Annotated in this window: 53 protein-coding genes, 1 tRNA gene and 2 pseudogenes (1 of these 56 running past the window's edge); 26 read left to right on the top strand and 30 right to left on the bottom strand. The window is 72.3% G+C overall.

Translation table 11 applies throughout. From position 1 onward, the window contains the following. Position 1, top strand: partial view of an ABC transporter permease gene (locus ACIBN2_RS45885; RefSeq protein ID WP_399143750.1) — a 1-nt sliver only. The gene continues 854 nt to the left of window position 1, outside the view; a 1-nt sliver of its 855-nt coding sequence is all that appears in the window; the start codon falls outside the window, past its left edge; its stop codon straddles the left edge of the window (only 1 of its three bases is visible, at position 1). A 192-nt stretch (positions 2-193) separates the two neighbouring features. Next, entirely contained in the window at positions 194-715 is a 522-nt protein-coding gene (locus ACIBN2_RS45880) for a hypothetical protein (protein WP_399143749.1), read from the top strand. A 70-nt stretch (positions 716-785) separates the two neighbouring features. Here ACIBN2_RS45880 and hemC read toward each other — a convergent pair whose 3' ends face one another. From hemC to ACIBN2_RS45865, 3 genes are all read right to left on the bottom strand, one after another. Then, entirely contained in the window at positions 786-1,721 is a 936-nt protein-coding gene (gene hemC / locus ACIBN2_RS45875; protein WP_399143748.1) for a hydroxymethylbilane synthase, read from the bottom strand. A gap of 61 nt (positions 1,722-1,782) precedes the next feature. Continuing rightward, on the bottom strand, positions 1,783-2,652 hold the full coding sequence (locus ACIBN2_RS45870) for a hypothetical protein (protein WP_399143747.1): 870 nt from the start codon (positions 2,650-2,652) through the stop codon (positions 1,783-1,785). A gap of 41 nt (positions 2,653-2,693) precedes the next feature. Beyond that, on the bottom strand, positions 2,694-3,878 hold the full coding sequence (locus ACIBN2_RS45865; protein ID WP_399143746.1) for an MFS transporter: 1,185 nt from the start codon (positions 3,876-3,878) through the stop codon (positions 2,694-2,696). 186 nt (positions 3,879-4,064) lie between these two features. Between ACIBN2_RS45865 and ACIBN2_RS45860 the strand changes: the two genes are divergently transcribed. The 6 genes from ACIBN2_RS45860 (at position 4,065) to fdh (ending at position 11,600) form a co-directional block, all read left to right on the top strand. Next, the gene (locus tag ACIBN2_RS45860; RefSeq protein WP_399143760.1) at positions 4,065-5,081 is read left to right on the top strand and encodes a DUF5937 family protein; all 1,017 of its coding nucleotides are present in this window, start codon (positions 4,065-4,067) and stop codon (positions 5,079-5,081) included. Positions 5,082-5,183: 102 nt separating this feature from the next. Then, positions 5,184-5,327: a hypothetical protein gene (locus ACIBN2_RS45855; protein WP_399143745.1), complete on the top strand. Its 144-nt coding sequence runs from the start codon at positions 5,184-5,186 to the stop codon at positions 5,325-5,327. Positions 5,328-5,446: 119 nt separating this feature from the next. After that, positions 5,447-5,845: an SseB family protein gene (locus ACIBN2_RS45850; protein WP_399143744.1), complete on the top strand. Its 399-nt coding sequence runs from the start codon at positions 5,447-5,449 to the stop codon at positions 5,843-5,845. 98 nt (positions 5,846-5,943) lie between these two features. Beyond that, the gene (locus tag ACIBN2_RS45845) at positions 5,944-7,017 is read left to right on the top strand and encodes a 4Fe-4S dicluster domain-containing protein (protein ID WP_399143743.1); all 1,074 of its coding nucleotides are present in this window, start codon (positions 5,944-5,946) and stop codon (positions 7,015-7,017) included. After that, positions 7,014-8,075, top strand: a complete 1,062-nt coding sequence (nrfD, locus tag ACIBN2_RS45840) for an NrfD/PsrC family molybdoenzyme membrane anchor subunit (RefSeq protein ID WP_399143742.1) — start codon at positions 7,014-7,016, stop codon at positions 8,073-8,075. The genes ACIBN2_RS45845 and nrfD overlap by 4 nt, the downstream gene beginning before the upstream one ends. Positions 8,076-8,339: 264 nt before the next feature. Further along, the gene (fdh, locus tag ACIBN2_RS45835) at positions 8,340-11,600 is read left to right on the top strand and encodes a formate dehydrogenase (RefSeq protein WP_399143741.1); all 3,261 of its coding nucleotides are present in this window, start codon (positions 8,340-8,342) and stop codon (positions 11,598-11,600) included. Here the strand turns inward: fdh and selD are convergent, their stop codons facing one another. Continuing rightward, on the bottom strand, positions 11,601-12,620 hold the full coding sequence (gene selD / locus ACIBN2_RS45830) for a selenide, water dikinase SelD (protein ID WP_399143740.1): 1,020 nt from the start codon (positions 12,618-12,620) through the stop codon (positions 11,601-11,603). A gap of 34 nt (positions 12,621-12,654) precedes the next feature. On the opposite strand from selD, the gene ACIBN2_RS45825 reads away from it, so the two are divergent. Further along, a tRNA-Sec gene (locus tag ACIBN2_RS45825) sits at positions 12,655-12,747 on the top strand. A 35-nt stretch (positions 12,748-12,782) separates the two neighbouring features. Here the strand turns inward: ACIBN2_RS45825 and ACIBN2_RS45820 are convergent. Then, positions 12,783-12,944, bottom strand: a pseudogene (locus ACIBN2_RS45820) (SelB C-terminal domain-containing protein); the annotation flags it as partial. Positions 12,945-13,091: 147 nt separating this feature from the next. On the opposite strand from ACIBN2_RS45820, the gene ACIBN2_RS45815 reads away from it, so the two are divergent. Then, positions 13,092-13,856: a hypothetical protein gene (locus ACIBN2_RS45815; protein ID WP_399143739.1), complete on the top strand. Its 765-nt coding sequence runs from the start codon at positions 13,092-13,094 to the stop codon at positions 13,854-13,856. A gap of 243 nt (positions 13,857-14,099) precedes the next feature. Here ACIBN2_RS45815 and ACIBN2_RS45810 read toward each other — a convergent pair. Beyond that, a pseudogene (locus ACIBN2_RS45810) lies at positions 14,100-14,525 on the bottom strand (GTP-binding protein); the annotation flags it as partial. Positions 14,526-14,537: 12 nt separating this feature from the next. Then, positions 14,538-15,857: an L-seryl-tRNA(Sec) selenium transferase gene (selA, locus tag ACIBN2_RS45805; RefSeq protein WP_399143738.1), complete on the bottom strand. Its 1,320-nt coding sequence runs from the start codon at positions 15,855-15,857 to the stop codon at positions 14,538-14,540. A gap of 260 nt (positions 15,858-16,117) precedes the next feature. On the opposite strand from selA, the gene ACIBN2_RS45800 reads away from it, so the two are divergent. Beyond that, positions 16,118-16,483: a hypothetical protein gene (locus ACIBN2_RS45800; protein ID WP_399143737.1), complete on the top strand. Its 366-nt coding sequence runs from the start codon at positions 16,118-16,120 to the stop codon at positions 16,481-16,483. Positions 16,484-16,558: 75 nt separating this feature from the next. Here ACIBN2_RS45800 and ACIBN2_RS45795 read toward each other — a convergent pair whose 3' ends face one another. The 6 genes from ACIBN2_RS45795 to ACIBN2_RS45770 all read right to left on the bottom strand — a co-directional run bounded on the left by ACIBN2_RS45795 (position 16,559) and on the right by ACIBN2_RS45770 (position 22,323). Next, positions 16,559-16,948, bottom strand: coding sequence for a hypothetical protein (locus ACIBN2_RS45795; protein ID WP_399143736.1), 390 nt, complete (start codon positions 16,946-16,948; stop codon positions 16,559-16,561). 104 nt (positions 16,949-17,052) lie between these two features. Continuing rightward, positions 17,053-18,834 (bottom strand): glycoside hydrolase family 15 protein, encoded by a 1,782-nt coding sequence (locus tag ACIBN2_RS45790; protein ID WP_399143735.1) that lies wholly within the window; start codon positions 18,832-18,834, stop codon positions 17,053-17,055. A gap of 164 nt (positions 18,835-18,998) precedes the next feature. Further along, positions 18,999-19,859: a GAF and ANTAR domain-containing protein gene (locus tag ACIBN2_RS45785; RefSeq protein WP_399143734.1), complete on the bottom strand. Its 861-nt coding sequence runs from the start codon at positions 19,857-19,859 to the stop codon at positions 18,999-19,001. A gap of 236 nt (positions 19,860-20,095) precedes the next feature. Then, the gene (locus ACIBN2_RS45780) at positions 20,096-20,293 is read right to left on the bottom strand and encodes a hypothetical protein (protein WP_399143733.1); all 198 of its coding nucleotides are present in this window, start codon (positions 20,291-20,293) and stop codon (positions 20,096-20,098) included. A gap of 229 nt (positions 20,294-20,522) precedes the next feature. Next, complete coding sequence (locus tag ACIBN2_RS45775; RefSeq protein ID WP_399143732.1) at positions 20,523-21,692, bottom strand: aromatic acid exporter family protein; 1,170 nt, start codon at positions 21,690-21,692, stop codon at positions 20,523-20,525. A gap of 97 nt (positions 21,693-21,789) precedes the next feature. Next, positions 21,790-22,323 (bottom strand): cysteine hydrolase family protein, encoded by a 534-nt coding sequence (locus ACIBN2_RS45770; RefSeq protein WP_399143731.1) that lies wholly within the window; start codon positions 22,321-22,323, stop codon positions 21,790-21,792. A 185-nt stretch (positions 22,324-22,508) separates the two neighbouring features. On the opposite strand from ACIBN2_RS45770, the gene ACIBN2_RS45765 reads away from it, so the two are divergent. After that, complete coding sequence (locus ACIBN2_RS45765) at positions 22,509-24,674, top strand: SpoIIE family protein phosphatase (protein WP_399143730.1); 2,166 nt, start codon at positions 22,509-22,511, stop codon at positions 24,672-24,674. Positions 24,675-24,700: 26 nt separating this feature from the next. On the opposite strand, the gene ACIBN2_RS45760 is transcribed toward ACIBN2_RS45765, so the two are convergent. Both ACIBN2_RS45760 and ACIBN2_RS45755 read right to left on the bottom strand, forming a co-directional pair. Next, positions 24,701-26,230, bottom strand: coding sequence for an FAD-dependent oxidoreductase (locus ACIBN2_RS45760; RefSeq protein ID WP_399143729.1), 1,530 nt, complete (start codon positions 26,228-26,230; stop codon positions 24,701-24,703). A 78-nt stretch (positions 26,231-26,308) separates the two neighbouring features. Next, positions 26,309-26,635 (bottom strand): DUF3040 domain-containing protein, encoded by a 327-nt coding sequence (locus ACIBN2_RS45755; RefSeq protein ID WP_399143728.1) that lies wholly within the window; start codon positions 26,633-26,635, stop codon positions 26,309-26,311. Between the two features lie 175 nt (positions 26,636-26,810). Between ACIBN2_RS45755 and ACIBN2_RS45750 the strand changes: the two genes are divergently transcribed. Continuing rightward, on the top strand, positions 26,811-27,287 hold the full coding sequence (locus tag ACIBN2_RS45750) for an SRPBCC family protein (protein ID WP_399143727.1): 477 nt from the start codon (positions 26,811-26,813) through the stop codon (positions 27,285-27,287). A gap of 28 nt (positions 27,288-27,315) precedes the next feature. Here ACIBN2_RS45750 and ACIBN2_RS45745 read toward each other — a convergent pair whose 3' ends face one another. Continuing rightward, the gene (locus ACIBN2_RS45745; protein WP_399143726.1) at positions 27,316-27,933 is read right to left on the bottom strand and encodes a TOPRIM nucleotidyl transferase/hydrolase domain-containing protein; all 618 of its coding nucleotides are present in this window, start codon (positions 27,931-27,933) and stop codon (positions 27,316-27,318) included. 171 nt (positions 27,934-28,104) lie between these two features. Between ACIBN2_RS45745 and ACIBN2_RS45740 the strand changes: the two genes are divergently transcribed. Continuing rightward, a complete protein-coding gene (locus ACIBN2_RS45740) occupies positions 28,105-28,248 on the top strand; it encodes a hypothetical protein (protein WP_393871312.1) in 144 nt (47 codons plus the stop codon). 102 nt (positions 28,249-28,350) lie between these two features. Here ACIBN2_RS45740 and ACIBN2_RS45735 read toward each other — a convergent pair whose 3' ends face one another. The 5 genes from ACIBN2_RS45735 to fae all read right to left on the bottom strand — a co-directional run bounded on the left by ACIBN2_RS45735 (position 28,351) and on the right by fae (position 33,736). Beyond that, positions 28,351-29,505, bottom strand: coding sequence for an iron-containing alcohol dehydrogenase family protein (locus ACIBN2_RS45735; RefSeq protein WP_399143725.1), 1,155 nt, complete (start codon positions 29,503-29,505; stop codon positions 28,351-28,353). A 26-nt stretch (positions 29,506-29,531) separates the two neighbouring features. Next, on the bottom strand, positions 29,532-30,467 hold the full coding sequence (locus tag ACIBN2_RS45730; RefSeq protein ID WP_399143724.1) for an NAD(P)-dependent oxidoreductase: 936 nt from the start codon (positions 30,465-30,467) through the stop codon (positions 29,532-29,534). Positions 30,468-30,573: 106 nt separating this feature from the next. Beyond that, a complete protein-coding gene (locus tag ACIBN2_RS45725; RefSeq protein WP_399143723.1) occupies positions 30,574-32,094 on the bottom strand; it encodes an aldehyde dehydrogenase in 1,521 nt (506 codons plus the stop codon). Further along, entirely contained in the window at positions 32,091-33,203 is a 1,113-nt protein-coding gene (locus tag ACIBN2_RS45720) for a mandelate racemase/muconate lactonizing enzyme family protein (protein ID WP_399143722.1), read from the bottom strand. The genes ACIBN2_RS45725 and ACIBN2_RS45720 overlap by 4 nt, the downstream gene beginning before the upstream one ends. Then, entirely contained in the window at positions 33,200-33,736 is a 537-nt protein-coding gene (gene fae / locus ACIBN2_RS45715) for a formaldehyde-activating enzyme (RefSeq protein WP_399143721.1), read from the bottom strand. The genes ACIBN2_RS45720 and fae overlap by 4 nt, the downstream gene beginning before the upstream one ends. A gap of 205 nt (positions 33,737-33,941) precedes the next feature. On the opposite strand from fae, the gene ACIBN2_RS45710 reads away from it, so the two are divergent. From ACIBN2_RS45710 to ACIBN2_RS45700, 3 genes are all read left to right on the top strand, one after another. Further along, complete coding sequence (locus ACIBN2_RS45710; RefSeq protein WP_399143720.1) at positions 33,942-34,739, top strand: IclR family transcriptional regulator; 798 nt, start codon at positions 33,942-33,944, stop codon at positions 34,737-34,739. 334 nt (positions 34,740-35,073) lie between these two features. After that, complete coding sequence (locus tag ACIBN2_RS45705; protein WP_399143719.1) at positions 35,074-36,549, top strand: NAD-dependent succinate-semialdehyde dehydrogenase; 1,476 nt, start codon at positions 35,074-35,076, stop codon at positions 36,547-36,549. Positions 36,550-36,651: 102 nt separating this feature from the next. Beyond that, positions 36,652-38,010, top strand: coding sequence for an MFS transporter (locus ACIBN2_RS45700; protein ID WP_399143718.1), 1,359 nt, complete (start codon positions 36,652-36,654; stop codon positions 38,008-38,010). 110 nt (positions 38,011-38,120) lie between these two features. On the opposite strand, the gene ACIBN2_RS45695 is transcribed toward ACIBN2_RS45700, so the two are convergent. After that, positions 38,121-38,969 carry a helix-turn-helix domain-containing protein gene (locus tag ACIBN2_RS45695; RefSeq protein ID WP_399143717.1) on the bottom strand — a complete coding sequence of 283 codons (849 nt, stop codon included), beginning with the start codon at positions 38,967-38,969 and terminating at the stop codon, positions 38,121-38,123. Between the two features lie 136 nt (positions 38,970-39,105). On the opposite strand from ACIBN2_RS45695, the gene ACIBN2_RS45690 reads away from it, so the two are divergent. The 3 genes from ACIBN2_RS45690 (at position 39,106) to ACIBN2_RS45680 (ending at position 43,015) form a co-directional block, all read left to right on the top strand. Beyond that, a complete protein-coding gene (locus ACIBN2_RS45690; RefSeq protein ID WP_399143716.1) occupies positions 39,106-39,975 on the top strand; it encodes an oxidoreductase in 870 nt (289 codons plus the stop codon). A gap of 148 nt (positions 39,976-40,123) precedes the next feature. Beyond that, positions 40,124-40,606 carry a flavin reductase family protein gene (locus tag ACIBN2_RS45685; RefSeq protein ID WP_399143715.1) on the top strand — a complete coding sequence of 161 codons (483 nt, stop codon included), beginning with the start codon at positions 40,124-40,126 and terminating at the stop codon, positions 40,604-40,606. Positions 40,607-40,822: 216 nt separating this feature from the next. After that, positions 40,823-43,015, top strand: a complete 2,193-nt coding sequence (locus ACIBN2_RS45680; RefSeq protein WP_399143714.1) for an MMPL family transporter — start codon at positions 40,823-40,825, stop codon at positions 43,013-43,015. A gap of 64 nt (positions 43,016-43,079) precedes the next feature. Here ACIBN2_RS45680 and ACIBN2_RS45675 read toward each other — a convergent pair whose 3' ends face one another. The 6 genes from ACIBN2_RS45675 to ACIBN2_RS45650 all read right to left on the bottom strand — a co-directional run bounded on the left by ACIBN2_RS45675 (position 43,080) and on the right by ACIBN2_RS45650 (position 49,458). Continuing rightward, positions 43,080-44,096, bottom strand: a complete 1,017-nt coding sequence (locus ACIBN2_RS45675; protein ID WP_399143713.1) for a questin oxidase family protein — start codon at positions 44,094-44,096, stop codon at positions 43,080-43,082. A gap of 71 nt (positions 44,097-44,167) precedes the next feature. Further along, complete coding sequence (locus tag ACIBN2_RS45670; protein ID WP_399143712.1) at positions 44,168-45,607, bottom strand: MGH1-like glycoside hydrolase domain-containing protein; 1,440 nt, start codon at positions 45,605-45,607, stop codon at positions 44,168-44,170. A 196-nt stretch (positions 45,608-45,803) separates the two neighbouring features. Next, the gene (locus tag ACIBN2_RS45665) at positions 45,804-46,580 is read right to left on the bottom strand and encodes an NPP1 family protein (protein ID WP_399143711.1); all 777 of its coding nucleotides are present in this window, start codon (positions 46,578-46,580) and stop codon (positions 45,804-45,806) included. A gap of 143 nt (positions 46,581-46,723) precedes the next feature. Beyond that, positions 46,724-47,704, bottom strand: coding sequence for a non-homologous end-joining DNA ligase (gene ligD / locus ACIBN2_RS45660; RefSeq protein ID WP_399143710.1), 981 nt, complete (start codon positions 47,702-47,704; stop codon positions 46,724-46,726). 70 nt (positions 47,705-47,774) lie between these two features. After that, on the bottom strand, positions 47,775-48,677 hold the full coding sequence (locus ACIBN2_RS45655) for an SDR family oxidoreductase (RefSeq protein ID WP_399143709.1): 903 nt from the start codon (positions 48,675-48,677) through the stop codon (positions 47,775-47,777). Positions 48,678-48,708: 31 nt separating this feature from the next. Continuing rightward, complete coding sequence (locus ACIBN2_RS45650; RefSeq protein ID WP_399143708.1) at positions 48,709-49,458, bottom strand: SDR family oxidoreductase; 750 nt, start codon at positions 49,456-49,458, stop codon at positions 48,709-48,711. A 125-nt stretch (positions 49,459-49,583) separates the two neighbouring features. Between ACIBN2_RS45650 and ACIBN2_RS45645 the strand changes: the two genes are divergently transcribed. Continuing rightward, the gene (locus tag ACIBN2_RS45645) at positions 49,584-50,276 is read left to right on the top strand and encodes a TetR/AcrR family transcriptional regulator (RefSeq protein WP_399143707.1); all 693 of its coding nucleotides are present in this window, start codon (positions 49,584-49,586) and stop codon (positions 50,274-50,276) included. Positions 50,277-50,280: 4 nt separating this feature from the next. On the opposite strand, the gene ACIBN2_RS45640 is transcribed toward ACIBN2_RS45645, so the two are convergent. Next, positions 50,281-50,964: a response regulator gene (locus tag ACIBN2_RS45640; RefSeq protein ID WP_399143706.1), complete on the bottom strand. Its 684-nt coding sequence runs from the start codon at positions 50,962-50,964 to the stop codon at positions 50,281-50,283. Between the two features lie 419 nt (positions 50,965-51,383). On the opposite strand from ACIBN2_RS45640, the gene ACIBN2_RS45635 reads away from it, so the two are divergent. Then, positions 51,384-52,040 (top strand): TetR/AcrR family transcriptional regulator, encoded by a 657-nt coding sequence (locus ACIBN2_RS45635; protein ID WP_399143705.1) that lies wholly within the window; start codon positions 51,384-51,386, stop codon positions 52,038-52,040. A gap of 78 nt (positions 52,041-52,118) precedes the next feature. Beyond that, on the top strand, positions 52,119-52,655 hold the full coding sequence (locus ACIBN2_RS45630; RefSeq protein WP_399143704.1) for a MarR family winged helix-turn-helix transcriptional regulator: 537 nt from the start codon (positions 52,119-52,121) through the stop codon (positions 52,653-52,655). Positions 52,656-52,703: 48 nt separating this feature from the next. Here the strand turns inward: ACIBN2_RS45630 and ACIBN2_RS45625 are convergent, their stop codons facing one another. Continuing rightward, positions 52,704-53,906 (bottom strand): MFS transporter, encoded by a 1,203-nt coding sequence (locus ACIBN2_RS45625; RefSeq protein WP_399143703.1) that lies wholly within the window; start codon positions 53,904-53,906, stop codon positions 52,704-52,706. A gap of 54 nt (positions 53,907-53,960) precedes the next feature. Here ACIBN2_RS45625 and ACIBN2_RS45620 point away from each other — a divergent pair, with 54 nt between their 5' ends. From ACIBN2_RS45620 to ACIBN2_RS45610, 3 genes are all read left to right on the top strand, one after another. Continuing rightward, positions 53,961-54,707, top strand: coding sequence for an AraC family transcriptional regulator (locus tag ACIBN2_RS45620; RefSeq protein WP_399143702.1), 747 nt, complete (start codon positions 53,961-53,963; stop codon positions 54,705-54,707). A gap of 87 nt (positions 54,708-54,794) precedes the next feature. Next, on the top strand, positions 54,795-55,175 hold the full coding sequence (locus ACIBN2_RS45615) for a DoxX family protein (RefSeq protein WP_399143701.1): 381 nt from the start codon (positions 54,795-54,797) through the stop codon (positions 55,173-55,175). Further along, positions 55,172-55,639, top strand: coding sequence for a peroxiredoxin (locus tag ACIBN2_RS45610; RefSeq protein WP_399143700.1), 468 nt, complete (start codon positions 55,172-55,174; stop codon positions 55,637-55,639). Before ACIBN2_RS45615 ends, ACIBN2_RS45610 begins: the two co-directional genes overlap by 4 nt. The last annotated feature ends 139 nt before the right edge of the window (positions 55,640-55,778 follow it).

The raw sequence follows: 55,778 nt of genomic DNA, 5'->3' as shown, positions 1-55,778 counted from the left end.
ATCTTGCCCCCGGAACGTGATGTGCCACACGCGGCGGTACACCCTCGTGTGGCTTGTTCCGACCGTTGTTCCTGGGCACGGCTTGATCAGTGATCAAAGCGCGCGAATGCGCTGGCCACAGCGCATTCTGCTCATTTGACAGTGCGCTCGGCGCCCAGATAGGCAGGACCCTCTGAGTTCGAAGAGGTGGACTGTGTACGAGCCGAACGTGGTCGGGGACTGGCAGGAATACGACGAGCATGCCGGTCTGCGTGTCCGCGTCCACCGACTGGAGGCCGCCGAGCCGCCGCGCGGACGGGACGACGCCGCCGAGGGGCTCACCTATTTCAGCGTCCGCGTGACGGTCGAGAACCGCGGAAGCCGGCATTCCACCATCCACCTGGAGGACGGTCAGCTCGACGTGCGGATCGGCCCCGACGGCGAGGCCGCGTTCATCGACTGGCGCAACTCGCAGTTCATCGAGGGCTTCGACGTCTACCCGCTGCGCCGTGCCACCGCCGTGCTCTACGCGGCCGGCCCGGAAGCCTCGATGGGTCAGATCGACGTCCAGGTCCAGCTGCGCGTCGACGACGAGTGGGCCGACCGCCGGCTGTGGGCGGGCGGCATCGGACTGCACGAGGAGGCCGTCGGCGCCCACCCCTGCGGCGTGAGCGACCGGCTGGCCCACCAGGTGAGCAAATTCCTGCGCGACCAGGCGGAGGAAGGCACCGCCTGATCCGCGTCCGCCTCGGTGCGGGCTGCCGCCTCGGCGCGGAGACGGCGTCCTCACCAAGGAGACGGCGTCCTCAGTGCGGGATGCCGTCGATGATCTCCCGGGCGCCCTGACGCAGCAGCGCCACGGCGACCGACGTGCCCAGTGTGGCCGGGTCGAGCCGGCCGGCCCACTCATGGGCGTTCAGGCGCGTCTTGCCGTCCGGGGTGAACACACAGGCGCGCAGCGACAGTTCGCCGCCGTGGTCCACGCGGGCGTACCCGGCGATCGGGCTGTTGCAGTGCCCCTGCAGGACGTGCAGGAACATGCGCTCGGCGGTGGCCTCCCGGTGCGTGTCCGGGTCGCCGAGACCGCTGACCGCCTCGATGAGTTCGGTGTCGCCCTCCCGGCACTGCAGGGCGAGGATGCCCGCGCCGATGGGCGGCATCATCGCCTCGGGGGAGAGGATCTCGGTGATCACGTCCTCGCGCCCGATGCGCTCGAGACCGGAGACCGCGAGCAGCAGCGCGTCCGCCTCGCCCGCCGCCAGCTTGGCCAGCCGCCGGTTGGCGTTGCCGCGGAACGGCACGCACTCCAGATGCGGATGGGTGGCGGCGAGCTGGGCGACGCGGCGCACCGAGGAGGTGCCGAGCCGGGTGCCGTCCGGGAGTTCGTCCAGGGTGAGGCCGCCCGGGTGGATCAGGGCGTCACGGATGTCGTCCCGCTTCAGGAACGCGGCGAACGTCGTGCCCGCGGGGAGCGGACGGTCGGCGGGCACGTCCTTCACGCAGTGCACCGCGAGGTCGGCCTCGCCCGCCAGCAGCGCGGCGTCGACCTCCTTGGTGAACGCCCCCTTGCCCTCGACCTTGGACAGCGCGCCCATCCACTTGTCGCCGGTCGTCTTCACCGGCACCACCTCGGTGCGCACACCGGGATGCAGGGCCGCCAACTCGCCACGGACACGCTCCACTTGGGCGAGCGCCATGGGCGAGTCGCGGGAGACGATACGGATCAGTTCTGGGACGGACATGCGGACACGATAGACCTCCGGGACGGGGTGTTTGTGCCGTACCGCTCCTTCGGGGCCTGAATCACGCTTGGTTGAGACTCAGGCGTGCGGGGTAGGGGTAGAGGTCGTTCCGCCAGCCGGGTGCCGTGTCGTCGAGTTCGGCGGCATGGGCCGGTGTGCGCAGCAGGCAGCGGTGACGCAGCAGTTCACGCTGCTCCTCGGGTGTGAGCCTGGTGTAGGTGAGCCCGTCCAGATCGTCGCCGTAGCCGTGTGCGCATGCGTTGAGCTCGTAACCGGTCTCGGTGCGCAGGTCGACCCGGAAGTCCGTGCGCCACTGCGAGTTGTGACCCCAGCCCTTGGACTGGTCGTCCGTGGGACGGTGCCGGCGCCGGTACGTCCAGTACAGCGGGGACCGGTCGGCCACGCCCCGCTCGGCGTGCCGGACTCCCGCACGCACCCGCACCCCGGCCCGGCTGAACAGCAGGTTCCCCATCGCCAGACCGGGCCAGACGAGGCCGGTGATGCGGATCGGCTCGTCCGGGTCCGGCGCCTGCTCGACCTCCACGATCTCGTGCCAGAACGGATCGAAGGCGGCCGTCCTCTCGAACGGCGTCATGCCCAGGCGACCGAACAGCTCCAGGTACTGAGCCGGCGTCAGCGCCGCCGGCCAGGGCTCGTCCGGGTCGCCGGGCGGCTGGAGGGCGAGCAGGAGCACATCACTGACGCGGCTCAGCGCGTACAGCTCCCAGAGCAGTTCCTGGCATCGTCCGTCCGGTCCTTCGACGGCCCATCGGGCCAGTTGACCCACGCCTTCGGCGAGTTCCGCGCGGTAGTCGCCCACCGCCCGGCCGAGCCACGGCTGCACCACCGCGCCGTGTGCGTCCGCACCGGTGTGGTCCCGCAGCCGCTCGAACAACTGCCGCGCATCGACCCGGTCCTCGTCCGACTCCATGCGTGGACAGTAGAGGGGGACGGGCCTGCGGCTCCACGTGATTACCGCGGTTCCGCGACCGCCCGGGACATGTGGGCGTTGGGCAAGGTCAGTACCGCGAGCGCACCGAGGGTGAGCAGGCCGCCGACGAGGAACGTGCCGCGCACGCCGACGAGCGGCAGCAGGCTTCCACCGAGGAGGGCGCCGGCGGCCACGCCCACGTTGAAGGCCGCCCCGTTGGCGGCGAGGGCCGACTCCGTACGGCCTGGCGCGACCCGCAGCACCTGGCTCTGCGTCGCCATGAACACCGGCGCGACGGAGGCGCCGAGCAGCATGAGCAGCGCCACGGTGGCCACTTGACTGCTCGCGCCCGCGGACAGGCCCAGCAGGGCGGTGGCCTGCGTGACCACGGGGACCGTGAGCGTGGCGCGCGGGAAGCGGTCGAGGAGCGGGCCGGCGAGCGCGATGCCGGCCAGCGCGGCCACGCCGAACGCGAACAGCACGCCACTCACCGCGTCCTCGCCGAACCCGCCGACATCCTTCAGCAGGACGGCGACGTAGGTGTATCCCGCGAACACCCCGGTCACCGACAGGGCGGTGGTCGCGACGACGACCTGGAACCGGCGGCGGTCCGGCTCGGCGCCGTACGCCGCGTGGCTCTCCTGGGGACGGGAGGTCGGCAGCACTGCGGCGATGACGACGAGGGAGACGAGTGCGAGTGCGCCGAGCACCGCGAAGGGCGCCTGCCAGCCGCCGCGGCCGCCCAGCCAGGTTCCGGCCGGGACGCCCAGCACCGTGGCCAGCGAACCGCCGAGGGACAGCAACCCCATGACGCGGCCGCGCCGTTCGGGCGGGAACAACCCGACCGCGACCGGCCCCATCAGCACCCAGAACGACGCCTGCGCCAGCGCGGTGGCCAGCCGCGCCGCCAGCAGCATCCCGTACGAGACGCTGTGCAGCGCCGACACCCAACTGGCCACGGCCAGCAGCCCCAGGAGCAGGGCGAGCAGATACCGGCGCGGCACCGAGCGGGTGAGGCGGGCGGCCGGCAGCGACACCACTGCCACCGTGAGGCCGTACCCGGTGACCAGCGCGCCCACGGCGCCGAGCGGCACCCGCAGGTCGGCCGCCATGAGCGACAGCAGGCCGAGCGGGAGGTTCTCCGCGGTGTTGAACGTGAACGCCGCCAGCATCAGCGCCGCGACGACGGCGCCCCTGCGCCAGGCGGCCGGACGTACGCTGCCCATCCAGAGGTCCTCCGGGGTGTCGAGGTCGGGGTCGGTGACGGTGACGGGAATGGCCGGGCAGGCCGGGGCCAGCGTGCCGGGACCGGGGTGGGCCTTCTACTGTTTCGGTCCACGCCGAATCGGATCCGCCTCGCCTCGGGCCGTACCGGACATGCCGGATGTGTTGTGAGCGCTCAGGAGGCCGCCTTGCCGCTGACCCTGCACCTCGGCGCCGACGACCTGACGCGATGCCGGTTCGCGATCTCGCCGCTGTGCCAGACCCACGAGGCGCTGCGCATGCTGCGCCGCCCCGCCCGGCACGGCTACCACCGCGCCTGGCTGCACCGTGTCCGCCGTACGCTCGCCGGGCTCGACCTTTCGCCCCTGTGGCTGTTCGTGCCGCGCGTCGGCGGCTACACCCCGGACTTCCTCGGCCCGCCGCCCGGGGAGCCGTACCCCACCATCGACGACGAACTGGCCCGGATGCGTGCCACCGACCCGGCCCTGGCCCGCGTCGAGATGGCCCGCTCGCTCGCGTGCACGCCCGGCCTGACCGAGTCACCGCGGGGCCGCGCCGCACTCGACGATCCCGCCGGGACGGTCCGCCGCCTGGCCGACCTCACCGAACTGGCCTGGCACGCCCTGCTGGCACCGGACTGGCCCCGCCACCGTTCCGTCCTGGCGGCGGACATCGCGCATCGTTCACGTCTGGCGGCCGACGGCGGACTGCAAGCACTGCTCACCGGCCTGCACCCCGGCGTCGACTGGGCCGGCCACCGGCTCACCCTGCGCGGGTACGGCGACCACGCGGAGGCGCAACGCCCGGACGGGCGCGGCATCTTGCTCATGCCCAGCGTGTTCGTGTGGCCGGATGTGGTCAGCGGCTTCGCCTGCCCCTGGCAGCCGACGGTCATCTACCCCGCCCGCGGCATGGGCCGTCTCCACACCGCGCCCGCACCGCGCCCGCCGGAGGCCCTCGCCCGCCTGCTCGGACATCAGCGGGCGGGCCTGCTGGCCGGTCTGACCGTCCCCGCCTCCACGACGGAACTCGCCGACCGGCACGGCCTGGCCCCGTCCACCGTGTCGTCCCATCTCACCGCCTTGCGCGCGGCGGGGCTGCTCGATGCGCGGCGCCAGGGTTACTACGTGCTGTACGAGCGGACGGCGCTGGGGGACGGACTGCTGGCAGGGGGACAGGGCGGTCCTGCCGAGCGCTCGTCGTAGGAGGCCAGGACCAGGAAGTGCCCGGGCTGAACGAGCAGGCATGGGAGGCACCGACGTGGGAACCCACCCGGGCGTTGACGGAAACAGGGTGGGGAGTGGCACATGCATGAGGAAGAAGGCGGACACGGCGCGTCTGTGGTGTGGCGGTACGTGACGCCGAGGCCGCCGGTGATGCGTTCCGTGATGCTGGCGGCAGCCGTCGTGGTCGTGGTGGCCGCGCTGTGGGCGACGGCCGTGGGCCGCTGACCGGCGCGCGGCTCCCGGGCGGCACATGACGGGTGCGACTTGGGGGTACTCGGGGCCGGATCCCGCCCGGGGACGGCTCGATGTCTTCGGGGCCGTCCGACCAACGGAATGGACCGACCGTGACTGAATACTTCCCCAACGGTTCCGCCTCCGCCGTTCAGCTCGCCCTGCGGGCCGTGGTCGCGGGCGATGCGGACCAGGCGGAACTCGACACCCTCGCCGACAGCGAGGTGCTGATCCCCACCGGCGGCCCCGTGGGAGACCAGCCTCCCGGGACGGTGACGCTGCCCGTCTACGAGCAGCAGGACGGCACCGAACTGGTGCCGGTGTTCACTTCCGAGGCCCGGATGCAGCAGGCGTTCCCGCGGATCACGGAACACCGCCAGATCCAGCTCGGCGCGCTCGCCCACCGCTGGCCGTCCGAGGAACTGGCCCTCGTCATCGACGCCGGGACCCCGGAGGAGCTGGCACTGACCGCACAGGGGGTCAGAGACCTGCTGGACCGCGAGGACGACTGACGACGACCCCGGCCGCGAGCACACGGGACCGCGCCCTCAGCCGGTGGCACTTCGCCGAGCGCGTCGCACTTTGACGTGTGGAACAAGGAGGTCGAGCCATGACCGACAGCGGCTCCGGCGAAGCGCTCCGGGCGCGGTCGCCGCAAGCGGAGCACGAAAACCTGCTGTACGGGCCGCAGCCCGAGGTGGCGCGCGCGTCCGGCTATCCGGACAGCCCGCCCCGCGTGGGCTTCTTCACCGACACGTCCGTGTGCATCGGCTGCAAGGCGTGCGAGGTGGCCTGCAAGGAGTGGAACGCGGTTCCCGAGGACGGCCTGGAACTGACCGGCATGTCCTACGACAACACGCAGGGACTCGGCGCGGACACCTGGCGCCATGTGGCCTTCATCGAGCAGCGCAAGCCGCTGGGCGGTCAGGAACCGGGTGTCTCCCACGAGGGCGTGGACGTGTTCGACGCGGCCCGGCAGCTGGGCGCCGACGCCGCCTCGCCCGGCCCCGGCGCCACGGCACCGGCACCGGACGCGGCGTCGGCGGGCGCGCCGGCGGGCGCACCGGCCGGGGAGATCTCCCCCATCGCCCCCGACGGACGCACCGAACTGCGCTGGCTGATGGCCTCCGACGTGTGCAAGCACTGCACGCACGCGGCCTGTCTCGACGTGTGCCCCACCGGCGCGCTGTTCCGCACCGAGTTCGGCACGGTCGTCGTCCAGGAGGACATCTGCAACGGCTGCGGCTACTGCGTGCCCGCCTGCCCGTACGGCGTCATCGACCAGCGCAAGGACGACGGCCGCGTCTGGAAGTGCACCCTCTGCTACGACCGCCTCGGCGTCGGCATGGAACCCGCCTGCGCGAAGGCGTGTCCCACCGACTCCATCCAGTTCGGCCCCCTGGACGAGCTGCGGACACGGGCGTCGGCGCGCGTGGCCCAGCTGCAGGCGACCGGCGTCACCGACGCGCGCCTGTACGGCGAGGACCCAGGCGACGGGGTCGGCGGCGACGGCGCGTTCTTCCTGCTGCTGGACGAGCCGGAGGTCTACGGACTGCCGCCGGACCCGGTCGTCACCACACGGGACCTGCCGGACATGTGGCGGCACGCGGCGCTGGCCGCCGCCTCGCTCGCCGCGCTGGCCGTCACCAGCTTCGTCAAGGGCGCCGTCAGGAGGCCGCGATGACCGGATCCGACGTGACACGCGAAGACGTCGAGGGCGCGCGGCCCGGACGGAACGCGCTCACCGGGGCCGCGACCGGGCGCCGCCGGCGGCGCCGTGGCCGCGGCGAGCGGTCCATGGTGCCGGACGCGGAGTTCTCCTCGTACTACGGCAAACCGGTTCTGAACAAGCCGACGTGGAAGGCCCTCGACATCGCGGGCTACCTCTATCTCGGCGGACTCGCGGGCAGCTCCTCGCTGCTGGCCGCCGGCGCGCACCTCACCGGCCGCCCGGCGATGGCCAGGGTGGCGAAGCTGGGGGCGACGGGCGCCATCTCGCTGTCACTGGCCGCGCTCGTGCACGACCTCGGCCGGCCGAGCCGCTTCATGAACATGCTGCGCGTGTTCAAGCCGACCTCGCCGATGAGCGTGGGCTCGTGGCTGCTGTCGGCCTACGCCCCGGCGACCATGGCCGCCGTGGCGAGCGACCTGGCGGGCCGCTACCGGCTCGTCGGCTCGGCCGCGACCGCGGCGGCCGCCGCTCTCGGTCCCTCGGTCGTGACGTACACCGCCGTCCTGATCTCGGACACGGCGGTGCCCTCCTGGCACGAGGGCTACCGTGAGCTGCCGTTCGTCTTCGCCGGCTCAGGTGCCACAGCGGCGGCGGGACTGGCGCTCGCGGCGGCACCGGTCGAGGAGACGGGTCCCGCCCGCCGGATGGCCGCGCTGGGAGCGGTCCTCGAACTGGGCGCCTTCCAGGCGATGAAGCGGCGGATGGGCCTGTCGGCCGAGCCGCTCGAGCAAGGCACGCCGCACCTGCTGCTGCGCACCGCGGAAGTCCTCACGGCCGGTGGCGCCACACTCGCCGCCCTCGCGGGCCGCCGGCACGACCGCGCCCTCGCGGCGGTGGCCGGAGCGGCCCTGCTGACCGGCTCGGCGGCCCTGCGCTTCGGCGTGTTCCACGCCGGGGTCGCCTCCGCCGAGGACCCGAAGTACACGGTCGTACCGCAGCGGGAGCGGCTGGCGAAATCCCGGGGCGAGCAGCAGGTCGACGAGCAAGATCAGCCACACCGGCCGCGGTGACGTCCGGCGGGCGCACATGCCCGGGCAGTCCGACGTCGCCAGACGGCCGGCGAGCGGCGACATGTCGGTCAGGGTCTCGTTGACGTCGAAGACCAGCACGCCCGGAACACGGCCACGGGTCAAGGGGATCACCGTCCTCGGCAATGGACGCGACACGTTCGGCCGTTTCGGTTCATGTGGCGCGGGTACTCCGCGGGCCGAAACGTATGCGCAGCAGCGGCGGGAACAGCCGCCGCCGGCGGAACCGGACGGGAGGACTGAACCATGGGAGTCCGCACCTGGATCGACTCCTGGCCGGTCTACCGCCAGCTGAAGGGCACGGACCCGCTCGGCCGCGGCGCCGCCGCCAAGAGCGGGCGCAGCGAGCGGCTGACGCCCCGTGTCGCACGCGCGGACCGCGTGGTGAAGTCCGTCTGCCCGTACTGCGCGGTGGGCTGCGGCCAGAACGTCTACGTCGAGAACGGCAAGGTCACGCAGATCGAGGGCGACCCCGACTCCCCGATCTCCCGCGGCCGCCTGTGCCCCAAGGGCTCGGCCAGTCTCCAGCTGACCACGGGCGACGCCCGCGAGCACCAGGTCCTCTACCGGCGCCCGCACGGCACCGAATGGGAGCGCCTCGATCTCGACACCGCGATGGACATGATCGCCGACCGGGTCGTCGAGTCCCGGCGGGCCGGCTGGCAGTGGGAGGTCGACGGCACCCGCACCCGGCGCACCCTCGGCTTCGCGAGCCTGGGCGGCGCCACGCTCGACAACGAAGAGAACTACCTGATCAAGAAGTTGTTCACCGCGCTCGGAGCGATCCAGATCGAGAACCAGGCGCGTGTTTGACACTCGTCCACCGTTCCCAGTCTGGGAACCTCGTTCGGACGCGGCGGCGCGACCACCTTCCAGCAGGACCTGCAGAACTCCGACTGCATCGTCATCCAGGGCTCGAACATGGCCGAGTGCCATCCGGTCGGGTTCCAGTGGGTGATGGAGGCCAAGGCCCGCGGCGCGAAGGTGATTCACATCGATCCGCGCTTCACCCGCACCAGCGCCCTGGCCGATGTGCACGTACCGCTGCGCGCGGGCTCGGACATCGCCTTCCTCGGCGGGATCATCAACCACGTCCTGGAGAACGACAAGTACTTCCGTGACTACGTGGTGGCGTACACGAACGCACCCGTGATCCTGCGCGAGGACTTCCGTGACACCGAGGACCTGGAGGGCCTCTTCTCCGGCTTCGATCCCGACAACCGCAGCTACGACAACAGCAGTTGGCAGTACGAGGGCATGGAGATGCAGGCCGCCTCCGGCGAGCGCGACCAGGAGTACGAGGAGCGCACCGGCGACGGCAGCTCGGTGACCGAGGCCGCGCGCGGCGAGGCCCACGGCTCCGGTGGCGCGGACATCGGCGAGGGCGAGCCGGAACGGGACGAGACGCTCAGCCATCCGCGGTGCGTCTTCCAGGTCCTCAAGCGGCACTACGCCCGCTACACCCCGGAGATGGTCGAGGAGATCTGCGGTGTGCCGCGGGACCTGTTCCGCCAGGTCTGCGAGCTGGTGTCGGACAACTCCGGGCGGGACCGCACGACCGCCTTCGCCTACGCGGTCGGCTGGACCCAGCACACGGTCGGCGTGCAGTACATCCGCGGGGCCGCCGTGCTGCAGACCCTGCTCGGCAACATCGGCCGGCCGGGCGGCGGCATCCTCGCGCTGCGCGGCCACGCCTCCATCCAGGGCTCGACGGACATCCCCACCCTGTTCAACCTGCTGCCCGGCTACATCCCCATGCCGCACGCCCACAAGAACGAGGACCTGGACGCGTTCGTCCAGGGGGAGGCGGCACGCAAGGGCTACTGGGGCAACATGCGCTCCTACCTGGTCAGCCTGCTCAAGGCGTACTGGGGCGAGGCCGCCAGGGCCGACAACGACTTCTGCTTCGACTACCTGCCGCGGCTGACCGGCTCCCACTCCGCCTACGAGACGGCCATGGCCCAGATCGACGGCGTCTGCAAGGGCTACTTCCTGTACGGCGAGAACCCGGCGGTCGGCAATGCCAACGCCAAGGTGATGCGCCTGGGCATGGCCAACCTGGACTGGCTGGTCGTTCGGGACTTCTCCCTGATCGAGTCGGCCACCTGGTGGAAGGACGGCCCGGAGATCGAGACCGGCGAGATGCGCACCGAGGACATCGGGACCGAGGTGTTCTTCCTGCCGGCCGCGGCACACACCGAGAAGGACGGCAGCTTCACCAACACCCAGCGGCTGCTCCAGTGGCACCACCAGGCCGTGGAACCGCCGGGGGAGGCCCGCAGCGACCTGTGGTTCACCTACCACCTAGGGCGGATCATCCGCGAGAAGCTGGCCGCCTCCACCGACGCCATGGACAAGCCGCTGCTCGACCTGACCTGGGACTACCCGGTCAAGGGCGGGCTGGCCGAGCCGGACGCCGAGGCCGTCCTCGCCGAGATCAACGGCCATGACGCCGAGGGGAATCCGCTGTCCTCCTACGAGCAGCTGGAGGCCGACGGCTCCACCGCCTGCGGTTGCTGGATCTACTGCGGGGTCTACGCCGACGGCGTCAACCAGGCGGCCCGCCGCATGCCCGGCAAGGAGCAGAACTGGGTGGCGAAGGACTGGGCCTGGGCCTGGCCGGCCAACCGGCGCATCCTCTACAACCGGGCCTCCGCCGATCCCGACGGCAAACCCTGGAGCGAGCGCAAGGCCCTGGTGTGGTGGGACGAGGACGAGGAGAAGTGGGTCGGCCACGACGTCCCCGACTTCAAGGCCACCAGGTCCCCCGACTACGAGCCGCCGCCGGACGCGACGGCCGCGGAGGCCCTGTCCGGCAAGGACCCGTTCATCATGCAGGCCGACGGCAAGGCATGGCTGTACGTGCCCTCCGGGATCACCGACGGCCCGCTGCCGGCGCACTACGAGCCGCAGGACTCGCCGTTCCCGAACCTGCTCTACCGTCAGCAGCGCAATCCGGTACGGCAGTTGCTGCCGCCGCACCCCGACAACCGCTACCAGCCCAGCGGCACCGAGCCGGGCTCGCAGGTGTTCCCGTACGTGGCCACCACCTACCGGCTCACCGAGCACCACACGGCGGGCGGCATGTCCCGCTGGCTGCCGTATCTCGCGGAACTGCAACCGGAGTTCTTCTGCGAGGTCTCGCCCGAACTCGCCGCGGAGCGCGGTCTGGAGCACATCGGCTGGGCGACGATCGTCAGCGCGCGGGGCGTCGTGGAGGCGCGGGTCCTGGTCACCGACCGGATGGCCCCGCTGACCGTGCAGGGACGCCGGCTGCACCAGGTCGGGCTGCCCTACCACTGGGGTCCGAACGGCTACAGCACGGGTGACGCGGCCAACGAACTGCTGCACCTCTCCCTCGACCCCAACACGCACATCCAGGAGAGCAAGGCGTTCGCCGTGGACATCCGGCCCGGCCGGCGCCCGCGTGGCGAGGCGTCGCTCCAACTGGTGCGCGACTACCGGGCGCGGGCGGGCATCGACGAACACACGGGCACGGAACCCTGATCACCTGAGGACGATCGAGTGGGAGCCGAGGGGCGCCAGTTCGCCGATGACGGGAGCACCCGGCACCTCCCCGGCGACCAGCAGTCCGCCGGAGGTCTGTGCGTCGGCCAGCAGCAGCCGCGTATCGGCGTGCGTGTCCCCGAAGTCGGTGTACGGCGCCACCCATTCCAGGTTGCGCCGGGTGCCGCCGCTGACATAGCCGTCGCGGACCGCCTCCCGGGCGCCCTCCAGGTAGGGCACGGCCGCCGTGTCGATCACCGCCGTCACACCGGAGGCGCGGGCCAGCTTGTGCAGATGGCCGAGGAGCCCGAAGCCGGTGACGTCGGTGGCGCAGGTCGCCCCGGCGGCCAGGGCCGCGGCGGAGGCCTCGCGGTTCAGGGCCGTCATCGTGGCGATCGCCTGCTCGAACCGCTCACCGGTGGCCTTGTGCCGGTTGTTGAGCATTCCCAGGCCCAGCGGTTTGGTCAGGGACAGCGGCAGACCGGCGCGTCCGGTGTCGTTGCGCAGCAGCCGCGCCGGGTCGGCGACGCCGGTCACGGCCATGCCGTACTTGGGCTCGGGGTCGTCGACACTGTGGCCGCCGCCGACATGGCAGCCCGCCTCCCTGGCCACGTCGAGGCCGCCGCGCAGCACCTCGCGGGCCAGGGCGAACGGCAGCCGGTCGCGGGGCCAGGCGAGGAGGTTGACGGCGACGATCGGCCGTCCGCCCATCGCGTACACGTCGGACAGCGCGTTGGCGGCGGCGATGCGCCCCCAGTCGTAGGGGTCGTCGACGACGGGGGTGAAGAAGTCGGCGGTGGACACCACGGCCATGCCCTCCTGCCCGGGCAGCGTGACGACGGCCGCGTCGTCGCCCGTGGCGAGACCGACCAGCAGCGAACTGTCCGCCCCGGTGAGCGAGGGAGCCGTCAGACCGGCGACGACCTCCTCCAGTTCTCCCGGCGGGATCTTGCACGCGCACCCGCCGCCGTGGGCGAACTGGGTCAGTCGTACGGCCTCTTGGCGGGTCGTCTGTGTCACATCGGTCTCCTGGGGAACTAGCCTTGCGGTCGGTGGAGGCGTGTGGGTGCCTGGTGGCCCTCCCGGTCTTCAAAACCGAGGTGCCCGAGGATCTCGGGCAGGCGGGTTCGATTCCCGTCCGCCTCCGCTCCCCGGCCCCTCCCTGCAACGCCGCCTCTGGTCGTCCACGCGCTCCGTGTACCCCTGCGCGTCCAACTGCTCCAGCAGCGGTACGGCGACCCGGCGGGTGGTGTCCAGGGCCTTGCGGGCCTCGCTCAGCGTGAACGGCTGCGGCAGCCGGGCCAGGATCGCGGCGGCCCGCGCATCGGCGCCCGGCAGCAGCACGATCCCGTCTGCGACGCGCAGCAGCGCACCGGCGGCCTCCGCGGCGGCCACCGCCTTGCGGTTGAGGCCCAGCCCGGTGAGCCGGTCGGCGTCAGGAGCACGGAAGGGGTTCCTCGCCAGATCCCCGCGCACGGCTTCCACGGCCGCGTGGACGGCGGGAGGGAGGGGCGGGCGCAGGCTTTCGACTCCGTACAACCGGCCCTGCCGGAGGTGGAGTTCGGGGGCGTCCGCGGCGAGCGCGTCGACCAGGGACCGGTCGGGCAGGTCCAGGAGGCGGCGGGCGGCCTCCATCGGCAGGCCGGGGTCCAGGGCGTGCTCCTTGGCGTGCCGCTCCACCTCGTCGACCAGGCGCTCGCCCAGCCGCGCCCAGTGGGCGGGGTCGGCCAGCCAGTCCCCGGCGACGGGCGCGGCCGGTGCGGGAACGCCCATCGCGAGCAGCTCCGAGCGCCGGATCAGCCCGCGCCGCCGGAGCTCCGCCGCCCCGTCCGGGGTGCCGGTCATGGCGGTGAGCTCCGCGGCCCGGGCGCGCCCCGCGCCGCGCCGGGCGAGCCGGGGCGGCCGGACGTCGAGCACGGTCGCGGCGCAGGGCACCCGTCCGCCTCCCGGCTCGCGCAGCACGGCGCGGTCGCCGACCCGCAACGGCAGTTCCCGGCTCAGGGTCAGCCGGGCCGTGTCCTCGCCCAGTGGACGGACGGTCACCGGGACGGCGGCGGTACCGCAGTGCAGAGTGACGGTCCGGGGCAGGTCGGCGGCGGGTTCCCCGGCGATCCGGACGTCGACGAGCCCGGTGCGCAGCCAGCGCTCCGGCGTCAGCAGGACGGTTCCCCGCCGGAGGGTGCCGGCGCCGGTCCCGTGCACGTTGACGGCCACGCGCGCCACACCGCTGACGGAGTCCCGGTCCTCGTGCAGTGACTGCAGGCCGCGCACCCGCAGGGCGTTCGCCCCGTCCCCGGTGACCAGCCGGTCCCCGACGCGCAGGGTGCCGGACCCGAGGGTGCCGGTGACCACGGTGCCGTGCCCGCGCACCGTGAAGGCCCGGTCCAGCCACAGCCGTACGTCGGCGTCGGCGGGCGGGACCGGCAGGGAGACCGCCAACTTCCGCAGCTCGGACCGTAGTTCGTCGAGACCGGCACCGGTCACCGAACTGACCGCCACGGCGGGCACGGCGCCGAGCGAGGTGGCGGCCAGCCGCTCGGCCGCGTCCGCCAGGACGGGACCCGGGTCCGCCAGATCGCTGCGGGTCACCACGAGGACGGCGTGCCGCACACCGAGCGCGTCGAGGATCGCCAGATGCTCCTCGGACTGGGGCTGCCAGCCTTGGTCGGCGGCGACGGCGAAGAGCACCGCGGGCACGGCCCCCACCCCGGCGAGCATGGTCGCCACGAACTTCTCGTGGCCGGGCACGTCGACGAAGGCGAGATCCTCGCCGTCCGCGCCGAGCCGGGTCCACACGAAGCCCAGGTCGAGGGTGAGGCCCCTGCGCCGCTCCTCCTCCAGGCGGTCCGGTTCCATGCCCGTCAGCGCCCGGACCAGGGCCGACTTGCCGTGGTCGACGTGCCCGGCGGTGGCCAGCACCCGCATGACGTCCGCCTCCTAGCTCTTCGCGGCGGCGCGCACCGCGCCGCCCAGCCGTTCGTCGTCCTCCGGCGGCACGGCCCGTAGATCGAGCAGGCAGCGGCCCCCCTCCAGCCGCCCGACGACCGGGACCCGTCCGGTGCGCAGGGCGACCGCGAACCGCTCCGGCAGGGACAGCGCGACGCTCGGCAGTGTGACGCCGGGCGCACCGCCACCGCCGACGGTCGCGGCGCTGTCGACGACTCGTACGTCGACGCCGTCCGCACTCAGCGAGGCGACGAGCCGGTCGGCCCGGGCGCGCAGGGCGGCGGGGTCGACGGTCAGTGCCGTGGCGGTGGGGGTGGGCGGACCGGTGAGGGTGGCCTCCAGGGCGGCCAGGGTCAGCTTGTCCACGCGCAGGGCGCGGGCGAGAGGGTGCCGGGCCAGGGCGCGTACGAGTTCCTCGTCGCCCAGCAGGAGCCCGCACTGCGGTCCTCCCAGCAGCTTGTCGCCGCTCGCCGTGACGAGGGAGGCACCGGCGCGCAGTTGGGTCTCGGCGTCCGGCTCGTCCGGGACCACGGGATGGGGGGCCGGGAGCCCGGAGCCGATGTCGACGACGACCGGGACGTCCAGCCCGGCCAGTTCGGCGATGTCCGCGGCGCGGGTGAAGCCGGTGATGAGGAAGTTGGACGGGTGCACCTTCAGCACGAAGCCCGTGTGCGGCCCGATGGCGGCCGCGTAGTCGTCGACGGTCGTGCGGTTGGTGGTGCCCACCTCGCGCAGCCGCGCGCCCGTGGAGACCAGCAGATCCGGCAGCCGGAAGCCGTCCCCGATCTCCACCATCTCCCCGCGGCTGACGACGATCTCCTTGCCGGCCGCGAGCGCCGTCGCCGCCAGGACCAGCGCGGCGGCGCCGTTGTTGACGACGTGCACCGCCCCCGCGGCCGGCACCCGGTCGTGCAGGGCCCGCAGCGCCGTACGCCCCCGACGGGCCCGTACACCGGTGTCCAGGTCGAGCTCCACGTCGGTCGGGCCCGCGGCGTCGGCCACCGCCCGGCGGGCCGCGTCCGACAGCGGTGCCCGGCCGAGATTGGTGTGCAGCAGCACTCCGGTGGCGTTGATCACCGCGCGCAGTCCGCACGCGGAGTCCGGCAGCAGCGCGACGGCCTCGTCGGCCACGTCCTGCGGCGCGAGCCGTCCGGCACGCGCGTGCCGCTGCGCCGTTTGCACCGCCGCCTTGACGACGGGCGCTCCGAGCCGGCGCGCGGCCTCGGCCAGCCGGGGGTCGCGGAGCAGGACGTCGGTGCGGGGAATCAGCCGTCGGACGTCGCCCGTGGTCGACCTGGTCACTGGCTCCATCGCGTCGGCTCCATCACGTTCCCGCCTCTTCCGCCGGCCTGCGGGCGGCCGAGGACGTTCATCGTCTCCCAGTGCCCCGAACCGATCGACCGACACGCTCGAGCGGGCGGGTGCCCTCGCGACGCGCCTGTCTTTGCGCTGTGCAAAGAAGGTTGGCCCTCGGCCGGGCGGGTACCCCCGAGGCCTGTATTCGGCCACGGCCCGAGGAGCCGGCCGCTCTCCGGCGCCGGCGCGGGGTACACACGCGGAAGGCACGGCCCATGGGCACAGACATGATGCTCTCGCACACGTTCGAGCACGGAGTGCTCATCATCGACGTGCACCGCGATCCGGGTGCGGCACGGCACATGACGCTCGCGACGGAGATCAGAGATCTGGTCCGCGCGCACAGTCCGGTGCCCGCCGTCATCGTGCTCGACGAGGGGGCGACCAGCCGCGCGTCGGTCTGCGCGGTGCTGAGCGCCCACCGCATGTGCAACCGCCTCGGCGTTCTGATGTCCGTGGCCACCCACAGTGCCCCCGCGCGGCGGCTGTTGGAGGCGGGTGCCGACACCGGCGGCACCCGCCTCGTCGTCCACGCGCGCACCGACGTCGCCGTCGCGGTGGCGTTCACCGCGGCCGCGTGAGTCGGCCGGCGCCGACCGAGGAGAAGACAAGCGGCGCGCGTAGGTCGCGACGGCTTCTGTGACTACCAGCGACTACTACGACGGCTGCGGGGGCCTGTGGTCGTTGTGCCAGGCGACCGCGCGCCGGATCTCCGGTGCGTGCAGTCCGGTCCGGCAGGCGAGCTGCTCCAGGGGGAGGGCGGAGGGGCCGTGGGTCAGCACACGGTCTATCTTCGCGGCCCAGAGCTCTTCCTCGACGTAGGGGCGCTTCAGGTAGCGCTCCCGGAGCGTCTCGAGATGGGCCTCACTGCAGGCGGTGAGGCGGCGCAGCCCGTCGGACCGGTCGTGGCCGGGGCCGGCGGCGGAGGAGTCGGCGACGTGGCAGAGTACCGCCTCCTGCTCCGGGAAGACCTGGCCGCAGAGGTCGCAGAGCTCCAGGGGGAGGGCGGGCCTGGGCTTCGCGGTCTTCTTCTTGCGCTTCCACATACCGACTCCATGTCGATGATGGCAGGAATGCGGAGGCGGCGCCGTACGGACCGCGGGGGCGGTCCAGGTCGACCCCTTACGCCGGGCCGACTCGGGGGACGCGCTCAGTACGGCAGCGCCGAGCCTCCGTCGAGGCGGATCGCGCACTCCAGCAGCAGGGCGTGGACGAAGGCCTGGGGCGTGTTGCCGCGCAGCTGGCGCTGACGCACGTCGTACTCCTCCGCGAGCAGCCCGGGTGGCCCGCACGCCGTCCGGGACCGTTCGAACCAGCGGAAGGCGCCGACGCGGTCACCGAGCCGATGCGTGGCCAGAGCCATGGCGAACCCGCACAGCAGGAAGGCGCCCTCGGCCTCGCCGAGCGGCCGGTCAGGGTGGCCGAAGCGGTAGAGATAGCCGTCCTGGGCCAGCTTCTCCTCGATGAAGACACGGGTGACCGGACTGCTCGGATCGTCGGCCGCGGGGCAGCCGCGGGCGATGGTGACGAGCAGTGCGGCCTCGGGGCCGTCGTCGTCGGCGGCCCGGCGCCAGTGCCCTGCGGGATGCAGGCAGCGCCGGCGCGTCTCCGCGAGGATCGTCTCGGCGAGGTCGGCGCAGCGACGGCCGTCGGGACCGGGGAACACCGCGCCGATCCGTCGCAGTCCGCCCACCACGCACAGCCGCGAATGTGTCCACCACCGGTTCTCCAGCTCCCACAGCCCCGCGTCGTCGCGGTGCCAGTTGCGTTCCACCGCGTCCACGGCGGCCATGGCCGCGCGGGCCGCGTCCTTGGTGAGGCAGTCGTGGTGGGCCGCGGCGGTGAAGAGCTGGAGCGCCTCGCCGAAGGTGTCGAGCTGGAACTGGCGCCCCGCGTGGTTTCCGACCCGGTCGCTGCCGCCGGGGTAGCCGGGCAGGTCCAGGGCGCGCTCGTCGGGTACGGGGTCCCCGGTGACGGTGTAGGCGGGCCGGGTCCCGTCGCCGTCGGCGAGGATCCGCTCGGCGGTGAACCGCACGGCGCTGTCGAGGAGTTGGTGCGGCCCGTGCGCCGCGACCGCCAGCCCGGCGTAGCACTGGTCGCGCAACCAGGCGAAACGGTAGTCGTAGTTGCGCCCGGCGTTCGCCCGCTCCGGCAGCGAGGTCGTGGCGGCGGCGACCATGCCGCCCGCGGAACTGGTCAGCCCCCGCAGCACGGCGTACGCGTGGCGGGCGTCGCGGGGCGCGACCAGGCCGGAGCAGTCCGGCACGGCGTCGTCCCACGCCTGCTCGGTCGCCCGCCACAACTCCTCCGCGTCGATCCTGGAGTTGCCCCGCGCGGTCCCCACCTCCAGCACGAGATCGTGCTGCTCGCCCTCGCACAGCCGGAACTCGCCGCGCAGCCCTTCTTCCGGGTCCCACGACGACGCCGGCGCGCCCACGAGCCGCAGGTGCAGCCCCTCGGCCTCCGCGGTCCACACCCCGTCCTCCAGGCGGGGCCTGCGCACACGGTGCGCGCCGAAGCCGGGGCGAGGGTCCAGACGCATGCGCAGCCGCGCCTCGCCCTTGCGTACGCGCATCCGGCGGAGCAGCACCAGACGATCCGGCGAGGCGGGCATGGCGAGCGCGTCGCGGCACTCGATCACGCAGTCCGCGGTCACCCACCGGTCGACCCAGATGAGGGTGCCCTCCTCGTAGGCGCCGCCCCACACGTGCCAGCGGTCGGTGGGCTCCACGGAGAAGTACCCGGTGCCGCCGATCAGAGAGGAGAACAGCGCGTCGCTGTGCCATCGCGGCGCGCACAGCCACACGATCCTGCCCTTGGGGTCCACCAGGGCGCCCCGCTCGCCGTCGGCCAGGACGGCGTAGTCGCGCAGTGCCCAGGGCGGGCAGGCCCCGTTCGATTCCTCCAGCGTCGTCTCGGTTCCGTTCTCCATGTGCCTCGGACTTCCCACGATCAACCGGTGGAAACAGGGTGGAGCGCGCGGGAACGGTGCGTTGCTGACGACGCTGGGGCGCCCGCGTCACTGCCCGTCGCGTCACCTCGGCATCAGCGCGTGTCGGCCGTTCCGGGTCGACCGGGTGCGCAGGGCGAGACGGGTCACCGGTTGTCCTCCCGTCCGCCGCCGCCGGCGTCCCGCCGGCGTGTGTCCTCACTGCCGGCGTCCCGTTCGGCCGCGAACCGAAGCCTGCGTGCGAGGACGTCCCGAGCCACCTCGGTGACCGTCCGGCCCTGGGTGAAAGCTCGTGCTCGCATGCGGTCCAGGGCCTGTTCGGGGTCAAGGTCCAACTGCACCATCACCATGCCGACCGCCTGGTAGACCTCGCCGTGGCCGGCTTCAGAGGCCTCCAGCCACGACGCCACGCCTTCCTCCCCGGCCCGTTCGGCCGCACGGGACCCGGCGTGCAGTTCCATGAGGGCGAAGGTGACGGCGTCCCGTGTCCACAGTGCGATCCGCAGATCTCGCGCCGACAGCCCGCCGGGCGTGCGGCGGTACAGGTCGAGGGTGCCGACCGCCGCGGCGCCCACTCCGAGCGGCAGCGAGAACACCGCCCGCACCCCGAGCGTGATGGCCTCGTGGGCGAAGACGGGCCAGCGGCCGGAGTCGGGCGCCGTGGTGAGGTCGGCGGCCAGCACGGCCGTGGCCTGCCGGACCGCGGACCGGCACGGGCCGTCCCCCAGCGTGTACTGCGCTTCCGCCAGTCGTGCCGCTGTCGGATCGCTGGCACACAAGGTGGCCTGTACGGTCGCGCCGCCGGAGATCGACACGGAGGCGCCGCTGACGGGCAGCAGCGCCATGCAGGCGCGGCACAGTGCCTCTGGTACGCCCCCGGGATCGAGGCCCTTGGCCGCGGCCGCCAGGGCCTTGGAGACGCGCAGCCGCTCCTCCGGCTCGGACGGTTCGCCGCCGCCCGACCGTTCGTCAGGGACATCAGGCCGCACCGTGAGGTCCCCCGTCACTGCCCGCAGGGTCGGTACGGTCGGCGGGCAAGATCCACCCGTGTCCCCGAGCGGTCGCCCGGGAGGTCCCAACGGTGATCGGGTGCCGCGTCGTCGGCCGTCCCGACGGTGCCCCGCGATCTGCGATTGTTCCGGGCGCCTGACACGAGATGCTCCTCACGTGCGCCGATGACCGAATACCTGTCGTGGGCATGTGATCCGGCCGTGGCTCGACGCCCTGTCCCGGCTGGGACATGTCATCGCGTGGCACGGTCGGGCCAGTCCTCGCCCCTGACGATGTTCCACTCGGCGCCGGTGTGTGCCGCGGGCGCGGCGCTGTGGCCCTCGGCGAGGGCGGCACACGTGCGGATGCCCTTCTCGTGGAGACGGCGGGACTTCGCCCGGCCGGCCTCGGAGACGCGCAGCGCGTGCTTCTTCGTGGTGCGCGGGGTCATGGCGCTTCAACTTCTCTCTGCCGCACAAGCACTCAGCCGCATCGGGCCGAGGTGCGCCGTGCCGGACGGCGCCAGGATCCTTTGGCGTGTTGCAGGGCCCTTTGGCCGTGCCGACCGGGTTCCCGAACCCCTGCACACAAAACGGCGCCCCGGACGCATGAAGGTCCCGATTCCCCGGCGTTGGCGGGGGCGGGACGGCCGAATGCGGCGGGTCGGGACCAGTGCCGCCTCACACGTGCCCGCGAGCCGTCTCCTGCCGTGCCGCCGGTTCGAGGTGCCCGGCCAGCCGCTGCGCCTGCAACAGGAGCGTGCCGTACGCCGAGGTCTCCTGGGGCTCGCCCCGCACGGTGTCCGGCATCCGCTCGTGCAGACCGTCCACCGTGGCACGCATCTTCTCGGCCGCCTGCTGCAGGGCGAACTGCCGCTCCGCGCCGAAGCCGCTGTCCGCGTAGAGCCGCATCAACTCCGCGGCCCTGGCCAGGAAGTCGGCGTACCCGCGGATGAGGGGCAGCCGGGACCACCGTTCCTGCCGGTCCTCGGCGGCCGCCTCGAGCAGGGTGCGGGTCAGCTCCGTGGTGTGCACGGCGGCGTACTCGAGCACCACCATCACTTCCTCGTGGTCCTTGCCCGGGAGCGACTGTGCGCGGGTGCGGCGGCGCACGTTGCCCCAGAGGCTCTCCCGGCTCCAGCCGACGGCGGACCGGCACTCCTCCACGAGGTGCTTGAGGTGCAGGGCCCGCTGATGCCAGCCCTTCGCCTCGTCCTCGTCCCACTGCCCGTCGACCAGGGACCGGGCCGGTGCGTCGAGGATTCCGGCCGTCTCGTGGGCCGCCGCGCTCAGCGAGACACGGGCGTTGCGCAGGTAGACGGGCGGCCGGATCAGCGCGTTGACGGCGATGCCGACCACCGCTCCGAAGGCGGCCTCGGCGATCCGGAACCCGGACGCCGTCAGGCTGACCTGCGGGTCGGTGAGGACGAAGAGGGCGCCGGTGGCCGTGTAGATCCCTTGCCGTCCGAGGCGTGACCACGAACTGAGGAGTACGACCAGGGGAAGGACGAGGCCCATGACGCCGATCCTGTTGTGCATCAGCAGGATCAGACCCGTGGCCATGACGGTGCCCGCGGCGATCGCCGCCAGCTGCTGGAGTGCGTGGGCGACGGACTGGTAGACGGTCGACTCGACGAGCAGGATCGCCACCCAGGGCGCCATGTAGGCCATGGGCGCCTGGAGCCACCAGCCGACCACCGCCCAGGCCAGCCAGGCCGCGAAGGCGGCCTTCAGCGCCTGCGCGGCGAGATCCCGTTCCCTGCAAGGTCCTTGGCGTGCACGCTGGACGGCCTGTGCCGCCCCCGACAACCTCGTGGCCGCGGCCCGAGTCGCGTCCGACGTCCATGTCATTCGGTTCCAGCCCCGCAATCTCCGCTCCGTGCAAAGGGGCCGGGTTCCCCGGGGCACGGCGCCGAAAGGGGTATCGGCGAAACGGGACCCTTGCCGCTCAGGCGAAGTCGATCTCCTTCGCCGCGACGATGTGCGCGCCCATGTTGCGTTCCATCATTTCCAGGGCGGCGGATCCGAGGCGGGGGTGGATCGAGGCGACGGCGTCCTTGGGCACCGTCACCTCGAGGTGGCGGATGTGCGCGTCCAGGGCGGAGTAGAGGACGCACTGCTCGGTGACCTGACCGGTGAGCACCACGTGATCGACGCCCAGGCGCCACAGGAGGTAGGACATCGGCGTCTCGTAGAAGACGGAATGCCGGGCCTTGAGCACGAAGAGCGAGTCGTCGTCGGGCCGCAGCGGCTCGACGAGGTCGCTGTGCGCCGTGGCCAGTGCCTCGTCCACGATCTCTCCCTGGTGGGAGCGCCACGAACCGAAGTTGTCGTTCGCGTAGACGACGGGCACGTCCGCCTTCCGGGCCCGGTCGAGCAGCTCGGCCACGACGGGCACCGCGCGCTGCGCGGACGGCAGCAGCAACTCGGCGTCCTCATGACCGTAGGTGTTGATCATGTCGATCACGATGAGTGCGTGCACGGTGCCTCCGGCGGAGCTTTGCGGTGGTTCCTGGGAACGCGAGAGACGGGCTGGCGAGTACCCGGCGGCGGGGTGAAGCTAACGGTGAGGGAGCGAGGGGCACGCGGTCCTTTGCTTTCTGTGGGTCTTCCTGGGAACCCGGTGATCCGGAAGGTCAAGCCCACCTCAGCGCGCCAGGAGGCGTTGTGAGCCAGAAGCAGGGAACGACGGATGTCGCACAGGAGGCGGTCGACACCCTGCTGCTGGACGTCGTCCGGGACTGCGGCGCGTCCCGGGGCCTGCTGTACGTCCTGCCGAAGGACGGTGACGCCCTGTGGCTGGTGGCGCTGACCGGTACACCCCGCGAAATGGCCGTTCCCTGGACCAGGGTGGGGCTCGCCGACGCGGTTCCGGTGGCGGACGCCGTACGGGCCGGCCGCCTGGTCTGGGTCGGCGACATGGAGGAGATGGCACGCCTCTATCCGCGTACGTCCCTGGTGCTGCCGTACGCCTTCGCGCTCGCGGCCGCCCCTCTCACCGCCCGGAACGCGGTCGTCGGCGGTCTGGTGCTGCTGTGGCCGGCCGCCCATCCGCCACGGCTCAGCGGCGCTGAGCGCGCGGCCGTCGAGGCCGGGTGCCGGCGGCTGGGCCGGCTGCTGCACGGCGCGGGTGTCCGCGACAGTGCACGCCCGCCGGGTGAGCCACGGACCCTGCCGCACCCCGCTCGCGCAGGCGCCGCGCCGGGCGAGGGGGGCGAGGCGGCGGCGTTCATCGCCCGGCTGCCGGGAGGGGCGTGCGCGCTGGACGACACCGGCCGGTTCACCTTCGTCACGCCCGAGGCGGCGAGACTTCTCGGTGCCGATGCCGACTCGCTGTTGGGCGCACTGCCCTGGGAGGCACTGCCCTGGATGGACGTCGCCGAGATCGAGGACCGCTACCGGTCGGCCGTGGTCAGCGAGCGGCCCACCACCTTCCGGGCGGTGCGCCCGCCGGACACCCCGCTGGCCTTCGCCCTGTACCCGGACGCGTCCGGCATGAGCGTGCGGATCACCCGCAGCGACCCGCGCGACGAACTGCCGCCGGGCTCCGCGACGTCCGCCGCCGTCGCCGGGACGGCCGAGCCCGCAGCCGGCAGACCGGGCCGGGCCGGGTTCCTCTACCACCTGATGCACCTGGCCGCGACGCTCACCGAGGCCGTCGGTGTCCAGGACGTGGTGGACCAGGCCGCCGACCAGCTCATGCCCGCCCTCGGCGCGACGGCCATGGCCGTCCACGCATCGCGCGAGGGCAGACTGCGCATCCTCGGCTACCGCGGCTACGACGCCGAGCTCATCAAACGCTTCGACAACCTCCCGCTCACCGCGGACATACCCGCCCTGCGCGTGATGGAGAGCGGCAGCCCGCTCTTCTTCGCGCGCTTCGACGAACTCCGGCGGATGTATCCCGGCACCGTCCAACTCGACGACAAGGCGTCCTGGGCGTTCCTGCCGCTGATCGCCTCAGGCCGGGCCGTCGGCTCGCTCGTCCTCGCCTACGACCGGCCTCAGCACTTCGCGCCCCCCGAGCGCGCGGCCCTCGTGGCGCTCGCCGGTCTCGTGGGCCAGGCCCTCGAACGGGGTCGCCTCTACGACACCCAGTTCGCCGTGGCCCACCAGCTCCAGGCCGCCCTGCTGCCCCGCCATCTGCCCTCCCTGCCCGGGCTGCGCGTCACCGCCCGCTACCGGCCGGCCGGGCACGGCATGGAGGTGGGCGGGGACTTCTACGACCTCATCCGCCTGACCGACAGCACCGTCGCCGCCGCGATCGGCGACGTCCAGGGACACGACATCGACGCTGCGGCACTCATGGGTCAGGTCCGCACCGCCGTGCACGGTCACGCCGCCGCCGGAGCGTCCCCGGGCGACGTCCTCGGCAGGACGAACCGTCTCCTCGCCGACCTGGAAGCGGGCAGGTTCGCCAGCTGCCTCTACGTCCATATGGACCTCGCCCGCCAGGCGGCCTGCCTGGCCAGTGCCGGCCACCCGCCGGCGGTGCTGCGGTACAGCGACGGCCGGACCGAAGTGCTGCGCGCACCTCCCGGGCTGCTCCTCGGAATCGAGCGCGAGGCCGACTACCCCGCCGTCGAGTTCCCGCTGGAACCCGGCTGCGTCCTCGTGCTCTACACGGACGGACTGGTCGAACGGCCCGGCGTCGACCTGGACGACGCCATCGCCGCGCTCACCGAACTGGTCGCACGCGCCGACCCCACGGACCCGGACGCCATGGCCGACGCCCTGATCCGCCACGCCTCCGACCCCGCCGACGACCTGGCCCTGCTGATTCTTCACGTCACGGCGCCGGACGAGCCCGGACACGAATCCTCAAAACCCTGAGCAACTGAGTCCGGGCGCAACGCCGTTCAGATGTCCCGCTGCTGCAGCGGGCGCACGGCGGGCCCCTGAAGAATGCTGCCGTCCGGCGCGAAGCGGGAGCCGTGGCACGGGCACTCCCACGCCTGCTCCGCACGGTTGAACGCCACCAGGCAGCCCAGGTGGGTGCAGCAGGCCGAGACCGCGTGCAGCTCGCCGCCCTCGTCCCGATGGACGGCGCACTGCCGCGCGCCCACCCGCACCACGGCACCGTCGCCCGGGGCGATGTCGTCAGGCGAGGTGGGACCCGTCACGGAGGACAGGCGGTCGCCGACGAAGTGCCGGGCCACCTTGGCCTGATTCCTCAGGAACGTCGTGCCCTCGCGGACCACCGTGCCCAGGCGGCGCGGATCGTAGAGCCCGGCCCACTCGACCTCGCGGCCGTTGACGAGGTCACTGATCAGGCGGCCCGCCATGATGCCGCCGCTCAGTCCCCAGCCGCCGAACCCCGTGGCCACGTACGTGTGGCTGCTGCCGGCGCGCATCGGTCCGACGAGGGGCACGGAGTCGGTGGAGTCGTTGTCCTGCGTGGCCCAGCGGTGGGTGATCGTGAACCCCTGGAACCGGTCCGTGGCCCAGGCGGACAGCCGGGCGAAGTGCTCCTCCACGTCGGCGGTACCGGGGGTGATGTGCTCGCCGGTGACGACCAGCAGGCGCTTGCCGTCCCGGTACGGCGCGCTGCGCACGGAGCGGGTGGACTGCTCCGGCGTGATGTACATGCCGCGCGGCGCCTGCCCTTCGTCGACGGTCCCGGCCACGACCAGTTCGCGGCGCGGGGAGAGCCGGGTGAAGAGAAGGGCCCGGTCGAAGATGGGGTAGTGGGTGGCGACCACCACGTCGTCGGCGCGTACAGACACGCCCGCGTCGGTCTTCAGCACACAGGGCTCGCCCTCGGAGAGACCGACGACGCGCGTGCCCTCGTACACGGCTCCGCCGCGGCGGCGCAGGTCCTCCGCGAGGGCCAGCAGGTACTTGCACGGGTGGAACTGGACCTGGTCCGTCACCCGGACCGCGCCGGCGATCGGGAACGGCAGCTCCGACTCGGTGACGAAGTCCGCCGGCAGCCCCGCTGCGCGCGCCGCCTCCGCCTCCGCGCGCAGCTGTCCCACGCGCCGGCGATCCTCGGCGTAGGTGAAGGCGGCCGCCTGCTCCCACTCGCACTCGATGCCGAGCTCGTCGACGATTCCGGCGGCGTGCTCGATCGCCGCCATCTGCGAGCGGGCATAGAGCCGTGCTCCCTCGGCACCGCGGGTGCGGCGCAGGTGGTCGTAGACCAGCGTGTGCTGAGCGCTGAGCTTGGCGGTGGTGTGCCCGGTGACTCCGGCGGCGATCCGGCCCGCCTCCAGCACCGCCACCTCACGTCCCTGCCGGACGAGCTCCCAGGCCGTGCTCAGCCCCGCGATCCCGCCGCCGATCACCGCGACGTCGACGGTGATGTCTGCGGACGGCTGCGGGGCGGGCTCGCCCTGCGGCGCCGTCTCGAGCCAGTACGATCCCTGGATCCTCGTCTCAGCGTTCATGAGCGCCGGGTTCCCGTCTCGCGGTCATGCACGCGGAGCTGTGTGGGAAGCCGCGGCACCGCTTCGGTCTCGCCGACTTCACAGCCACGACGTGATGCGGGCGCCGGTGCTGCTCATCCGGCACAGCAGCCGGAAGGCCTGCAGCACGGTGAAGGGCCACAGCGCGGCGAAGCTCCATATGAACACCGGGTCGGAGGTGCGGATCCCCATCACGGCGAGGAACAGCGAGGCGCACGTCAGGATCGCCACGGTCAGTGCCAGCCGGCGCCGCGGTCGCGGTGAGCGTGTCAGGCCCATGCGCCGGACGAGGCGCCGGTCGCCGCCGAGTTCGGCCTCGATGCGCCGCAGCGCGAGCATCTCGCGCGGCGACAGCACGATGTCGTCGTGCTCGTTCCGGTCGTTCACGATCAGCACCTCGCTCCACCCGGGTCCGCGACGCATCGAGTGCCCCGGAAGGGCCGTCCGACGCCTCCCGCAGGGCATGTTCCGGCCGTATGCCGGTGATTCCGCGCGAAGAGGCATCGCTGCGACGTGTCGGGTACTCGGAGCGCTCGAGAACGAGACCGACAAGGAGGCGCTGATGAGCAAGGTCAAGGAAGCGGTGGACGTGGAGGTGCCGCTGCACATGGCGTACAACGAGTGGACTCAGTTCGAGCGGTTCCCGAACTTCATGGAGGGCGTCGACGAGGTCAGGCAGCTCGACGACCGGCACAACCACTGGACCACGAGCATCGGTGGGGTACGGCGCGAGTTCGACACCGAGATCGTCGACCAGCTCCCCGACGACCGGATCACCTGGCGGTCCGTCGGCGGCGACACCCGGCAGAGCGGATCGGTCCGGTTCGAGCGGCTGGACGACACGCACACCCGCGTGGAACTCACGATGGAGGTCGAGCCCAGCGGTGTCGCCGAGAAGGGCGCGGACGCGCTGGGCCTGATCGACCGGCGGGTGAAGGGGGACATGCGCCGCTTCAAGGACTACGTCGAGGGCGAGGGCGGCGGCACTGCCGGCTGGCGCGGGCGCATCAGGCCCGAGGACCCCGGCACGACTCTCTGAGAACCCCGGCACGACGTTCTGAGAACCGTCAGACGCCGGCGAGCAGACCGTTCAGCGGCGCGGGTACCCGGTCGGGGTCGAGCGCCTCGACGAGGACGCGACCGTAGTGGATCTTGCGGCCCTTCTTCGTGCCGAGGAAGCGCCTCAACTGCTGTTGTGAGGTGCGCCCTTGCTGTGCCGGCTGGCGCAGGAAGGTCTGCAGCGCCCGCTGGTCGCCCTCTTGCCGGACGAGTTCCATCACCCGCGTCACGCCCAGCGCGCGGATCAGCTCGTCCTCCAGGTCCGCCGCGCAGACGAAGAATCCCCCCTGCGCCGCGCTCTCTCCTTGGAGGGCGCGGGCGTAGAAGGGGCGCTCCCGTTCGTCGCACAGTCCCGTGAGGCGGAGGCCGAGGTCGGCCGGCCCGAGGAGGCGGACGAAGCGCCCGACGCTCATCGCACCGCCCATGGGCAGGACGCACACCCCCTCGGCCGCGAGGTCCCGGCCGCGCCGCGCGGCCAGCGCGCCGACCGCGGCGACATCGCTCGGCCCTTCGAGCAGCACGGCCGCCCGGACAGGCAGCCGCGCCGCCAGCTCACGTGCGGGCTCGCCGACGCCACCGGCCGCCCAGGCGATGACCGCCTCCCGGAACGCCCCCATGTCGGACATGGGACGAGTCTCCGCTCCCGGCCCGCTTCCACGCCAGAGATTTTCCGCTGCCGTGTGAGCGACGCCGCCCCCACCGGGCGGCTGAATCCGCAGGCCGGGCGGCGTGTCCGGGCGGGCGGGGCGGCGGCCTCGGCGCAGGGTGACCGGGACTGTCGTCGTCGAGGAGGAACCGTGAAGCGTCGTGTCGTCGCCGTCCTGGCCGCTGCCGTCGCCGGTCTGATGCTGTGCGCCGCACCGGCCGTGCCCCACGACGGCCGTGGCGATGTCGAGAGCAGCGACTGGAACTTCCCGCTCACCAACATCGGCCTGCTGTAAGGACGAGCGGAGGATCGGAACAGCCCAACAGCCCAACAGCCCAACAGCCGGACGGTGACGACGAGTTCGTCACCGTCCGGCTGCCGTGTCGTGGCCGGCGCCTCAGTACGTCCGCTCAAGGATCTCCAGAACCTGCGCCTCGTCCGGAATCCGCGGCGCGTTCCTGGTCACCGCGTCCGCGACCGCGCCCGCCGCGATGGAGGTGAGCATCGCGCGGTCGGCGCCCAGGTCGCGCAGTGGGCGCTTGATGCCCAGGGCGGCTGAAATCTCCCGTACGGCGGCCACGGTGGCGCGGGCCCAGTCGCCGTCGGCGGGCGGGTCGAGGCGCATGGCCCGGCCCGCCTGCTCGTACGCGTCCCGGGCCGCGGGCGCGCTGAACTCCATCACCTCCTCCAGCACGGCGGCCAGGGCGACTCCGTGCGGAGTGCCGGTGTGCGCCGTGAGGGCGTGACCGACGCCGTGGACGAGGCCGAGGCCGGAGAGGGTGAGGGCCTGCCCGGCGAGATGCGCGCCCATCATGAGCTCGGCGCGGGCGTCGAGGTCCGAGCCGTCCCGGTACGCGAGCGGCAGCGCGCGGCTCACCAGCGTCACGGCCTGCGCGGCGTAGGCGACGGAGAACGGGTTCGCACCGCGCGAGGCGAGCGACTCGATGCCGTGCACCAGCGCGTCGATGCCGGTCGCGGCGGTGGCCGGAGCGGGCAGCCCGAGCGTCAACTCCGGGTCGAGCAGGGCTGCTTGCGGCCGCACCGAAGGGTGCCCGAGGTAGACCTTGCGGTGCGCCTCGGCGTCCTCGATGACACCGAAGCCGTTGGTCTCGGCGCCGGTTCCGGAGGTCGTGGGAATCGCGACGAGCGGCAGTCCGTCCGCCGCGTCCCACAGATGGTCGGCGTCGGCGGCCACCGCGTCCGGGTTGCCGACGAGCAGGGAGATGCCCTTCGCCGCGTCCAGCACCGAGCCGCCACCGAGGGCGACGACCGCGGCGGGACCGAACGCGCGGGCCCGGGCAGCGCCGGCGTCGACGTTTCCGGTGGACGGGTTGGGCGCCACCTCGTCGTACACCGTGTACTCGATGCCCGCGGCGTCCAGGGTCTTCAGGACGCGGTCGGCGACGCCCGCCGCGCGCAGTCCGCGGTCGGTGACGACGAAGGCCCGCCGGTGGCCGGTGGCTCCGATCAGTTCGGGGAGCCGGTCGACGCGGCCGGGGCCGAACTCGACGCGGCAGATGCCGTCGATGCTCAAGGGGGAGAGGGAGTTCATGGGTGCGGCTCCTGAGATGTCGGGCGTCAGACCGTGAGCGCCGCGTCGTCCAGCGCCGCGGCCGGGTTGGGCAGCCGGAACTCCCGTCCGGCGAGTGACTCGTAGAGCCGGACCGGGCTCATCTCGCCGGACAGCTCGCCGTGCTGGGCCTTGGAGCGGCGGTAGATCTGCTCGACCAGGGCGGAGAGCTCCGTGGAGACGCCCAGGTCGCGGCCGAGGTCGACGGCCAGGCCCAGGTCCTTGCAGGCGAGCGCCATGGCGAAGGAGTCGTCGTAGTCGCCGTCGGCGAGCACGCACAGGATGTCGTTCTCCAGGAAGTGGGAGGCGGCCGGGCTGGCCAGCAGCGAACTGCGCAGGACCCCCAGGTCGACGCCCGCCTTCACGCCCATGGCCAGCACCTCCGCGGACGCGACGAGATGGCTGAACCAGAGCAGGTTGATCATGAGCTTCACGGTGTAGCCCGCGCCGAGCGGCCCGACGTGCAGGATCCGGCCCGGGTCGCCCATCGCCTCGAAGACGGGCAGGGCGATGCGGAAGTCGTCGTCCGCTCCGCCGACGAATATCTGCAGCATGGCCGCGTCGGCACCGCGGGCCATGCCGCTGACCGGCGCGTCGAGACGGCGCACACCGCGTGCGTCCAGCACCTCGGCCGCCACACGGTCGGCCGCGGCCGGGGTGGAGGTCGACATGTCGATCCACAGGGCGCCCTCCGGCAGCGCCTCGGCCGCCCCGCCCCGCATCAGGACATCCTCGACGACACGCGGGTTGGGCAGCATCGTGATCAGGAACTCCGCGTCCCTGGCGCATTCGGCGGGGGAGTCGGCCCAGCGGGCGCCGAGCGCGAGATGTTCCACGCCGGCCTCGGGCCGGGTGTCGTACACGGTGACCAGGTGTCCCGCGTGGATCAGGTGGCGGGCCATGTGACGTCCCATGTTGCCCAGGCCGATGAAACCGATCCTCATCAGTGTCCTCGCTGCGGTTCGGGGTGGAAGAGGGGTGGGAGAGGGGGGTGGAACGGGGGGAACGGGGGGTGGAAGAGGGGGGAGAGGTGCAGAGGGGCTCGCCGTCTCAGGCGAGGTTGATCCAGGTGGTCTTCAGCGCGGTGTACGCGTCCAGCGCGTGCAGGGACTTGTCGCGGCCCGCGCCGGTGGCCTTGAAGCCGCCGAACGGCGTGATGACGTCGCTGGCGTCGAAGGCGTTGATCCAGACGGTGCCCGCCCGCAGCCGCCTCGCGGTGCGGTGGGCGACGGTCACGTCCCGGGTCCACACCGAGGCGACCAGCCCGAAGTCACTCTGGTTCGCCAGTCGTACGCCCTCGTCCACGTCGCCGTCGTAGGACACCACGGCAAGGACCGGGCCGAAGATCTCCTCCTGGCCGACGGCCGAGGTGTTCTCCACGCCGTCCAGGACGGTGGGTTCGACGAAGCTGCCGCCGGTGCCGGCGAGCGTGCGCCCGCCGCCGAACAGCACGGTCGCGCCGTCCTGACGGCCGCGCTCGATGTAGCCGAGGATCTTGGCGAGTTGGGACTCGTCGACGATCGGGCCCATCACCGTGGCGGGGTCGAGCGGGTCGCCGACGCGGAAGGTGTCCGCCGTGATCCGCCGTACGGCAGCGAGCAGTTGGTCCTTGACCGAGGCGTGCACGACGACGCGGGAACCCGCGTTGCAGGTCTGCCCGGCGTTGTAGAAGATGCCCCAGGCCACGGCGGACGCGGCGGCCTCGATGTCGGCGTCGGCCAGCACCAGTTGGGGCGACTTGCCGCCCGCCTCGACGGCGACCTGCTTGCCGTTGGACTCGCCCGCGTACACCTGGAACAGCCGGGCGACCTCCGCCGAGCCGGTGAAGGCGATCTTGTCCACCTCCGGATGCCGGCCCAGCGCCTGCCCGGCGACCTCGCCCCGGCCGGGGACCACGTTCAGGACCCCGTCCGGCAGGCCCGCCTCGGTGGCCAGCGCGGCCAGCCGCAGGGCGGCGAGGGAGGTCTGCTCGGCGGGCTTCAGCACGACGCTGTTGCCGGTGGCGAGTGCCGGGCCGAGCTTCCAACTGGCGATCAGCAGCGCGTAGTTCCAGGGGACGACCGCACCCACGACGCCCAGCGGCTCCCGGGTGATCAGCGCCAGCGCGTCGGCCGGCGTCGGCGCGATCTCGTCGTAGGACTTGTCGATCGCCTCCGCGTACCAGGCGATGGTCTCCGCGGCCTTGGCCACGTCCACCCGCACCGACTCGGTGATGGGCTTGCCCATCTCCAGGGTGTCGAGCAGCGCCAGCTCCTCCGCGTCGGCGAGGATCAGCTCGGCCCAGCGCAGCAGGATCCGCTTGCGCTCCTTCGGCGCGAGGCCGCGCCAGCGGCCGTCCTCGAAGGCGGCACGGGCGGACCGTACGGCCCGGTCGACGTCCTCGGCGGACGCCGCCTGCACCTCGGCAAGGACCTTGCCGTCGCGCGGCGAAACGCTGGGGAAGGTGTCGCCGGACGTGGCGTCGGTGAAGGAGCCGTCGATGAACGGGCGGGTCTCGAAGGTGAGTTTGTCGGCCGCGGCCTGCCACTCCTCGTGCGACCGCCGCAGCAAGTCCTCGATGGTGTGGGTCACTTGATCCTCCAGCGGTCGATCGCGTCCTCGTCCAGCTCGACGCCGAGACCGGGCCTGTCGGGCACTTCCAGGCAGCCGTCGGCGTTGACCCGGACCGGCTCGGCGAGCATGAAGTCCCGGCGTTCGGGGGTCCAGCCGGGCGGGTCGTAGGGGAACTCGAAGTAGGGGCCGCCGCCGACGCCCGCCGCGACGTGCAGGTTGGCGAGCACGCCGATGCCGTTGGTCCAGCTGTGCGGGGTGAACTGACGGTGCTTCAGGTGCGCCAGCTCGGCGAGGGTGCGGGCGCGCTGCATGCCGATCGCGAGCACCACGTCCATCTGGTAGATGTCGAGCGCGTCCTCCTCGAGGTAGCGCAGCAGCTCGGTGGGGGAGTGGTGCATCTCGCCGGCCGCGATGCGCACGCCCGGGTTCTCGGCGCGCAGCCGCTTGAAGCCCTCCAGGTCGGCGTACGGCAGCGGCTCCTCGACCCAGAACACGTCGAGTTCGGCGAGCCGGGCGATGGTCTTGCGGGTCTTGGCGAGGTCGGAGGCGGGCGCGGTGTCGCCCGCCATCCGCCAGGACTGGTTGAGGTCGACCATGATGTCGAAGCCGTCGCCCAGTTCCTCGCGCACGGCCCGTACCGCCGCGACGCCCTCGTCGACGTGGTTCCGGTCGATGCGGATCTTCATCGCGCGAAAACCCGCCTGGCGCACCTTCAGCGCCGTGGCGACGCGCTCCTCGGGCGACTTGAGCTCGCCGGAGGAGGCGTAGGCGGGCAGCTTCTTCGCCGCGTTGCCGAACAGCTCCGCCACCGGGCGGCCGTGCACCTTGCCGACGACGTCCCACAGGGCCGCCTCCAGGGGCCAGTAGTGGGCGCCGTGGAAGTTGGCGGTCTCGATCGCGCGGACGTGCCGGGTGATGTCGAGTGGATCCTCGCCGACGAACAGGTGCTTGTAGCTGTCGAACCCGTCCATCAGGTCACCGGAGCCGATGCCGGTGATCCCCTCGTCGGTGTGCACCCGGACGATCGTGGCGTCGAAGTGACGGCGCGGCTCGGGGTCCCAGGCCGCACGGAAGGGCGGGTCCAGCTCCAGGCGGAGGCGGTCGAGCGTGATGTCGGTGATCTTCATCGGGCCAGGGCCTCCGGCGAGGGTGCGTAGAAGGGGTTGACGGGCCCGGCCTTCGCCGCGTCCAGTACGTCGGCCACGGACGGCGTGCCCGTCACGGCGGCCCGGATCGCGCCGTACGCCGCCTCGCGCTGGTTGCGGAAGGACGCGTCGAGGTCGTCGACGGCCGGGTTGACCCACACCGCGGCGATGATCAGCAGGTCGTCCGCGTCGCCGGCCGGGATCAGGTCCCCGGCGACGGCGTCCAGGACGCCCTGGGCGAGCCCGGCCTGGGCGGACCCCCAGGTGGCGCGCTCGTGCAGCTCGCCCGCGGCGGCGGCCTTGTTCACGAACAGGGTCGGCGGCTTCACCGGCACCGACGGGCGGACGACCGCCATGAACGGCACGTGCCCGGCGCTCGGCGTGGCCAGCGCGGTCGCCCAGGCCGTCTCGACCGGGCCGCCCTTGCGGCCGATCACGATGTTCGTGTGCGCGGCGTTCGCACCGTCACCGACGAAGGACTCGCCGATCAGCGCGGTCGCGGCAAAGGGGGGCATCGGAACTCCTGGACGTGGGAAGCGTGATTCGTGGGGGTGCGGCGGGATGAACCTCGCATTCGGTGCAGTTCATCCGGCCCGATGCGGTGAATCTAGGTCTGGCGACACCCGCCCGCAAGGCGGTCACGGGAATCGAAATGCCGGTTGCTCTGCTGACAACTTCCCGCCTGACCAGGCGGTTCCTCGCCGCGATCCCAGGCATACGATGACGGCCGTGACCGACTCCTCCGCCGCCGCGCGCGGCCACGGCCTCCGCCGTGACATCGACCTGCTGGAAGCCCTCGCCTCCGACGAGGCGCAGGAGGCGGGCGGCCTGGGCGTGGTCCGTCTCGCCCAGCTGGTGGGCCGGGAGAAGACCCAGGTCTCCCGGGCGCTGAAGGCCCTGGCCGCCGAGGGCATCGTCGAGCGCGACCCCGACACCCTGGAGTACCGCCTGGGCTGGCGTCTGTTCTCCCTGGTCGCCCGCACCTCCGAGAGCCGCCTGGTGCGCGTCGCCGAACCGGTCATGCACACCCTGTCGGCGGACCTGGAGGAGACCAGCCACCTGTGCGTGCTCAGCGATCGCGAGGTGCTCACCCTGCTGTCGGTCTCCGGCCACTCCTTCCGCGTCCACGGCTGGGAGGGACGCGGCGTGCCCGCCTGGCAGCTGTCCGCGGGCCGCGTCCTGCTGTCCGACGCGACCCCCGACGAGCTGTACGTCCGCTTCGGCACCAGCAGCGAGATGCCCGTCCAGGACCTCTGGGCCCTCATCCAGGACGGCAAGCGGCGGGGCTACGCCCGCGTCAGCGAGGAGTTCGAGGAGGGGCTGGTCGGCGTGTCCGCGCCGGTGCGGGATTTCCGCGGCCGGGTCGTCGCCGCCCTCAACATCTCCGCCCCGAAGACCAGGCTGGGCGAACGACTCGACGAGGCGGGACGCACGACGGCCCGAGCGGCGGCGCGCGTCTCGATGCTGCTGGGCTGGGAGCCACGACGCACGCCGGCGGTGCGGGCACGGCTGACTTGAGTGGTGCATCCCGACCGTGCGGGCGCGGCTGTCCTGAGCGTGGCGCTCGCCGGCCCTGCGCACACGGCTGCCCTGCGCGCACGGCTGCCCTGCGCGCACGGCTGCCCTGCGCGCACGGCTGCCCTGCGCATACGGACCCGTCCCGCGCGTGGCGCTCGCCGGTCTTCGCGGCGAGTCCGGCCTGACCGCCGTAGGGCCGCGTGTGATCGGCGAGTTGCCCTCACAGCAACCCGCGTTGCGATCCGCAGGAGTGACCTTGTCGGTCCCATGACGCGCTCGTAAATTCACCGCGCATCGGGCGAGCCTTCGTCCGGAACGGAGAAAAGAGCAGCTCATGAACCTCGCCGGCATCGACCTGTTGGCCAAGGCCCCGCTCGCGGACGGCGATCTCCTCGTCGGCGGCCGATGGCTCCCGGCCGCCGACGGACGCACCTACCCCGTGTACGACCCGGCCACCGGCGAGGTGATCCGGGAGGTCTCCTCGGCGGGACCGCGGGACGCCCACGCGGCGATCGAGGCGGCGCAGTCCGCCGCGGCGGACTGGCGTGCGACGCCGGCCCGCCGCCGTTCGGAGGTCCTGCACGACACCTTCGCCCTGATGCGCGAGCACCGGGACACGCTCGCCCGCCTCATCGTGCTGGAGAACGGCAAGGCGCTGCGGGACGCGCTGGCCGAAGTCGGCTACGCCGCCGAGTTCTTCCGCTGGTTCGCCGAGGAGGCCGTACGGATCGGCTCCTCCTTCGGCGACGCCCCGGGCGGCGGCTTCCGGCACGTCGTCCGCCGGCACCCGGTCGGTGTCACCGCCTTCGTCACGCCGTGGAACTTCCCCGCGGCCATGGCCACCCGCAAGATCGCTCCCGCGCTCGCGGCAGGCTGCCCCGTCCTGCTCAAGCCCGCCCCCGAGACCCCGCTCACCGCCCTCGCGGTCGCCGCCCTGCTCACCGAGGCCGGCCTGCCGGCCGGGTTGCTGAACGTCCTGCCCACCGACCGCGCCCCCGAGGTCGTCTCCGCCTGGCTGGACGACGAGCGGGTCCGCAAGTTCTCCTTCACCGGCTCCACCGCCACCGGAAGGCTGCTGCTGGGGCAGGCCGCGGCGAACGTCGTCAACGTGACCATGGAGCTGGGCGGCAACGCCCCCTTCGTCGTCTGCGCGGACGCCGACGTCGACGCGGCCGTGGACAGTGCCATGGACGCCAAGATGCGCGGGGGCGGCGAAGTCTGCATCGCCGCCAACCGGTTCTACGTCCACACCGATGTCGCCACCGAGTTCACCGAGAAGTTCGGCGCCGCGATGTCCGCCGTCCGCACCGGGCCCGGACTGGAGGAGGGCGTGACCCTCGGCCCCATGATCAACCAAGCGGCGGTCGACAAGATCCGCTCCCTCGTCGACGACGCCGTCACCCGTGGCGCACGGATCGCCGCGTGGGGAACGGTCCCTGATGGCCCCGGCCACTTCCACCCCGCGACCGTCCTCGTCGACGTGCCCGACGACGCCCGCATCCTCCACGAGGAGGTCTTCGGCCCCGTCGCACCGATCAGCACCTTCACCGACGAGGACGAGATGCTGACCCGCGCCAACTCCACGGTCCACGGCCTCGCTTCGTACGTCTGCTCTCGCGACCTCGGCCGCGCACTGCGCATCGCCGAGCGCCTGGAGGCGGGCATGGTCGGCGTCAACCGCGGCCTGCTGTCCGACCCCGCGGCGCCCTTCGGCGGCGTCAAGCAGTCCGGCCTCGGCAGGGAAGGCGGCCGCGAGGGCATCGAGGCCTTCCTGGAGACGCAGTACATCGCCCTGGACTGGCCCAACTGACCTGCCCTTCGTACCAGTTGGCATCGCCGCCCCGCTCCGCCCTGATCCATCCCGCTCCATCCCACCCCGCTCCGCTCACGCCGCTCACGACAAGGACCGCCCATGGCAACGACGCCTGCGACACCGCCCAGCACCACCGAAGCCCCCGACCATGTGCGTGAACGCCGCCGTCTGCACACCAAGTTGAAGCTCGCCACCCAGATCGGCGAGGGCATCGACGGCTACGTCATCGGCGGCATCGGCATGGCCATGGCCGCGCTCACCACCGACCTGCACCTGTCCACCCTCATGGAGGGTCTGGTCGGCGCGTCCCCGCTGATCGGCATCTTCGTCGGCGGCCCGCTCTTCGGCCGCCTCGCCGACCGCTTCGGACGGCGTCCGGTGTTCCTCGCCGACATGGTGATCTTCCTCGTCGGCTCGGTGCTCCAGTTCTTCGTCACCGACGGGCTCCAGCTCTTCCTCATCCGCCTGGTGATGGGCGTGGCGATCGGCGGCGAGTACGCCATCGGCGCCCCGCTGCTCTCGGAGTACGCCCCGAAGCAGGGCCGCGGCCGGCTGCTCGCCAGCCTGGAGATCAGCTGGTACGTCGGCTACGCGCTCGCCACGGTCGTCGGCGCCCTGTTCGCCGACGTCGACGGCGGCTGGCGCTGGTCCCTGGCCAGCAGTGCCGTTCTCGCCGTGGTGTGCGTGTCCCTGCGGGGCGGCATCCCCGAATCGGCCCGCTGGCTGCTGAGCAAGGGGCGCCGCGAGGAGGCCGAGGCGCTGATCGAGAAGTACGGCATCGAGATCGACGTCGACGCGGAGCTCGACGAACGCGCCGCGACCCGACAGGCCGGATTCCGGGCGCTGTTCAGCCGGGAGCACATCCGCAGCACGGTGTTCGCGAGCGTCTTCTGGGCGGCGCTCGTGCTGCCCTACTTCGCCATCGGCACGTACTGGACGCAGGTCTTCGAGGCGTTGAACATGGGCGACAACGCGGTCGCCGCGCTCCTCGTCTACTCCTTCACCGCGGTCGCCGGTGTCACGGCCGGCTGCCTGGTCGTGGACCGCATCGGCCGCCGCCGGCTGCTGATCCCGCCGTTCTGGATCACGGCCGGCTGTCTCGCGCTGGTCGCGGTGTGGCCGTCCTCGACGCCCGTCATCGTCTGCGGCTTCCTCTTCTTCATCTTCCTCAACGCGGCTTCCAGTGCGCTGACCGCGGTCTACCCGCTGGAGGTCTTCCCCACCTCCCTGCGCGCCACGGGCGTCGGCTTCGCCACCGCGATGAGCAGGGTCGGCGCGGCGATCGGCACCTTCCTGCTGCCGATGGGCCTGGACCACTACGGCGCCCGCTTCGTCCTCCTCGTCGGTGCCGCCGTCCTCGCGGTGGGTGGCCTGGTCTCCCAGTTCCTGGCGCCGGAGACCACGGACCTGGACCTGGCGAAGGCGGCGCGCACGGCGCGGGAGAAGACGGTGGCGTGACCGCGCCGCGGGGGAAGACGACGGTGTGATCGCGCCGCGGGGGAAGACGGCGGCGTGATCGCGGCGCGGGTTCCGTCCGGCAACGGGCGGAGCCCAACCGCCGCGATCCGCTAACCCGCGTCTGCGATCGACGAGTGACTCGCTTCGGCGTCCATCGACGACCGCAGTGCGTCGAGCGCGCGCGCCGACTCCGAGCCCGGCTCGGCGTGGTAGATCGCCAGGATCTGGCCGCCGGAGTCGGCGATCGGCAGTTTCTCCCGGCCCAGTTCCAGCGGGCCGAGCTGCGGATGACGCAGCCGCAGCGATCCTCCGGCCAGCGCGGTGACGTCGTGCCGGGCCCACAGCCGCCGGAACTCCTCGCTGCCCAGCGACAGTTCGCCCACCAGCTGCACGATCCGCGGGTCGTCGACATCGCCGCCGACGGACACGCGGAACCCGGCGACCAGGCCGCCGGCCGTCTTCCCCCAGTCCGGGTAGAGCTCCTGCTCGGCGGGGTCGAGGAAGATCGACCGCAGCCGGTTGACGCCGGGCCGGAGGTTGGGTGACACGGCAGTGGCCAGCCGGTTCGCTGCGAGCACGTCGAACATCCGGCTCTCCACGAACGCCGGCAGGTTGATCACCTCCAGCAGCCGGAGGATCCCGGCGGGCACCACCTCACGGCGCGGCCGCCGGCGTGCGGCCGGACGCGCCGTGGACAGGCTCAGCAGATGCTCCGTGGCGATCGGGTCCAGCCGGAAGACCCGCGCCAGGGCCTGCAGCACCTGCGGCGACGGATTGCGGTCCCGGCCCTGCTCCAGGCGGAGGTAGTAGTCGGCGCTGATGCCGGCCAGCATGGCGACTTCTTCACGACGGAGCCCGGGGGTGCGGCGTACGCCCACGACCGGCAGCCCCGCGTCCGCCGGATCGGTCAGCTCACGGCGGGCCCGAAGGTATTCACCCAGCGCGTTCGGCCTGCTCATGCCCTCGATCCTACGAGCCCCGTCCGGGCCGTGCCTGGTCCTGTCACCCCCAGGATGACCGGGGCACAGGCTATGTCCGCGGCGGCTTCGTACGGTCGGATCTGCTCCCGGAGACGCCGGTGAGCGGAAGGGAAACATGACAGGCAACGAGCTGCCCGGCGGCACCTACCGCGTGGGCGACCTCAACCTCACCCGGTTCGGCTACGGCGCCATGCAGCTGGCGGGGCCGGGCGTGTTCGGCCCGCCCAAGGACCGCGCCGCCGCTGTCGCCGTACTGCGCACGGCCGTCGAACTCGGCGTCCGGCACATCGACACGGCCGACTTCTACGGCCCGCACGTCACCAACGAGATCATCCGCGAGGCACTCGCGCCGTACCCGGACGGCCTGCACATCGTCACCAAGGTCGGCGCCCGCCGCGACGAGCAGGGCGGCTGGCCCCACGCCCGCACCCCGGCCGAGCTGGTGCAACAGGTCCACGACAACCTGCGGCGCCTCGGTCTCGAAGCGCTCGACGTGGTGAACCTGCGCGTCGGCGGCCTGGACTCGCCCGAACCGGGCTCCGTCGCCGAACAGTTCGGCGCGCTCGCCGAGCTGCGCGAGCAGGGCCTGATCCGGCATCTCGGACTCAGCACGGTCAGCGCGGACCAGCTCGCCGAGGCCCAGTCGATCGCACCGGTCGTGTGCGTGCAGAACTTCTACAACATCGCCAACCGGCAGGACGACGACCTGGTCGACAGCACCGCACGCCAGGGCATCGCCTATGTGCCGTACTGGCCCCTGGGCGGCATGTCCCCGCTCCAGTCCGACACCCTGCACAAGGTGGCCGCGCGCCTGGACTCCACCCCCATGTCCGTGGCCCTCGCCTGGCTCCTGCACCGTTCACCCAACGTGCTCCTGATCCCCGGCACGTCCTCGGCGGACCACCTGCGCGCGAACGTCAAGGGCGCTGCCCTGGACCTGCCTTCGGACGTCCTCACCGAACTGGACGCCATCGGCGGGCGGTGACTTCCCTCGCGCGTCTCCTCCGGTGCGGCGGCCGGGGCCCGTAAATCTCGGCACGCCGGAGCCGACTGCGGCATCTTGGCCTCATGAGTGGCTGCGGAAGGGGGACTCGTGTGCACGGCAAGGGCAGCGAGACCCGGAGTGAGGGGACATGACGGACGACGTCGACGTGTTCATGAGCCGGCTGAACCCCGACATGTGTGTGGTGACGGCCGTGGCGGGCGCGGAGCGGTCGGGGTGTCTGGTCGGCTTCTCCTCCCAGTGCTCCATCGACCCCGTGCGGTACGTGGTGTGGATCTCCAAGGCCAACCACACGTATGGCGTCGCCCGCGCCGCCGACTGCCTGGCCGTCCATCTGCTGACCCGTGAACAGCACGGGACGGCGGTGCTTTTCGGTGGTGAGACGGGCGACCGGACCGACAAGTTCGCGCAGGTGCCGTGGAAACAGGCTTACGGCGGCTCGGTCGTCCTGGAGGAGGCGGCCGCCTGGTTCGTGGGCACCGTCGAAGACCGCGTCGACGGTGGTGACCACGTCGGCTTCATCCTCAGACCCGTCGAATGGCGCGATCGCAAGGATGGTCCTCTGCTGCGGCTCGACGACGCCACGGACATCACGCCCGGCCACCCGGCATGACGTGCTGTCCGCGGCTGCCGTGCACCCGGCGGCCCGCGGACACCGGCGCGCCACGCCATTTTCCGGACCTCCCCGAGCGATCTATTTCAAGGTCACTACCATCTGAGCCAAGACAACCGTTCGACCGGCACGTGCGGTGCGTGCCGGTCGGGGTCGCCGATGCCAGGGTCCGCTCCCCGGGCTGCGGTGATCTTCCTGCCCAGGAGGACCTTCCGCATGTTCCGACGTATTGGCAGCACGGTCGTCCGACATCCCGTCTGGACGATCGTGGCATGGCTGATCGCCGCGGTGGCGATCGTCGCCACCGCCCCGAGCCTGCCCTCGAACAGTGACGAGAGCAGTTTCCTTCCCAAGAGTTACGAGTCCATCAAAGCGGCCGACCTCCAGGCGAAGGCGTTCCCCAGCGCCTTCACCCCGTCCGCGATCGCGCTGTACCAGCGCACCGACGGCGGGAAGCTGACCGCCGCCGACAAGAAGGACGTCGCCCGGATCACCACCGAACTGGGCGACAAGCACATCGACCAGGTGCAGAAGGTCGTCCCCGGCCGGCCGTCCAAGGACGGCAGGTACTCCATGACCCTGGTCCAGATGGACAGCAAGAACGCCGGCCAGCCCAAACAGGCCGACGCGGCCAAGGTGTTGCGCGACGACCTCAAGCAGCTGACCAAAGGCACCGATCTGGACGCCAAGCTCGGCGGATCGGCCGCCCAGGCCCTGGACCAGCAGGATTCGTCCAAGCGCGGTCAGGCGCTGATCGGTATCGGCACCTTCGCGATCATCCTGATCACGCTGCTGATCATCTTCCGCGCGCCGATCCTGGCCATCCTCCCGCTGATCCTGATCGGCGTGGTCTCGGCGATCGCCAACGGGCTGATCGCGTACGCCACCAAACTGTTCGACCTCCAGGCCAACAGCTCGATCTCGTCGATCCTGATCGTCGTGCTGTTCGGCGTGGGCACGGACTACTTCCTGTTCCTGATCTTCCGATATCGAGAACGCCTGCGCGCCGGCGACGAACCCAAGCTGGCCATGATCAACGCCGTCGGGAGGGTCGGGGAGGCCATCGCCTCGGCAGCCGGCGCGGTCATCATCGCTTTCCTCGCCCTGGTGCTGTCCACGCTGGGCTTCTTGAAGCAGATGGGTCCGGCGCTGGCCATCGCGGTCTCGGTCACCCTGATCGCGGGTCTGACCCTCATCCCGGCCGTGGTCTCGCTGATCGGACCGAAGGTGTTCTGGCCGTCCAAGAGCTGGCAGCGGGAGCCGGAGAACGCCCGTTTCGCCGCCCTCGGCCGCGGGGTGCAGCGACGCCCCGCCCTGACCGCGGGACTGTCCGGTCTGGTCCTGGTGGCGCTCTCGCTGGGCATCTTCGGCTACAACGCCACCTTCGACCTGGCGTCCGGCTCCATGCCCAAGACCAAGGAGTCGATGGTCGTCCAGGACGAGATGCAGAAGGCGTACTCGGCGGGTGCGGCCGCGCCCACCGACGTCTACCTCTCCAGCAGCGACGGCAAGCCGCTCGACAAGACCGCCTTCGGCGCGTACGCGCAGAAGCTCGGAGCGGTGGACGGCGTCGCGAACGCCCGTATGACGCAGGTCAACAAGGCGGGATCCACCGCGGACTTCACCGTCACGCTCAAGTACGAGGCGTCCACGGACAAGGCGATCGAGGCCGTGGGCCGGGTGCGCGACGTCGCGCACACCAACGCCCCGGACGGCACGGAGGCCCTCGTCGGGGGCATGTCCTCGATCTACAAGGACATCGACAGCGCGGTCAACCACGACTACCGCACCGTCTTCCCCGTCGCCGCCGTGCTGATCATGGTGATCCTGGGTCTGCTGCTGCGCAGCGTCGTCGCCCCCTGGTACCTGATGGCCTCGGTGGGGCTCGGCTTCGGCGCCACCCTCGGCGCCACCGTGTGGATCTTCCAGGAGGCGCAGGGGCACTCGGGCCTGATGTTCATGCTCCCGGTGATCATGTATCTGTTCGTGGTCGCCATCGGCACCGACTACAACATCCTCATGATCGCCCGATTGCGCGAGGAGGCCCGCGAGGGCCGCGAACCGCGGGAGGCGGCCGGCATGGCACTGCGGCACGCGGGTCCCACCGTGGCCGCGGCGGGCTTCATCCTGGCGGCGACCTTCGCCACGATGATGCTGGCCGGCAACGCGCTGCTCACGGAGATGGGCTTCGCCGTCTCCTTCGGCATCGCGGTCGCCGCCTTCGTGATGGCGATGTTCTTCACGCCCAGCCTCACCGCGCTCATCGGCCACGCGGCCTGGTGGCCGGGGCACGCCGACCGGGCGGAGGCTCCGGCCGGTGCGGGTGCCGTGCCGGGCGGTTCCGGTCCGGTCTCCGGAGGTGAAGGCGCGCAGTCCTTCGACAAGGACCCCGCGGCGCGCCGCCGCTAGCCGCAGCACGACGGAACAGGTCTGCCGGTCCACACGGCCCGGCAGACCTGTCTGTGTGTGAAGGTCAGACCAGCGGAACGCTGAGCTCGATCGCCCGCTGGGCCGCCGCGAGTGCCCGCTCGTCGCCGACGTCCAGGGCCGTGTCCGTGAACTTGATGACGTGCTCGTCGCCGTGCGCGAGTGCCCGCTCCACGACCTCCTCCGGGCTCAGCCGCGCCGGGGGCCGGTAGTCGACCGGTTCGGCCGGCGCGTACATCGCGGTGACCGCCGCGGACGCCGTCCACGCCGCGTGCAGGCTCGGCGCCCACAGCTCACGCGGCAGCGAATCCAACGTACGCAGTACGGCGTTGGGGGCGGTCGCCGCGTGGACGAGCATGGTCTCCTCGCCGTGCCCGTGCGTCGCGTACCGGTGTGTCGCGGCCGCGACCAGTTCGGTGAGCCGCTCCCGGGCGGCGTCGGGTCCGGTCACCTCCGTTGCCCACAAGGGGAGTTGGCGTACGGCGGCGAGCCGCGCCGGGAACCCTTGATACCCCTCGGGGATCGCGGGGACGGCGTCCAGGGATGCCGCGGCCGTCGCAGCCGCGGGCAGGGCGGTGACGCCGGTGACGGTGTGGTGGCGGGCGGCCCAGTAGCCCAGGGCGTGGGCGAGTTCGGCGCGGCGGGGTGCGTTCTCGCCGGTCTCCAGGGTGCGTACGGCGTGGCCGACCCGGATGACGGGATGCGTTGCCCCGCCGTACATACCGGGCAGCAGGCGCGGCCACCACTCGGCGAGGACGCTCTTCCAGGGCCGCTCTTCGAGGGCGCGCGAGAAATGGTCGATCCAGTCGGCGGCCCGGCGCACATCGCCCAGCGCCGAGGGCCAGTTGTCGTCCGTGACGGGTGCCACCCGGTCCGGGAAGTCCTCCAGCTTGTCGCGGTACAGGTCCAGCCAGCGGTGCACGGAGCCCGCCTGCCCGCGGGCGGCGAGGGCCTCGACGACCATCGGGGCGTGGTTGGAGAGCCGGCCGAGGCGCTCCGGTCCCGTCGCATGGACCCGTTCCAGGGCTTCTTCGAGCTGTCCGCTCGTGTCGCTCGTCTCCATGAGGTCGACGCTAGGCAGCGCATCGCGGCGGCGGATCGGGCGCGGGGACCAGGCCGGGCACGCCTCGGGGCCTAGACCCCGAGGACCAGGTCCACCGTGTGATGTCCGCCCCCGTCGGCACGGACGACGGGTTCGGCCGGACGTCCGTCGATCGCGCACGCCCGCACCCGCGTCCCGCCGCCGCTGAGGGAGATGTCGAGGGTCATGTCCCGGTAGCGCAGACCGCGCAGGCTCACCGGCCCCCAGTGCGGTGGCAGACACGGCCGCAGCCGTACGGCGTCCTCGGTGAAGGCCAGCCCGAACAGCCCGTCGTGCATCAGCCGCAGGTACGCGGTGACCGACCAGGTCTGGTCGGGCTCCGAGTCGAAGTGCTCGGCCCTTCCGCTGCCGCCTTCCTGCCAACCCCCGTCGACAGCACCGCTGTTGGAGTCGTACAGCTCGTAGAAGCCGTCGCCGCTGCCCGCGACCAGACCTGCGAGCTGCTCGACCGAGCGCGCGAACAGATCGGTGCGGCCCGCCAGGGCGGCGGCGTTGCCGTAGAGGCCGTGGACCATGGGCCACACCATGACGTTGTGCCGTCCCGGTCTGCTGTCGTCGAAGCGCGGGAAGTGCGGCCAGACGTTGACGATGCCGTGCGGCTGCCAGTGGGTGGCGTCGAGGAGCAGGCGCGCCCGCCTGCGGTCGGCCACGCCGCACAGCAGGGCGAAGGCGAGACCGGCGCCCTCCTGGGAGGTGTCGACGGTGCCGTCGTCATGGAGGAGATAGGCGTACGTGCCCGCCTCCTCGCGCCACAGCCAACGGTGCACCGCCTGCCGCAGGCGCGCCGCGTCCGCCCGCAGGGCCTGCGCCCACTCCGGCCGGCCGCAGCTGTCCGCCATCTCTGCCAGCGCCGAATACGCCCCGTAGTAGAGGCAGTTGGTCGACAGGCACATCAGCCGTTCGGTGCCGGGGTGGTCGAGCACGAAGGAGGAGCGTACGTCCGGTGAGGCGGGCGGGCTCGGGTAGCCGGAGATGCCGTCGTTCATGAAGGACGGTCCCCGGAACAGGCCGCGCTCGGTGTCGAAGTCGCCGGCCCGGCGAGCGGCGAGGGTGCCGGCCGCGGTGCGTGCGGCCTCGGCGAGGAAGCCGCGGTCGCCCGTGATCCGGAAGTGGTGCCGGGCGGCGAGGATCCAGACGACCTGGTCCCACCACTGGTCGTCCTGCTGAACGACGGGCCCGTGCGCGGTGCGGTCGACGACCGACCAGAGAGTGTTGCGGCCGACGGCGGGCGCCAGCAGGCTTGCCGCACTCCACGCGTTGACGGCCGCGTCCCGCGTCCACCGCTGCGGCGCGGGGTATCCGCCGCCGGCCCGTACGACGGTGCCCGGCGGATACGCCAGCAGGCCCGCCTTGTCGTAGACCGCCGGGTCGGCATGGGTGGTGTGGGTGTCGGCCAGGGCCGTTGCCGCGGTCGCGTAGAGGGTGCCGAGGCGGCGCTGGGTGGCCAGGTCGGCGAAGGTGAGGGCGGGCACGGTGTAGCCGTTCCCCCGGACCGGGGCTCCCGCACCCGCCAGGCCGAGGAGACCTGCCGCGGCCAGAAGGCCCCGCCGCGACGGCCGCACACGACTCGTGCTTCTCCCCACTGGCATGGTCCGCCCTTCCACAGCTTCCGGAGCCAGCATGACCCCGGGAGCTGTGGAACGAGCGGACCGGTGCGCAGTCGCGTCGTCAGGCGTTCGGGTCGAACGTGATCCCGGACGGCTTCGCCGACGACAGGTGCGAGGCGAAGTTGCCGTCCTTGAGGCCGAAGTTGGCGCTGCCGAAGTCGTACGCGCTCAGCTTGTCGCGCAGCCCGGCGGGATAGCCGTTCCAGCCGACCAGCGGCGGGTACTGCCAGGTGTGCTTGTCGTTCTCCGGCGGCTCGTCGTTGGAGTTCGCCAGCCGGAAGCAGTGGGTGCGGATGCCGTCCTTGTGATACACGATCTTGGCGTGGCTGCCCTCGAAGCGGACCTCGGACGTGGCGTGCACGGTGAATGAACCGTGGTTCGACGTCGACACGTACTTGACCTGGTTGTCCTGCACCCAGATCACCACGTGCTCCCAGTCGTTGCGGTGCCCGCCGATGCTGCTGCCGGCGACGGCCTGGTCCTTCTCGAAGTACAGGCCGTACATGTACGCGCACCAGCCGTTGTTGCACTTGTAGCGCGAGTAGCTGTTGGTGTTGTCGAGGTCGGAGGCGTCGTGGCACTCGCCGTTGAGTGCGCCGGTCGGCTTGAGACCGCCGTTGATGGTGCCGTCGGGGCCGATCGCGGGCGTGGAGTAGCAGCCGTCCGTGTCGTAGTCGAACGCCGGCTGATACGTGAGCTCGGCGGCCTCCGCATTGGCGGGCAGCGCCTGGGGCTGCGCGGCGAAAGCCGCGGTGGGGACCGCCAGGACGAGCGCGGCCGCACCGGCCAGGCCGGTCAGGAGTCTTCTGCGGTTCGCCTTGAACTTCGGTGACGCCACGGCGTCCTCCTCTTCGTCCGGGCGCAGCCGAACGACTGTGGGGGGCAAGGGAGTTCAGCATCCCGAGTTTCCCCTTCCGAGCCAAGAGGTGACAGGCGTACCAGTGGTGAAGGGCGGCCCAATACTTGGGCCATGACGAAGCGTCAGTCGAGTTCGTCGGGCAGATCCGCGGCGGAGTCCTCCGGCGCGAGGTCGGACCGCAGCCGCAGCCAGGACGGCTGGCGCAGCATTCCGGCCCGGGTGCGGGTGCTGTAGCGGACCTCGCCGACCAGCCGGGGCAGCACCCAGCGCGCGCCCGCGACCGCCGGGACGGGGTCGAAGGGGCACTCGGCCGTCTCCGCCGCCCGCAGCAGCTCGGCAAGACGGGTCCGCTCGGCCTCGCTCCAGCCGGTGCCGACCCCGCCGACGTACCGGAGCCGTCCGGCCGCCCGCTGCCCGACCAGGACGGCGCCCGGCAGTCCTGACAGCCGCCCCTTGCCGGGCAGCCAGCCACCCACGATCACATCCTCGCTCCGCATGTTCCGGATCTTGATCCAGGAGCGGGAACGCACTCCCGGCTCGTACACCGAGTCCAGCCGCTTGCAGACGACTCCCTCCAGCCCGTGTTCGAGCGTGGCCCGCAGGGCCTCCTCCCCGTGTCCGACCACTGCGGAGGGGGTGGACCAGTACGGCCCCTGGAGGCCCAGCTCCTCCAGCCGCCGGCGCCGCCGGAGGTAGGGATGGCCGGTGAGCCTTTCACCCTCCAGGTGCATCACGTCGAACAGCACGAGGTGCACGGGCACCTTCGCCGCCTGACGCGCGGCCTTGGCGGGGGAGTGGGCGAGGCCCATCCGGGACTGGAGCAACTGGAAGTCGGCGCGGCCCTGTTCGTCCAGCGCGAGCACCTCACCGTCCAGCACGGCCGGCGTCGCGCCGAGTGCCGTGCCCAGCGGCCGCAGCTCGGGGTACGCGTCGGTGATGTCCTCCCCGGACCGCGCCCGCAGCCGGAGCCCGCCGTCCCCGGAGAGGTAGGCCACCACGCGCTGGCCGTCCTGTTTGGTCTCGTAGGCCCAGCGGGCGTCCTGCGCGGGCGGCGGCAGGGTGCCGGGTGTGGCGAGCATGGGCGGAATCAGGGGAAGCGTCACGGGGTGAGGTGTCGACGCCGCGGCCCGCCGCCATTCGCCCCGCCCGCCGGTTTCCCCTGAACGGCGCTGCCTACAGGCTGCTCGCCGGGGTCAGCAGGTCATCGAGCCCGACCCGGCGGAAGAACTCCACTCGTATCCGGTCGGCCACGGCGGAGACGACCTCGCTGCCGTCCCGGCTCGGGTCCACATGAACCCGGAACGGCCGCTCACCGGGCGGCAGTTCGACCGTGCGCACGACGGCCTCCGCCACGTCCGAGACGTCGGCGTCCGGCGGCATCAGCCGCGCCAGCCGCTCGTTCACGTCGGCCATCAGCGCCTTGTACTGCGCGTCGTAGACGGCGGCACGCCCGGTGTCGGACGGCGCTCCGGCGTGGGCGAAGTGGTTGGTGCCCGAGGTGAAAGCACCCGGCACGACGATCGAGGTGTCGATCCCGAACCGTATGAGCTCGGCGGCGTAACTCACCGCGAGCGCGTCCATGGCGGCCTTCGCCGCGAAGTACGGCGCGAGGAAGGGCGGGGTGCCGCCGCGTGTGCTGGAGGAGCCGATCCACACGACGTGCCCCTGCCCCTGGCCGCGCAGCTGGGGCAGGGCCGCCCGGTTGACGCGCTGGGTGCCGAGCACGTTGGTGTCGTAGACGTCCGCCAGCTGTTCGGGCGTGAAGGCCTCGGCGGGGCCCAGCACCATGTGCCCGGCGTTGTGGATCAGGACGTCGAGGTGCCCCTGCTCGTCGACGACGCGGGCGACGGCTGCGTCCGCGCTGTCCTGCCGGGTCACGTCCAGCTCCACCGCCCGCAGGTCGACCCCGTGCCCGGCGGCGTGGGTGGCCAGATCGGCGGCGGCGCGGGCGTTGCGCGTGCCGAGGGCCCGCATGCCGGCGTAGACGGTGTGTCCGCGTTCGGCGAGTGCGCGGACGGTGAGGGCGCCGAAACCACTGGAGGCGCCGGTGACGAGAATGACCTTGCTGTCGCTCATGGCTGTTCCTTTCGGAGGACGGCGCGCGCCGTCAGATGATGCCGCCGTTGGTCCGCAGGACCTGGCCGTTGACCCAGTGGCCCTCGGGACCGGCGAGGAAGGACACGACGTTGGCGATGTCCTCCGGCGTGCCGAGGCGCTCCAGCGGCGGCTGTGTGGCAAGGCGGGCGACGGTCTCCTCGTCCTTGCCGTCGAGGAAGAGGTCGGTGGCGGTGGGGCCGGGCGCCACGGCGTTCACCGTCACGTCACGGCCGCGCAGCTCGCGGGCGAGTATCAGGGTCAGCGCCTCGACCGCCCCTTTGCTCGCGGCGTAGGCGCCGTAGCCGGGGAAGGCGAGACCGACCACCGAGGAGGAGAAGTTGACGAGTGCTCCTCCCGGGCGCAGCCGGCGAGCGGCCTGCTGGTCGACGACGAACGTGCCGCGGATGTTGGTGCGGTACAGGGAGTCGAGCTCATCGAGGTCGAGCTCGGCGACGGGGGACAGGGGCATCCGTCCGGCCGCGTGCACCACCGTGTCCACGCCGCCGTACGCGGCCTCGGTCTGCTCGAACAGGGCGGCGACCTCGGTCTCGTCGCCGACGTCGGCGCGGGCGGCGAACGCGGTGCCGCCCGCCGCCTCGATGGTGCGGACGACGTCCTCGGCTGCGTCCTTGTTGCCCGCGTACCCGACGGCGACGGCGAATCCATCGGCGGCGAGCCGCTGGGCCACCTGCCGTCCGATGCCTCGCGATCCGCCCGTCACGATCGCGGCCCGCTGGTCCGTGTGGGGCTGAGGGGTCATGGCTGCATCCTTCGCTCTGAGGCTTGTTAGCGTTGCTACGTCCTTCTCGTATCGACGATAACACAAGCCCGTAGCGTTGGTACCTCCTCTTCGTATCGCCGCTACGGATGGCGTACCGTGGACCCATGGATGCGAGGGAAAAAATCCTGGAAGCGGCCACGAACCTGCTGGCCAAGGCGCCGGCCGCCGATGTCTCGACGCGTGCAGTGTGCGACGCGGCCGGGGTGGGGGCACCGATGCTGTACCGGCTCTTCGGTGACAAGGCCGGGCTGCTGGCCGCCGTCGTCGACCGTGGCTTCGAGGAGTACCTCGCCTCCAAGCGGGCAGCCCGGCCCAGCGACGACCCCGTCGCCGACCTCAGAAGCGGCTGGGACAACCACATGCGCTTTGCGCTGGAGCACCCCAACCACTACCGGCTGATGTACTCGCCCGAGCTGACGGTCCCGCCCGCGGCGGCCCAGGAGGCGCACACACTGCTGCACGGCATCCTCGAACGCTGCGCCGCTGCGGGCAGGCTCACCGTCCCGCCCGCCCTCGCCACCCAGATGATCATGTCCGCCAATGTCGGAGCGGCCCTGTCGATGCTGACCAGACCGGAGCAGTACGCGGACCCGCAGTTCTCCGAGCGGCTGCGCGACGCCGTGCTGGCCTCGCTGACCCGCCCGGCCGAGGCCGGCGGGTCGCGCGAGGACGAGAGTGCCGTCCCGGTCGCGGCAGCGACGCTCGCGGCCCGGCTGCGCGCCGAACAGTCCCCGCGGTTCACGCCGGCGGAGTCGGCCCTGCTGGAGCAGTGGCTGGACAAACTCTCCGCGGGCTGAGCCCTCAGCGCTCCATGGACGGCTGTGCCAGGAACATGCCCGACTGGTGAGCCATGACGACGAGTTGGGCGCGGTCGCGGACGCCCAGCCCGGCCATGACGCGGCGGACAAGGGTACGGACGGTGAGCGGGCTGACGTCGAGAATCATGGCGATCTCCGCGTTGGAGCGGCCCTCCGCGACCCAGGTCATCACGTCGCGGTCGCGGTCTGCGAGTGCGGAGAGGCGCTCGGCCGCGCCCGGCGGTGCCGCCGCGGCGGGAGTGCCGAGGAAACGTGTGATCAGCGCGCGCGTGGCGAGCGGCGAGAGCAGCGCGTCGCCCCCGGCCACGGTCCGGATGCCGTCGAGCAGTGCGTCGGCGGTCACGTCCTTGCCGAGGAAGCCGCTCGCGCCGGCCCGCAGCGCCTCGGCGACGTGGGCGTCGATCTCATGTGTGGTGAGGATCAGTACGCGGGTCTCCGGCAGGCCCGGGTCGGCGCAGATCGCGGACGTAGCGGCCAGGCTGTCCGTGCCGGGCACGCGGATGTCCATCAGGACGACGTCGGGGCGGTGCACGCGCGCGAGGGCGACGGCTTCGCCGCCACAGGTGGCCTCGGCGACCAGCTCCATGTCGTCGCACGAGTCCAGCAGAATCCGTAAGGCGGCGCGCAGGAGGGCCTGGTCGTCGGCGAGCAGCACGCGGATGGTCATGGTGTCCGTTCCTGTCGTCTCAGGATTCCCGTCCTGGAAGCCATGGTGGGCGATGACCGGGGGGAGCGTCGGGCGGGAGACGTCCCTGCTCGGCGGCGGCGATCCCCCTCGCGGGGGAAGGTACGAGGTCAGACGCGGGCGGACGGCCGTTCGACCCGCTCGGCCGCGGCCTCGGCGGCGCGGGGCCTTGCGGGTGAGTGCCCGCCTCCCGGCGCGAACGGGAGGGGGCTCGTCCGGCCGTTGCCCCCGCCCTGGGCGGGACATCCGCGCGCGCCGGACCGCACCGAGCCGCACAGCGCTCCCGACGTGCGGTTGCGTAGGCTTTCGAAGCTGGAACCCGCCGCGCTGCCGACGGGCTCGCGACGGTTCGAGGGACTGGCCGTCGCGGGGGTGAGCGAAGTCCCGATGCGGTGGTGAGCATGGCCGGCAGGACGGTACGCGCGGAACGGGCCGACGCGACCCGCGAGCTGATCCTGACGGCGGCCGAGCGGCTCTTCGCCGAGCGCGGGGTGAACGCGGTGTCCAACCGCCAGGTCGGCGAGGCGGCGGGACAGGGCAACAACACCGCCGTCGGCTACCACTTCGGCACCAAGGCCGACCTGGTCCGGGCGATCGTCCGCAAGCACGCGGGGCACACCGAGGAGATCCGCCGCCGGCTGCTGGCCGAGATCGGCGACTCCACCGACGTACGGGACTGGGTGGACTGCCTGGTGCGCCCGCTGCCCGAGCATCTCGGGAACCTGGGCGGCCCCACCTGGTTCGCCCGGTTCTGCGCGCAGGCGATGACCGATCCGGCGCTCCACCAGATCATGCTGGAGGAGTCCTTCGCCTTCCCGTCCCTGCAGCAGTGCGTCGACGGGCTGAACCGGTGCCTGCCCGACCTTCCCGCGGAGGTCCGCGCCGAGCGCGGCGAGATGGCACGCCACCTGATCGTGCACATGCCCGCCGAACGGGAACGGGCGGTCGCCGAGAACAGAGCCACGGCGCGCTCCCACTGGGACGACGCCGCCACCGGCCTGGCGGACGCGATCGTCGGGCTGTGGCTGGCCCCGGTCACACCTGGGCGTCACGGGTGACACCTGCGAACTGATGCGTCCCGTCGTGCGGTCGAGGTGATTTACTTGAGTTACGCAACGATATGGTAACGTGGGCACATGCCCACACCGCCGCTCCCCGAACTCCCCGAAAGCCCCGCGTCCGACGAGGTGATCGAGATCGAGCGGGCGCTCACCCGCATCACGTACCTGAGCACGCGCGCACGGCAGCACGACCGGCTGATGGCCCTGGCCGGCGTGCCGCTGGACCGGGCGGCGGTGGCGTTGCTGCGGCAGGTCGCGGATTCGGATCCGCTGCGTCCGGGGGAGCTCGCCAACCGGCTGGGAGTGGAGGCGTCCCACGTCACCCGCACCGTGCAGCAGCTGCAGAAGTCCGGCTACGTCACCCGCGTCCCCGACCCCGACGACCGCCGGGCCCAGCGCATCCAGCTCACCGAAGCCGGACAGCAGGCCATCGACCGCGTCCGGGCCGCCGGAGTCCGCGGCATGCAGCACGCGTTGTCCGCCTGGAAGCCGGAGGAACTGCGGCAGCTGGCCACCCTCTTCCACCGTATGGTCGACGACTTCCTCTCCCACTCCGTCGACATCGACGAGGACGCGGAGGAGCCGACGGTCGCGCGGACGGGCAGCGCCTGATGCGGCACCGCTCCATCCGTACGGGCACCGCCTGACCCTCCGACGGCGTCATGCCGATGCCGTGCGGCGCCGCCGGCGCGGCCGCGGCCGGTGTCCAGGCGGCTGCTCCACCGCCGAAGTGGGCTCCCGCATTCCCGCGAGCAGGAGCCGGCCCAGGGCGGGCAGCGCGATCAGCGGGACCAGAGCGATCCGCAGGGACGTGCCATCGGCCAGCGCTCCGAGGGCCGGGGCGGCGAGTCCGCCCGCGCTCACCGCCAGACCCAGCGTGACCCCGCTCGCCGTGCCGGGCCGCCGCGGGAGGAAGTCCTGGCCGAGCGTGATGTGCAGGGCGAAGGGGACGTACAGGCCCGCAGAGGTGAGGGCGACGAACAGGTAGACCGCCGGACCGGGGACGAGGAGCACGCCCGCGACGGCGAGCACGGTCAAGGCGTACGAACGGCGCACCACCGTGAGGCGCCCGAAACGGTCGGCGAGCCGGCCTCCCGCCAGCGTGCCGAGCGCACCGCCCGCGTACAGCACGAACAGCGCTGCCGTGCCGGCCGCTTCACCGCCGCCCGTCCGCTGCCGGACGTAGACCGAGATGAACGCGCCGAGGCCGATGAAGACGACCGATCGGCAGACGATCGCGCCGGACAGGCGCACGAACGACGGCCAGTCGTCGACGCCGGTGGCCGCGGCGGTGTGGCCGGTCGCGGCCCGGCTGCCCGGCGAGCGGACCGCGGCCGCACACAGCGCCGCCCCCGCCACGGCCGGGACCACCAGCAGGGGAGACGCGCTGAGGCCGCCGGTGGCGACGACGGCCGCCACGAGCGGTGGTGCGAGTGCGAAGCCGACGTTGCCGCCGAGGGAGAACCAGCCCATGGCCGTGTTGCTGCCGCCGGCGGCGGCGCGTGCGGCGCGGGCGGCCTCGGGGTGGTAGGCGGCGACGCCGATGCCGGACACCGCGACCGCCGCGAGTGTGAGCGGGTAGGAGCCGCCGACCCCGCTCAGGGCCACGCCGGCACCTCCGGTCAACGCGCCGAGCGGCAGCAGCCATGGCATCGGCCGGCGGTCGGTGAGCACCCCGAAGAGCGGCTGCACCACCGACGACAGCAAGGACGCGGCCAGGACGATGCCCGAAGCGGCGGCGTAGCTGTAGGCGCGCTCCGAGACGAAGAACGGCACGAGCGCGGCCACCGCCCCCTGGTACACGTCGACACAGACGTGCCCCAGCGAGAGCAGCGCGATGGAGCGGGTGCGGAATCTGGACACCCTGCGATCGTCGTCGGCAAGACGGCTGGTCTGCTTCCGGTAAACTGCCTGGTTGTGTCGAATATCCGCCACACGCCACAAGCGCCCACCCAAGCCCGGAGCCTGGCCGGCGGTGAGAGCATCGACGCGCACCGGCACGACGAGCACCAGATCGTCTACGCCGGCTCCGGTGTGCTGGCCGTGACCACCGACGCGGGCACCTGGTTCGCCCCGGGCACCCGCGCCATCTGGGTGCCCGCGGGCACCGTCCACGCCCACCGCGCGTACGGGCACCTCGACCTGCACCTCGTGGGCCTGCCTGCCCGTGACAACCCGCTCGCCCTAGAGACCCCGACCGTGCTCGCGGTCAGCCCCCTGATGCGTGAACTGATCCTCGCCTACACGCGCGACCCCGACGACGTGAGTCCGGAGCGCCACCGCCTGCTCGCCGTTCTGCGCGACCAGTTGCGCGCCTCGCCGCAGCAGCCGATGCGCCTGCCCACCGCCGGCGACCCCCGGCTGGCCGCCGTCTGCGAGACCGTCCACGCGAACCCGGCCGAACAACGCACCCTCGCCGCCCTCGGCGCCGCGACCGGGACCGGCGAGCGCACCCTCAGCCGCCTCTTCCGCAGCGAGTTCGGGATGACCTTCCCGCAGTGGCGCACCCAGTCCCGCCTGTTCCACGCCCTGCGCATGCTGGCCGACGGCACACCTGTCACGACCGTCGCGCACCACTGCGGCTGGTCCTCCGCCAGCGCCTTCGTCGACGTCTTCCGCCGCTCGTTCGGCTACACGCCGGGAACTCACAACCGCCGCACCTAGGGCCTGCCTTCGGACCTGCGCCCGCCACCGGAACCAATGGTTCTACCCTCGGGTAACATCCGGGTGCAGGTCATCAGAGGAGGAACCGTGTCACGGTCCGAACGCTCGCCCTTGCTGCTCGCCGGCCTGTTGGCCGCCGCGGGCGTCACCCACTTCGCCCAACCACGCCCCTACGACGAGATCGTCCCGCGAGCGCTGCCCGGCAACCCCAGGACATGGACGTACGCGAGCGGCGCTGTCGAACTCGCCCTCGCCGCCGGAGTGGCCCTGCCGCGCACCCGCAAGGCCGCCGCCCTCGCCACCGCCGCCTTCTTCGTCGGCGTGTTCCCGGCCAACGTGAAGATGGCCTACGACTGGCGCGACCAGCCCGCGCCCAAGAAGGCCGCCGCCATCGGCCGACTGCCGATCCAGCTGCCCCTCGTCCTGTGGGCCCGCAGCGTCGCGAAGAACGGGGAGGGCCGGGTATGAGCCAGCGCGTGAACGTCGGCGACACCATCGACGACTTCGAGCTGCCGGACGAGACCGGCACCGCCCGCAAGCTCTCCGAGCTGCTGGCCGACGGTCCGGTCGTGCTCTTCTTCTACCCGGCCGCCATGACCCCCGGCTGCACCGCGGAGGCCTGCCACTTCCGTGACCTGGCCGCCGAGTTCGCCGCCGTCGGCGCCCGGCCCGTGGGCATCAGCGGCGACACCGTCGAGAAGCAGCAGGAGTTCACCGGCCGCCACGACCTCGGCATGCCGCTGCTGTCCGACACCGACGGCGCGATCCGCGAACGGTTCGGCGTCAAGCGGGGGTTCAGCCTCGCGCCCACCAAGCGGGTCACGTTCGTCATCGCCCAGGACCGCACCGTCCTCGAGGCGGTCCACAGCGAACTGCGCATGAACACGCACGCGGACCGTGCGCTCGCCGCACTGCGCGCGCACCAGAGTTGACACCCGCGGTGGGGGGGGCCGGCCCGGCCCCCCCCCCCCCCCCCCCCCGCCCCGCGGGGGCCCCGGGCCCCCCCCCCCCCGGGGGGGGCGGCGGCCGCGGTCGCGGCGCCCGGGGGGCGGGCGGGCAGGACCGCGGCGG

This window comes from Streptomyces sp. NPDC050534 (assembly GCF_044457745.1).
Classification (GTDB): Bacteria; Actinomycetota; Actinomycetes; order Streptomycetales; family Streptomycetaceae; genus Streptomyces.
The sequence above is the reverse complement of the archived record's forward strand: the minus strand, read 5'-3'. Positions and strand labels throughout refer to the sequence as shown.

What these genes read in the sequence shown, in the direction of transcription:
- hemC (WP_399143748.1), bottom strand. Translation starts at nt 1,721, where the DNA reads ATGTCCGTCCCAGAACTGATCCGTATCGTCTCCCGCGACTCGCCCATG.
- ACIBN2_RS45870 (WP_399143747.1), bottom strand. Translation starts at nt 2,652, where the DNA reads ATGGAGTCGGACGAGGACCGGGTCGATGCGCGGCAGTTGTTCGAGCGG.
- ACIBN2_RS45865 (WP_399143746.1), bottom strand. Translation starts at nt 3,878, where the DNA reads ATGGGCAGCGTACGTCCGGCCGCCTGGCGCAGGGGCGCCGTCGTCGCG.
- ACIBN2_RS45855 (WP_399143745.1), top strand. Translation starts at nt 5,184, where the DNA reads ATGCATGAGGAAGAAGGCGGACACGGCGCGTCTGTGGTGTGGCGGTAC.
- ACIBN2_RS45845 (WP_399143743.1), top strand. Translation starts at nt 5,944, where the DNA reads ATGACCGACAGCGGCTCCGGCGAAGCGCTCCGGGCGCGGTCGCCGCAA.
- nrfD (WP_399143742.1), top strand. Translation starts at nt 7,014, where the DNA reads ATGACCGGATCCGACGTGACACGCGAAGACGTCGAGGGCGCGCGGCCC.
- selA (WP_399143738.1), bottom strand. Translation starts at nt 15,857, where the DNA reads ATGGAGCCAGTGACCAGGTCGACCACGGGCGACGTCCGACGGCTGATT.
- ACIBN2_RS45800 (WP_399143737.1), top strand. Translation starts at nt 16,118, where the DNA reads ATGGGCACAGACATGATGCTCTCGCACACGTTCGAGCACGGAGTGCTC.
- ACIBN2_RS45795 (WP_399143736.1), bottom strand. Translation starts at nt 16,948, where the DNA reads ATGTGGAAGCGCAAGAAGAAGACCGCGAAGCCCAGGCCCGCCCTCCCC.
- ACIBN2_RS45790 (WP_399143735.1), bottom strand. Translation starts at nt 18,834, where the DNA reads ATGGAGAACGGAACCGAGACGACGCTGGAGGAATCGAACGGGGCCTGC.
- ACIBN2_RS45780 (WP_399143733.1), bottom strand. Translation starts at nt 20,293, where the DNA reads ATGACCCCGCGCACCACGAAGAAGCACGCGCTGCGCGTCTCCGAGGCC.
- ACIBN2_RS45775 (WP_399143732.1), bottom strand. Translation starts at nt 21,692, where the DNA reads ATGACATGGACGTCGGACGCGACTCGGGCCGCGGCCACGAGGTTGTCG.
- ACIBN2_RS45760 (WP_399143729.1), bottom strand. Translation starts at nt 26,230, where the DNA reads ATGAACGCTGAGACGAGGATCCAGGGATCGTACTGGCTCGAGACGGCG.
- ACIBN2_RS45750 (WP_399143727.1), top strand. Translation starts at nt 26,811, where the DNA reads ATGAGCAAGGTCAAGGAAGCGGTGGACGTGGAGGTGCCGCTGCACATG.
- ACIBN2_RS45745 (WP_399143726.1), bottom strand. Translation starts at nt 27,933, where the DNA reads ATGTCCGACATGGGGGCGTTCCGGGAGGCGGTCATCGCCTGGGCGGCC.
- ACIBN2_RS45735 (WP_399143725.1), bottom strand. Translation starts at nt 29,505, where the DNA reads ATGAACTCCCTCTCCCCCTTGAGCATCGACGGCATCTGCCGCGTCGAG.
- ACIBN2_RS45730 (WP_399143724.1), bottom strand. Translation starts at nt 30,467, where the DNA reads ATGAGGATCGGTTTCATCGGCCTGGGCAACATGGGACGTCACATGGCC.
- ACIBN2_RS45720 (WP_399143722.1), bottom strand. Translation starts at nt 33,203, where the DNA reads ATGAAGATCACCGACATCACGCTCGACCGCCTCCGCCTGGAGCTGGAC.
- fae (WP_399143721.1), bottom strand. Translation starts at nt 33,736, where the DNA reads ATGCCCCCCTTTGCCGCGACCGCGCTGATCGGCGAGTCCTTCGTCGGT.
- ACIBN2_RS45710 (WP_399143720.1), top strand. Translation starts at nt 33,942, where the DNA reads ATGACGGCCGTGACCGACTCCTCCGCCGCCGCGCGCGGCCACGGCCTC.
- ACIBN2_RS45705 (WP_399143719.1), top strand. Translation starts at nt 35,074, where the DNA reads ATGAACCTCGCCGGCATCGACCTGTTGGCCAAGGCCCCGCTCGCGGAC.
- ACIBN2_RS45700 (WP_399143718.1), top strand. Translation starts at nt 36,652, where the DNA reads ATGGCAACGACGCCTGCGACACCGCCCAGCACCACCGAAGCCCCCGAC.
- ACIBN2_RS45695 (WP_399143717.1), bottom strand. Translation starts at nt 38,969, where the DNA reads ATGAGCAGGCCGAACGCGCTGGGTGAATACCTTCGGGCCCGCCGTGAG.
- ACIBN2_RS45690 (WP_399143716.1), top strand. Translation starts at nt 39,106, where the DNA reads ATGACAGGCAACGAGCTGCCCGGCGGCACCTACCGCGTGGGCGACCTC.
- ACIBN2_RS45685 (WP_399143715.1), top strand. Translation starts at nt 40,124, where the DNA reads ATGACGGACGACGTCGACGTGTTCATGAGCCGGCTGAACCCCGACATG.
- ACIBN2_RS45680 (WP_399143714.1), top strand. Translation starts at nt 40,823, where the DNA reads ATGTTCCGACGTATTGGCAGCACGGTCGTCCGACATCCCGTCTGGACG.
- ACIBN2_RS45675 (WP_399143713.1), bottom strand. Translation starts at nt 44,096, where the DNA reads ATGGAGACGAGCGACACGAGCGGACAGCTCGAAGAAGCCCTGGAACGG.
- ACIBN2_RS45655 (WP_399143709.1), bottom strand. Translation starts at nt 48,677, where the DNA reads ATGAGCGACAGCAAGGTCATTCTCGTCACCGGCGCCTCCAGTGGTTTC.
- ACIBN2_RS45650 (WP_399143708.1), bottom strand. Translation starts at nt 49,458, where the DNA reads ATGACCCCTCAGCCCCACACGGACCAGCGGGCCGCGATCGTGACGGGC.
- ACIBN2_RS45645 (WP_399143707.1), top strand. Translation starts at nt 49,584, where the DNA reads ATGGATGCGAGGGAAAAAATCCTGGAAGCGGCCACGAACCTGCTGGCC.
- ACIBN2_RS45640 (WP_399143706.1), bottom strand. Translation starts at nt 50,964, where the DNA reads ATGACCATCCGCGTGCTGCTCGCCGACGACCAGGCCCTCCTGCGCGCC.
- ACIBN2_RS45635 (WP_399143705.1), top strand. Translation starts at nt 51,384, where the DNA reads ATGGCCGGCAGGACGGTACGCGCGGAACGGGCCGACGCGACCCGCGAG.
- ACIBN2_RS45630 (WP_399143704.1), top strand. Translation starts at nt 52,119, where the DNA reads ATGCCCACACCGCCGCTCCCCGAACTCCCCGAAAGCCCCGCGTCCGAC.
- ACIBN2_RS45610 (WP_399143700.1), top strand. Translation starts at nt 55,172, where the DNA reads ATGAGCCAGCGCGTGAACGTCGGCGACACCATCGACGACTTCGAGCTG.